The following is a 56562-nucleotide window of genomic DNA, read 5'->3' as shown; positions in this document are numbered from 1 at the left end:
GAAGGTGATGGGGCCGTTGGCGGTGCCGTCGATAAGCACAGTGCTCACGGGTGTGGTTCTGGGGCTGGTGCAATCGGCGACTTCAGTGCCGTTTTATGGCGGGCTGGCGCTGCTGTCGGCGGCTGGGATTGAGCCGGTGCAGCGCTACGCGGCGATTCCGCTGTATGCCACGGTTGCGCTGTCGCTGCCTACGCTGTGTGCCCTGCTGGTGGGGTGGGTGCGTGCGAAGCCGAAGTCTGCGGCAGGGCGAGCATTTGAGTGGGCACGCGCAAACCCGAAAACCGTCTCATTGGCCGCAACATGGGCGGTGTCGGTGATGTTGGTCGTGCTTGGCGCGGTGCACCTGCTGTAATGAACGCATGAGTTTGACTGCTCGCATTGATCTTGACGCAATCGCGCACAACACCCGCCTGTTGAAACGCCAGGCAGGCGACGCGAATCTGGTGTGCATTGTCAAAGCAGACGCCTACAACCACGGGGTTGCGCGCTGTGTTCCGGTGATGGAAGCCAACGGTGCTGACGCCTTCGGTGTGGCCACCCTTGCAGAGGCACGCGAGGCGCGCAGCCTCACCAGCCTGCCGGTCATGTGCTGGCTGTGGGACCTGCGCGACGACATCCCGGAAGACATCGAGCTTGCAGCCCCCACGATGGAGCATTTGCACAGGCTTATCGACGCCCCGTTTACCCCCACCACGTACCTCAAAGTGGAAACTGGGATGCATCGCTCCGGTTTCGATGAAAACGCGTGGGAGGAAGTCTTCGCGTTGGCAGCTGAGGCACAGCGCGCCGGGAGCATCCGCGTCAAGGGGTTGATGAGCCATCTGGCTTATGCGGACAACCCGCAAGATCCTTACACCGATACACAGGCGGAGCGATTCCGCGCCGCGATCAGCCGTGGACGCGCGGCGGGCCTGGAGCTTTCGTGTAACCACTTGGCTAACACGGCGGCGACGTGGTCGCGCCCGGACCTGCACTTTGACCAGGTCCGCCCCGGGCTCAGCCTGTACGGTATGGATCCGATCGTGGGGCAGGGTACAGGCACAGATAAGGGTCTGCACCCGGCGATGTCGTGGGTGGCTGACATCCTGGCGGTCAAGCACATTGGCAAGGGCGAACCAGTCAGTTATGGGTTGACGTGGCACGCGCCGCGCGACGGTTTTACCGCTGTGGTTCCCGCTGGCTATGCCGATGGTGTGTCGCGTGCATGGCAGCCGCACCTGCAGATCACGGTGCGTGGCAAGCGTTACCCCGTGGTGGGGCGCGTGTGTATGGATCAGATGGTGATCTGGTTAGACGCCAACGAGGATGAGGTCACGGCTGGTGATGAGGCCGTGATCTTCGGCCCTGGCGGGATGAGCGCCACCGAGCTTGCCGGCCGCATTGGCACCATTGACTATGAGGTGTTGTGCTCACCGAAGGGCCGCACCCGCCGCGAGTACCGCTGACTGAGCACTGTTGAAAGGCACTGTTGAAAGGCACTGTTGAAAGGAAATCTATGAAAGCGTCATTTCCTGCCGAGGGCAGCCGCGTGTGTGAGGACGCAGCTGCAACGCAGGCGTTGGGCCGCGAACTGGGGGCCGCGCTGAAGGCCGGCGATGTGGTAATTTTGGACGGTCCACTGGGCGCCGGCAAAACCACCCTCACCCAGGGGATTGCTGCTGGCATGCAGGTCAAGGGCAGGGTGACAAGTCCGACGTTTGTGCTTGCCCGCGAGCATCGCTCCACCGTGGGCGGGCCAAACCTGGTGCACGTGGACGCCTACCGGTTGGTTGGTGAGGGCGGCAGCGGGGATCCGCTGGGGGAGCTGGATGCCCTGGATTTGGATACGGATTTGGATGATGCGGTGGTTGTCGCCGAGTGGGGCGGGGGGCTGGTGGAGCAGATCGCGTCGAAATACCTGCTTATCAAGCTGGATCGGGAAACGCTGTTTAAGCAAGACCCGGAATCTGAAGGCCGTGTGATCACCTGGTTCACTGCCTGTGGCGGCGGGTTGTAGGCTGGAGCGCATGCTGAATCTCTCCAACACGCAGCGCAATTGGGTTGTCCTTGCTGTCGCAGCCTGGATTGTTGCCCTTATCGGCCTGATTTTTATCCCGCAGTCTCGCCCTGAGGCGGCGGAGGTGCAGATCGCTCCTACCAACTCGTTGACCACTTCCCTTGAGGGGGCGCGCCCCAACAGCGGTGCTGTTGTGGCGAACCTGGTCAACCCGGCCTTGGTCTATGACACCGATACGTACGCTGCTTACACCATCTTGTGCCCGAATGAGCCGCCGGAGCTGATCAACGCCAAGCTGGAGGCGTTTGAGCTTGATCCGACCATGGATCTGAACGGCCGTTACGGCTACGTGTTGCTTTTGCCGCACAATGTGGACGCCCAGGTGGGACTGGACCAGGTTGCGTTGAATGACATCAATATCTGCACCACCCCGCACACTGAGACCTACCCTATGGACGCTGGCATGCCGTTCTTCTACTCGGATGGCCAGTGGCAGCTGGGTATTGCGCAGTAATGCCTGATCCCAAGTTCGTTCTGGCTATTGACACCGCGACGGCTGAGCTGGTCGTTGGTGTTGCAAAGCGTGGCAAAGATGGGGCGCTAACCGTTCTGGCGGAGTCCGCTCAGGCCACTCGTGCCCACAACGAGCTGCTGGTTCCCACCGTCGAGGCCATGCTGAGGAAAGCAGGCGTTACCTACGCGGACCTTGACGCTGTGGTGGTTGGTTGCGGGCCTGGCCCGTTTACCGGCCTGAGGGTGGGCATGGCTTCAGCCTCCGCATTTGCACAGGCGTTGAAGATTCCCGTCTACGGTGTGGTCACACACGATGCGACAGGGCTGACGGTTGAGGCCCCCTCGTGTCTGGTGGTGACGGATGCGCGCCGTCGCGAGGTGTACTGGGCACACTATGAGCGCGGCACGCGCGTGGCGGGCCCTGACGTGTGCGCGCCTTCTGCTGTTACTGTGGAGTCGGTCGACGTGCTCAGCTGCCCGTTGCATCTCCGTGATCAGCTGCAGGTCGCAGCAGGCGAGGTCACCTACCTCGGCCCGCGCACAGCTGGCTTGATTGCGGCCGCGGACTTCACTGCCCCGCCGGCCCCGCTGGTGCCGCTGTATCTGCGCAGGCCCGATGCGGTGCCCCCCAAATGATCATCAGGGAGCTTGTGCTTGACGACGCAACGCGGGTCGCCCACATCGAAGCCGACCTCTTTGCTAACGACAACCCATGGTCACGCGAGGCCTTTGTCGCCGAGTTTGCCGCCCCTCACACGTTTTATGTTGGGGCGTTTCTGCCCGGGGAAGAAGCCGGGGAAGAGCTTTTGGTCGGCTACGCGGGCCTCGCCATGCTGGGGCCTCGCAATGACCCAGAGTTTGAAGTACACACCATCGGCGTGGATCGCGCGCACCAGGGCAAAGGCATTGGGCGGGCGCTGATGGACCAGCTTGTGCACACTGCGGACCTTCTGGGTGGACCGATCTTTTTGGAGGTCCGCACCGACAACGCGCCCGCGATCGCACTGTATGAAAGCTACGGTTTTTACACCCTTGCCACCCGCAAGGCCTACTATCAGCCCTCTGGGGCGGATGCATTTACTATGACCCGACCTGCCACCACCCAGCCCGCTGCCACGAAAGGTGATTCCCAATGATTGTGCTTGGTATTGAGTCCTCGTGTGATGAGACGGGTGTGGGCATTGTGCGTCTGGAAGCAGACGGCACGATGACCATCCTTGCGGATAAGGTTGCCTCTTCTATGGAGGAGCACGCCGTCTTCGGTGGCGTGGTACCCGAGATCGCCTCGCGCGCGCACTTGGAGGCGATGCCGCAGGTGATGGAGGCCGCACTTGCAGAAGCAGGCATTGAAAAACCTGATGCGGTGGCAGCGACGGTGGGCCCGGGTCTTGCCGGGGCACTGTTGGTGGGCGCGTCCGCTGCGAAGGCGTACGCCGCCGCTTGGGGCGTGCCGTTTTACGGCGTCAACCACCTAGGCGGGCACGTTGCGGTGGCCAACCTGGACGGGGAAGGGGAGTTGCCGCACTCCATTGCGCTTTTGGTGTCCGGAGGTCACACGCAGCTGCTTGAGGTGGATGCCGTTGGCAAGCCCATGCGCGAGCTCGGTTCCACGCTTGATGACGCAGCCGGGGAAGCGTACGACAAGGTCGCGCGTCTTTTGGGGTTGGGGTATCCGGGAGGGCCGGTCGTCGATAAGCAAAGTGCCCTTGGAACGCCGAACATTACCCTGCCGCGAGCATTGACCAAGGCTGAGGACATGCGCGGGGAGCACCGCTACAACTTTTCATTCTCCGGGCTCAAGACTGCGGTGGCGCGCTACGTGGAATCTGCCGAGGAGTACTCCGTGCCGGACGTGTGCGCATCCTTCCAAGAGGCGGTGTGTGACGTGCTGACGAAGAAAGCCGTGCTGGCCTGCGAGGACACTGGCGCGCGCACGCTGCTGTTGGGTGGCGGAGTTGCGGCGAACTCGCGACTGCGTGAGCTGGCAGAACAACGGTGCGCCGAGCACAGGATTGAACTTCGCGTGCCACGGTTTAGCCTGTGTACGGATAACGGCGTGATGATCGCGGCGCTTGCCGCCCAGCTGATTCATGAGGGCGCGCAGCCCTCCGGACTGGGTGCGGCGACCGACACTTCGCTTGAGGTTGAGGTACCGCTGGTCTAACGCCAGGTCGACTGTCTGGAAACGTTAGCGAGCGGGATTGCCTTTGTGCAGTTAGCCTGTTGTGGATTCATGCTTTGCCTGATTGCGAAAGGACCCCGCCATGCATGGAGACGACCAGCGTTTTGGCCTGCTTGTTAACCCGGATCTGACGTATCGACGCATCGTGTTCGACCTCGCAGACGCCAATCACTTCCTCGGACCCGTGGTCATTGACACCGTGCGTGTGGCGTTCATGGAACCGGAGGAGGAATTCGAGGCGATCTACTCGCCGTCCGCACGCGAAGACCGCGCGCAGCCGAACCCAGTTGCCTCCCTGGCGAAAAACCATGCAGCCACCGGCAACCCCAGCTTCCTGCAGGACCCGGTAACCGCGATTTCCGGCCCGGTAATTTTTACCGGCCGTAAGGGCAGCAGCATTAACGACGACATCGTGGAAGAAATCAAACGGACCATCCGCGCCGCACGTCACTACCGGGACGACAACCCAGAGGAGTTTCAGCTGTGGGAAAACGCGGTGCTCAACATGGGTGCGCCGCAGGATTAGGCCGGGTTTGAGCGGCGTTGTTGTCACTTAGCACTCGCGACGGTAGAGTGCTAAACGGGTTGTCTCGAGCACAGTTGTTCACCCGCGACGACGGCTGCGCGACATGGGAATAACCGCGAACACTTTCTAAACGCTTAAGAGACGAAAGGTCAAGTACCTATCATGGCAAACGTCAACATCCGTCCTCTCGATGACAAGGTTTTGGTGCAGATCGCCGAGGCTGAGACCACCACCGCATCCGGCCTGGTTATCCCGGACTCCGCTGCTGAGAAGCCGCAGGAGGCTGTCGTGGTTGCAGTCGGCCCGGGCCGACTGGACGATAACGGCAACCGTGTGGCTCTGGATGTCAAGGAAGGCGACACCGTCGTGTTTGCCAAGTACGGCGGTACCGAGCTGAAGTACGGTGGCGAGGAGTACCTGCTCCTTTCCGCGCGTGACCTGCTCGCTGTTGTTGAGAAGTAAGGGGCTGCGCCCGATATGGCAAAACTGATCGCATTTGACCAGGAGGCTCGCGAGGGCATCCAGCGCGGCGTGGACACGCTCGCAGACGCGGTCAAGGTCACTCTCGGCCCCCGCGGCCGCAACGTGGTGCTGTCCAAGAGCTGGGGCGGCCCGACCGTGACCAATGACGGCGTGACCATCGCGCGCGACATTGATCTTGAAGATCCGTTTGAGAACCTCGGTGCTCAGCTGGTGAAGTCCGTGGCTGTGAAGACCAACGACATTGCTGGTGACGGCACCACCACCGCAACCCTGCTCGCGCAGGCGCTGGTGGCTGAAGGCCTGCGCAACGTGGCGGCGGGCGCGAACCCGATCGAGCTGAACAATGGCATTCGTGCCGCAGCCGAGAAGGTTGTCCAGGAGCTGCTGAACCGCGCAACCGACGTGTCCTCCACCACGGAGATCGCCAACGTTGCCACCGTGTCCTCCCGGGACCCGGAGGTTGGCGAGATGGTCTCCGGCGCAATGGACAAGGTGGGCAAGGACGGTGTGGTTACCGTCGAGGAGTCCACCTCCATCGATTCCTACGTGGATCTGACAGAGGGCATCTCCTTTGACAAGGGCTTTTTGTCCCCGTACTTCATGACTGATCCGGACGCTGGCCAGGCCGTTCTCGAAGACACTCGGGTGCTGCTTGTCCGCAACAAGATCTCCTCCCTACCGGACTTCCTGCCGGTGCTGGAGCAGGTGGCGGAATCTAACGTTCCGCTTTTGATCATCGCTGAAGATATTGAGGGCGAGCCGCTGCAGACCCTGGTGGTTAACACCCTGCGCAAGACGCTGAAAGTTGTCGCCGTCAAGTCGCCATACTTCGGTGAGCGCCGCAAGGCATTCATGGACGACCTGGCAGTGGTTACCGCCGCTACAGTCATTGATCCGGAGGTTGGCGTGAACTTGAAGGACGCCACCGTGGAACACATGGGTTCTGCCCGCCGCGTGACCGTGAACAAGGATGAGACCGTCATCGTTGACGGTGCCGGTACCGCAGAGGCTGTGGAGGAGCGTCGTAACCAGCTGCGTCGTGACGTGGAAACCACCGACTCTTCCTGGGATAAGGAAAAGATCGAGGAGCGCCTCGCCAAGCTTTCCGGCGGCGTCGCTGTGATCCGCGTCGGTGCAGCCACCGAAACGGAGATGAACGAGCGCAAGCTGCGCGTCGAGGATGCTATTAACGCCGCGCGCGCCGCGGTTCAGGAGGGCATCATCGCCGGTGGCGGTTCCGCCCTGGTGCAAATTTCGAAGGAACTTGAGCAGTTCGCTGAGGAATTTGAAGGAGAGCAGAAGACCGGTGTGCTGGCAGTGTCTCGTGCACTGACCAAGCCGGCATTCTGGATTGCTGAGAACGCTGGCCTTGATGGCGCCGTAGTGGTGTCCAAGACCGCAGAGATGCCTAATGGCTCCGGCTTCAACGCTGCAACCTTGGAGTACGGTGATCTGATTGAGCAGGGCATTATCGACCCGGTGAAGGTTACCCACTCCGCAGTGGTTAACGCTGCGTCGGTTGCTCGCATGATTCTGACCACTGAGGCGTCCGTTGTGACCAAGCCTGAGGAAGAGGCTGCACCAGCTGCTGCTGGCGGCCACCACGGCCACATGCACTAGTTTCTCCGGCTCAACGCCCAAACTAAAAGCGAAAGCCCCGCTCACCGGTTTTGTGAACTGGTTGAGCGGGGCTTTGGTTTTTACTGGTTGTCGCTTTACTTCGCGGATGCCGCCGCGGCAGGCACGCGGGCGGCGCCGCGGGACTTGCGCAGGATCGCTTGGCGCTCCGACTCGCTCATGCCGCCCCAGATGCCGTAGGGCTCCGCTACACGCAGGGCATGCTCGCGGCACTGCGAGAGCACCGGGCACTGGAAGCAGATAGCCTTGGCGCGGTTTTCACGCTGCGCGCGGGCACGGCCACGCTCTCCGTCGGGGTGGTAGAAGATCTCAGATGCTTCTCCTCGGCAGGCGCTGTGTAGCTGCCAATCCCAGAAGTCTGCGTTTGGCCCGGGAAGTGCGCTTGGCAGGGACATAGTCTTAAAGCTCCTTCAATCTGCTTTCGTACAGCCGATGTAGCAGTGTGCTCCGCTTTGGTAAACGGTTGGTGAAGCCGCGGTAACGAGCACCTGACCCCACCGGAGAATCTGGAGAAAAAATGCTTGTAAGCTGCGCCTTCGCTAAAGGTTAAGGGTTGGTAAATTCGGGGAGAATTCTTGTTACCCAGGCGTTTTAGGCCCTTATGGGGCTACCGCGAAAGGCCGTTTATGTTCGGCGCGGTTGCTGGTGTGAAAATACAGACAACGGTACTGTGTTCGAAGATGTATTGGCCGCCCCCACGAGGTGAGCGAGGAGGAGAGGAGCGCCGTGTCCCAGCCGGATGCAGAGGATGAGCTGCAGCGCCTTGTTCCGCTTGCCGCCGCTGGAGACAAGCGGGCGTTGCAAAGCGTCATCCGAATCGTTCATCCGCAGGTGCTGCGGTATGCGCGTGCACGCATCAGTGGTGGCCGGATGCCAACGGCTGAGGATGTCGCGCAGGAAATCTGCTTGGCCGTAGCAACCTCAATAGACAAGTACCAAGACATGGGTAAGCCGTTCATGGCATTCGTATACGGCATTGCGTTTAACAAGGTTGCGGATGCGCACCGCAGCCTTTTCAGAGACAGACTCACACCGACGGAAGACGTGCCGGACACTGTTGATACCGGCGCTACCCCCGAAATGTTTGCGCTGGAAGCAGACGGTAGTAACCAAATTAGGGGTTTGCTCGATGAACTAGGTGACAAGGCTCGAGACATCATTATCTTGCGGGTGTTCGTGGGCCTGTCCGCAGAAGAGACAGCTGAGGCCGTGGGGTCCACCCCCGGGGCCGTGCGAGTTGCCCAACACCGGGCACTGGCGAAGCTGCGTGAGGCTTTGGAAGAACAGGACCGAGACTAATGACAGGCCGCGATACGGGGCAGTTTGAGAATGATGCGACGCCGCAGGCTGAACACGTCAATGACACTGACGCGTTTTTAGACTCGCTCGGCCGCGGTGTTGACCCCTCCGATGGGGCAGACCCGCTCGCTGGGTTGTTTTTGGACCTGCGGGCGGAGGTTGAACAGCCGATGCCGGACGCACCCAGCGTTGAGCACGTGTCCGCTCCGAAGCTCACAGCGATTGATGGGGGTCGCGCAGAAGCTACCGCTAAGAGGCGTACCTTCGGCGGGAGTGCATCTCCTAAGCAGATGAACCCGTGGGCAGCTGGTCTCATTGGCGCTGCGGCGGCATCGGCGTTGGTCGTCGGTGGGGGTGTTGCGTTTCTTGATCTGGGGCAGGGCTCGTCGTTGCGGGAGCCGTCGACAAGCATGAGCTCCGGCAACACCGCAGCCATTGAGCTTGCCTCCACCCTGGAAGAAATCGAGGTAGCAAGCCAAGGCGGTGACGCTGATTACCTTGAGCAGCTGCTGATCCAGGCGCGGGAGCTTGTCGATGCGATGGCGGTGAACAACGCGGATGCGCAGCCTGCTGAGGAACATGTGCAGCGGGAAGAAAAGCCGGCGGAGCCCCCGCACACAGTCACTGAAACGGTAACTGTGGCCGTGACCGTGACGCAGACGGAGACTGTGAATCAGCCTGTGCCTTCCTCGCAGACGGGTACCCCAAGCTCGTCGACGCCGACGCCGACGCAGTCCGGACAGCCTGGGCAGCCGGGCACCCCTGGGCACGCCCAGGATTCCCAAAGCTCCCAGCCTGAGAGCCAGCCGGGACAACCGGGGCAGCCGAGTCCGGGGCACAGTGCACCGCAAAACCCGCAGCCGGATGGACAACCAAACCACCCGGGTGGCGTGACGGTGCCGCCGGTTGTGCCAGCGGTCCCGGGACAGTAGCGCGCGATAGAGGATCCGGGATAGAAAGCCCCAGTTAGCGCCCGCGCGCGTCAAGACCGTCGAGGAAGCCCATGGCGTAATCCCAGGGCACGTATGCCTCAACATTGGGGCTTGCGCTTGGTTCGTGCACTGGGGGCAGCTCGCCGCGCAGGGTTGAGAGCATGTTCTGCTCCATGATTTCCCAGTCGTAGTAGTGCATCTGCTCGCAGTCTTCACACTGGAAGAAGATTCCCTGGATGCCGCGTGGGCGCAGGCGGAGTTTGCATTCGCGCACATGTCCTAGGTCTTGGAGGACTTCGGCGCGCTCTTGGTCACTAAGTGGCTCGAACGGCTCGTCATCTTCGATGAACGATGCCGGGTCGTTCGGGTCGTCCGCGAACGGGTCGAGTGGCATCATGTCGTCGTAGTTCACGAAGACCAGACTAGCCGCTAAAGAAAACATCTCGACTATGCCCTGGCCCTTACTTCTAATATCATGGCTACATGGCAAATGAGCGTGTACTAACTGGTGGCGATGATCCGGGAAAAGTCCTCCTTCGAGGCTTGACGTTTGATGATGTGCTGCTGCTCCCCGCGGAGTCGCACATCGTTCCTTCTGAGGTGTCTACCTCGACGCAACTCACCCGCAACATTTCGTTGCGTATTCCGATTGCGTCGGCGGCGATGGACACGGTGACTGAGTCGCTTATGGCTATTGCCATGGCGCGCCAGGGCGGTATTGGTGTTCTGCACCGCAACTTGAGCGCGCAGGAGCAGGCCGAGCAGGTTGACATTGTGAAGCGCTCTGAGTCCGGTATGGTCACCAACCCGGTGACGGCCACGCCGGAGATGACGCTGGCTGATGTCGATGCGTTGTGCGCTCGTTTCCGTATTTCTGGTCTGCCGGTGGTGGATGGTGCTGGCAAGCTCGTTGGCATCATCACCAACCGTGACATGCGCTTTGAGCGGGACTTTAGCCGCAAGGTTGCTGAGGTTATGACCCCGATGCCGCTGGTGGTTGCACGTGAGGGCGTGACCAAGGACGAGGCGCTGAACTTGCTGTCGGCGAACAAGGTAGAGAAGCTGCCGATCGTGACTGTTGATGGCACGCTTGCTGGTCTGATCACGGTGAAGGATTTTGTGAAGAGCGAGCAGTACCCGTTGGCGTCGAAGGACGCTGAGGGTCGCTTGCTGGTTGCCGCCGGTGTGGGCACCGGCGAGGATTCCTATGACCGTGCGGGCCTGCTGGTTGAGGCCGGCGTGAACGCGCTTGTGGTGGATTCCGCGCATGCGCACAACAACCGCGTGCTGGAGATGGTCTCCCGCGTGAAGAAGGACTTCGGTGATCGCGTTGACGTGATTGGCGGCAACTTGGCTACCCGTTCTGCGGCGCAGGCGATGGTGGATGCTGGCGCGGACGCGATCAAAGTTGGCATTGGCCCGGGCTCCATCTGCACCACGCGCGTGGTTGCTGGTGTTGGTGCGCCGCAGATCACAGCGATTCTGGAGGCTTCGGTGCCGGCGAAGAAGGCGGGTGTGCCGATCATTGCTGATGGTGGCATGCAGCACTCCGGTGATGTGGCGAAGGCGTTGGCGGCTGGTGCGTCGTCAGTCATGCTGGGCTCCATGCTTGCTGGTACCGCTGAGGCCCCGGGCGAGATCGTCGTTGTTGGTGGCAAGCAGTACAAGCGCTACCGCGGCATGGGTTCCATGGGTGCGATGCAGGGTCGTGGCTTGACGGGTGAGAAGCGTTCCTTCTCTAAGGACCGCTATTTCCAGGCTGACGTTGCTAGCGAGGACAAGCTGGTGCCGGAGGGCATTGAAGGTCGCGTGCCGTACCGCGGCGAGCTGGACGCGATCACGCACCAGATCGTCGGTGGCCTGCGTGCGGCGATGGGCTACACCGGTGCAGGCACGATTGAAGAGCTGCAGACGAAGCAGTTTGTGCAGATCACCACGGCTGGCTTGCGTGAGTCGCACCCGCACGACATTAAGCAGACCGTCGAGGCCCCGAACTACCGCGGTTAGGAGTATCATGCGCGAGATTGTTGAAGTTGGTATTGGCAGGGACGCTCGGAGGGCTTTTTCGCTTGACGACGTCACGTTGGTCCCCACCCGCCGCACCCGCTCATCCAAGGACGTTGACACCACTTGGCATGTGGATGCGTACACCTTTGATTCCCCGATCATTTCGTATCCGACGGATGCGTTGGCAAGCCCGGAGTTTGTCATTGAGATGGGCAAGCAGGGCGGCCTGGGTGTGATTGACGCTGAGGGTCTGTGGGGGCGTAGTGCCTCTATTCCAGATGCGATTGCAGAGGTGACCGGTAAGACGCAGTACCCGGAGACGATGAACTCCCGGAAGGACTACCTGCAGTATGAGGCGTCCAAGACGCAGGCTGTGGAGACGCTGCAGCGTCTGCATGCGCAGGCTTTGGATACGGACCTGCTGACGGAGCGCATCCGCCAGGTGCGTGACGCTGGGGTGACCGTTGCGGTGCGCGTGAGCCCGCAGAACGCCCGTGAGCTGGCGCCTGTGGTGCTCGCGGCGGGTGCAGAGATCCTGTTTATCCAGGGTTCACTGGTGTCCGCAGAGCATGTGCAGCAGGGCGGGGAGCCGCTGAACTTGAAGGAGTTCGTCGGCTCGCTTGAGGTGCCGGTGATCGCAGGTGGTGTCTATGACTACTCCACGGCGATGCACCTGATGCGCGCGGGTGTGGCTGGTGTGATTGTGGGCAGCGGTAGCGCTGGCCTGCAGGGCATCGGCGTGCCGTTGGCCACCGCGATTGCAGATGTCGCGGCAGCTAGGCGCGACTACCTGGATGAGACGGAAGGCCGTTACGTGCATATCGTTGCTAACGGTGATGTAAACACGGCGGGCCAGATTGCTGTGGAGTTGGCGTGTGGCGCTGATGCTGTGATGGTTGGCCGCCCGCTGGCGTGCGCCGAGGAGGCCGCCGGCAAGGGCGCGTACTGGGAGCCGCAGGCAGCGCACCCGCGCAACCCGCGTGGTGGCATCCAGGTCGACTTTGCAGAAAATCACTACCCGCTTGAGGTGGTCCTGCACGGCCCGTCGAATGATGTCTGGGGCACTTTGAACCTCATTGGTGGCCTGCGCCGGATCATGGCGAAGTGTGGCTACACCACGGTCAAGGCCTTCCAAAAGGCGCAGCTGGCGGTTCGGCCGACGATCTAGTGGCTGGGTAGTGGCTGGGTAGTGGCCCTTGCCTGGGGGGCCGCTACCTGCGGCGGCGTCGGAAGCGCCGCCCGCCCATGCTTTGGTTTACAGACGCCAAGATCACCAGCGCGATTGCGGCGATCTTGAGCAGACTCGGGCCTTGTCCAAGTACGATCCAGCCGATGGTGGCGGCAAATGCTGGCTCCAAGGCCATGAAGATAGCGAACACGTTTGGTTGCAGCTGGCGCATGGCGATGAGCTCCAGCGAATAGGGGATCAAAGACGCCAAGATCGCTGTGCCGATGGCTAGCCAGAGCAGCGAGAAATCCGTGAGAATGGAAACGGATCCACGCCACCCCAGCGGCATCAGGATCAACCCGCCCACGGCGAGCGACACCGCAAGGCCGCCTTGGCCGGGCACTAGGGCTCCCACATGCTTGTTTGCCATCATGTAGCCCGCCCAAAATGCGCCTGCGATGAGGATAAAGAGCACGCCTTTGGGATCCAGCGGGTCGCCCGTTAAGGAGTCCACGGCAAGTAGTGCCATGCCGATCATGGCGAGGGCGACGGAGGTGGCGTCGCGAAGCGAGCGCGAAAGCACCGCCGCAAGCAGCAGGGGGCCGAGAAACTCGATGGTCACCGCGGTGCCGAGGGGGATGGTGGCAATGCCGGCGTAGAACGATCCGTTCATCCCACCCATGGTCAGTCCCAGCAGGCACACGCCGCGCCATTGGGCGGCGCTCCACTCCCAGAAACGCGGACGTGCAAAGGCGAAGAGGATAAGTGCGGCAATGAGCAGGCGTAGCGACGCCGTCGCCCACGTCCCCGCTGCCGGAAACAACTGCGTAGCAAGAGCTGCTCCGAACTGCAGCGACAAGCATGAACCAAGAATGCAAGCAATGGCCATACCCTGCGGCGGGGTAGTGGGACGGACGGTTTTCATGCATGGATTATGCATGGCCAGAACACGTCTGGGGGATTGTGGGTGGCATCAGTTAGGATTTGAAAGCGTGAGACCTGTACTTGTAGTGGACTTTGGCGCGCAATACGCGCAGCTCATCGCGCGGCGCGTGCGTGAGGCGAACGTGTACTCGGAGGTGGTTCCCTCCACCATCACGGCAGAAGAGCTTAAAGCGAAGGATCCGGTGGCCCTGGTGCTCTCCGGCGGTCCGTCATCGGTGTACGCCGAGGGCGCCCCGCAGCTGGATCCGGAAATCTTTGAGCTGGGCTTGCCGATTTTTGGCATTTGCTACGGCTTCCAGGTGATGACGCAGGCGTTGGGCGGCGAGGTTGCCAAGACCGGCTCCCGCGAATACGGTCGCACCACCATGAGTGTCAACGGCGGCGTGCTGCACGCTGGCCTGGATGAGCACCAGGTGTGGATGTCTCACGGTGATTCCGTGACGCAGGCGCCGGAGGGCTTCGAGGTCACTGCCTCGACCGCGGGTGCGCCGGTTGCTGCGTTTGAGAACGTAGAGCGCAAGTTTGCTGGTGTGCAGTACCACCCGGAGGTTATGCATTCCCCGCACGGCCAGGAGGTGCTGACCCGCTTCCTTACCGAGATCGCTGGCCTGGAGCAGAACTGGACTGCGTCCAACATCGCGGAGCAGCTCATTGAGCAGGTTCGCACCCAGGTTGGGGACGGCTACGCCATCTGCGGCCTGTCTGGTGGTGTGGATTCGGCCGTCGCTGCGGCGCTTGTGCAGCGCGCTATCGGTGACCGTCTGACCTGTGTGTTCGTGGATCACGGTCTGCTGCGCCAGGGTGAGCGCGAGCAGGTGGAGAAGGACTTTGTCGCCGCCACCGGCGCGAAGCTGGTCACTGTGGATGAGCGCAAGGCCTTCCTGAACAAGCTGGCCGGTGTGACCGAGCCGGAGGCCAAGCGTAAGGCGATTGGTGCGGAGTTCATCCGTTCCTTCGAGCGTGCGGTTGCCGGGATTCTTGCAGAATCCGGAAACGACAAAAACGTCGATTACCTGGTGCAGGGCACCCTGTACCCGGACGTGGTGGAGTCCGGCGGCGGCACTGGTACCGCGAACATTAAGAGCCACCACAACGTCGGCGGCCTGCCGGAAGACGTGGAGTTTGAGCTGGTAGAGCCGCTTCGTCTGCTGTTTAAAGACGAGGTTCGCGCGGTTGGCCGCGAGTTGGGCTTGCCTGAGGTGATTGTGAACCGCCAGCCGTTCCCGGGTCCGGGCCTGGGGATTCGCATTATTGGCGAGGTCACCGAGGAGCGCCTGGAAACCCTCCGCGCCGCCGATGCCATCGCCCGCGAGGAGCTGACCCGCGCCGGCTTGGATGAGCAGATTTGGCAGTGCCCAGTGGTGCTGCTCGCAGATGTGCGCTCCGTGGGCGTGCAGGGCGACGGCCGCACCTACGGCCACCCGATCGTGCTGCGCCCGGTCGCGTCCGAGGACGCGATGACTGCAGACTGGGTGCGTGTGCCGTATGAGACCCTTGAGGTGATTTCTACCCGCATCACCAACGAGGTGGCCGACGTCAACCGCGTGGTGCTGGACGTAACATCCAAGCCGCCGGCCACCATCGAGTGGGAGTAAGTCAGTTTCCTTCGCCCGCGTCCTCGCGGGCGTAGTACGCGGACACGGATCCGACGCGCTCCGACACGTTAATCGTGAGTAGTGCGCTGTCTGTGTCCGCGTTTTGTCGTTCTTCGGGGCATGCGACTTCGCCGATGGTCACTTTGCAGTTGACGTCGACGGGAATGTGATTGGGAAGCTTGAGGTCGATCTTGCCGACGCCGTTGCGGATGTTGATTGTCTTCGGCTCGCTCAGTGGCTCGAGCTTGGTGAGGTCGATCCGAGCTTCGCCGATGTTGTGTTTAAATTCCGGTATAGCCTCCGCGGAGTAGGCGGAGACATTTGCAACGCCGTAGTTGCCGATTGCGCCGATGCGAAGTTGGCTAACCACGAGCATTGTCCAGAATGTTGCCGTTGTCAGCACCAGTGTGACGGGGATCCACAGCCAGTAGCGCTTCTTTGTCTGCGCACGCTCCGGCGCCGGCTCGACAGGGTCCGGCAGGTGCCACAGTCCCGGTGCCGCGCCGAGTGGATCCCATGCGGGTGGTTTCTGCCCGGGGTGTTCGTAGCCGTCCGGCACGGTCAAGTGGGAGGTGTCCACAACAGGGCCTTTGCTTGTCTGCGACTTCACGCCCACCACGAGTCCCTCCGGCACTTCCGGCTGGCGCTGGTAGGCGAGGTACCAACCAAGTGCGAAGAGCGCGAAGGTGACCAAAACCCCGCGCAGGTCGCTGGCAACGGCGACTGAGGGGAAGAAGATAACAAGGCCGAGGAGCAGCAGCCAGCCGGTGTCGCGCTCTTTCTTCTCTACCTTGGTCAGCTGCTCTTTCGGGGTGGCGATCGAACTTGCTGGGGTGCGGGTCAGCCCGAAGCGGGGCATGTTGATCCAGCACAACAGGTAAAGGAACAGACCACCGCCGAAGGCGATTGACAATACGACGAACAGGACGCGGATGAGCGTTGGGTCGATTTGGTAGCGGGCACCGATGCCTTCGCAGACACCACCGATGAATGCCTTGCCGCCCTGGTCTTGCGGGATGCGGGGCGGGCGGGTCTCCCACATGCGCTTCAGCGTGTTGGTTTCCATGGCTTCTATTGTTGCGAGGCAACGCCAAGCGCGGTATCGGGAACGACCCTGATTTTTCATCTCAGGGTTTACCCCGATGTGCCTGAGGGGGTTGCCGTGCAACGATGGGGGACATGTCTGCGTTGTATCCCCGGCTGACCCGTGACCGTTCCCGCCGCGTCATTGCCGGCGTGGCGTCCGGGGCGGCTGACCTGCTCGGGGTGGACGTGAAATGGGTGCGTCTGTTTTTGGTTGCGGCGAGCTTCGCCGGCGGCTTCGGCGTGCTGCTGTATGCGGGGCTGTGGGTGTTTACCCCGGTTGCTGAAAGTGCTGCGCCGCGGCAGCGCTCGAGTGCGCTTGATATCTTCCTGGTATTGGCGGGGTTTGCGGGTGCGTTGACGTCGCTGCAGATTTCCTCCGGTGCGGGCTCCATGGTGGTGTTCATCATCGGTGTGCTCATCGTCGGTGCAGTGATCGCGTTGCAGGCGTATGACCGTGGCACGGATTCGTGGGGCAACATCGCAGCGCTGTCCTTGGGCGCGCTATTGGTCATGAGCGGGGTGCTGGCTGTGGCACTCCTTGGGGAGAGTGCCGGGGTCGCCGGGGTGGTCGTCTCCGTGCTGGTGACGGTACTTGGTGTCGGGGTGCTTGTGGTGCCGCTGATTGCCAAGTTGGCCAACTCGCTTGTCGCGGAGCGTGAGGCAAAAGCAGTGGCGCATCAGCGCGCGGAGATTGCCTCGCGCCTGCACGATTCAGTGCTGCAGACCCTGGCGTTGATCCAGCGCCAGGCGGATGATCCGGACGAGGTGGTGCGCCTTGCCCGTGGTCAGGAGCGCGAACTTCGGGCATGGCTTTTCAACGACACCGTGTCCAACCACACCACCACCTTCGCCGCGTTGCACAAGGCCGCAGGCGAGGTCGAGGATGCCTACGGGGTCGTGATTCAACCGGTCACGGTGGGTGACGACATTCCTTTCGACGAGCGCACCGAAGCGGTCGTGCTTGCCGCCCGAGAAGCAATGGTCAACGCCGCCAAGCACGCAGGCGTGGACACGATCGACGTCTACGCTGAACACCTCGCAGGCAGGCTCGGGGTGTTTGTGCGGGATCGGGGTGCCGGCTTCGACCCACAGACCGTGCCAACGGACCGGCACGGGTTGCGTGACTCCATCGTGGGACGAGTTGAGCGGGTTGGGGGAGAGGTGCACGTGGTGTCGTCGATAAGCAATGGCTCCGAGATCGAACTAGCGTTAGACCTATGACGCGCGTGTTTCTGGTGGACGATCACTCGGTTTTTCGGGCCGGGGTAAAAGCTGAGCTGGCCGCCGCAGGCGACGGCCAGCTGGAGGTTGTCGGGGAGGCGGGCACGGTTGCGGAGGCGGTGCGCGGGATCGGAAAAACGCATCCGGATGTGGTGTTGTTGGACGTGCACATGCCCGACGGTGGCGGGTTGGCTGTGCTCAAGCGCGCGCCGGGGCCTGCGTATTTGGCGCTGAGTGTCTCCGACGCTGCCGAGGATGTCATCGCGCTGATCCGTGCCGGGGCGCGCGGGTACGTAACCAAGAACATTGCAGGTACCGAACTTGTGCAGGCGATTGAGCGGGTGCGTGGCGGTGACGCGTATTTCTCGCCGCGGCTTGCCGGGTTTGTGCTCGACGCGTTTGCCTCCGGGCCGGTTGTGGAGGAGGACGACCCAGAGGTGGACTCGCTGACCCGGCGCGAACTCGAGGTGCTTCGGCTGCTTGCGCGTGGTTACACCTACAAGGAGATCGCGCAGCGCCTGTTCATCTCGGTCAAGACGGTGGAGACGCACGCCTCCAACATCCTGCGTAAGACGCAGACGTCGAACCGGCATCAGCTCACGCGCTGGGCGGTGGCGCGCGACCTGGGCTAGTGCCGGCCTCTGTTTGTCCCTGTCTGCCTCTGCTTGCCTTCTACTTGACATAACGTTTATCTGCTAGGAGGGGAGACGGGCTCCTAGCATACAACGCAAAAATGGCCGAAAGTCTGCACATTTCACCTGGGGAAATAGAGGGCGGTTTTCATTGTCTGCTAGGAGTATCCCGCCGTCCACTAGCAGACATTGCAAAAGCCCAGCGCAACCCAAGCCCAGCGCAAGCCCAGCTCAGCGCAGGCCCGCTTGCCGCAAGAGCGACAATGCAGTCTTGTCCGTTTCCTGCAGCATCAGCGGGTTCGTGCCCGGCATGGGTGAGATGGTCGTATCTGCCCACTGCTTGCCGGTGGGAATACCCACGATGTGCAGGCGGGCATCTAGTGTGCCGTCGGGGTGGACTGTGCGTCGGGTGGAGGCGTCGGTCTCCGGCGCGGCCGTTTCCACCCCGCCGGGTGCAAACGGGCGCACGCGGGAGCCATTTCTTAACGACGCCACCAGCGCGTCGCCCGATGTACGCACATCCGGGCCCGGCAGAAACGCGTCTACCAGCGCCGTTGCGCTAACGCTGCGCGAGTGGCTCCTGGCGGTATAGGTACCTTCGGTGCCGGAGTCAGAGCCGGAGTCAGAGGCGGAGTCAGAGGTGGAGACTTCGGTGGTGGGGTTGGGGCCGAGGAAGGTGGCCAGGGAGGCGTCGGTAAGCGCGAGAAGCTCGCGGGTGCGGAATAGTGGTGGGCCGGAGCCGACCATTTGGCCGAATGCCATGTACTGCGACAGTGCTGCTTCGCGGGGGCCGCGGCCGTTTTCGGTGGCGATAGCGCTGGGTTTACGGCCTGCGGAGATCACCCACAGGCCAGCCTTGATGGGGGAGTCGGCGGCGGCGACGGCCTCGCGGATGTCGGCTGCCATGCGTTGCCCGATGTGGTGGTTGAGCTCTTCCAGGGACAGGGTTTCGGTGCCGGCGAGGGGGTCGGCCCAGTCAGCCAGGTGGAAGGGTTCGGTTGTAAGGTCCGCGCAGGCTGCGCTTAAGGCTTCGGCGACAGGGAAGATGCTGGCGGCACTTGCGTGCGTGTCTAGGTCAACGGCGTCGATGGCGGCAAGCACCTCGTCTAAGGGGAGCTTCAATGCTTGCGGACGCACCCGCGCAAGCGTGGTGTAGTACGCCGCGTAGGTATCGCGTGCGAGTGCTGGCCAGAGGTCGCGGCCGAAGGAAACCGGCGCCTGGCTATTGGCGATGGCGGCGCGCAGGCGCGTGAGATCGGCTTTCGGCGGCAGCGAGTGGTACTCCGATTTCGGCAGGTAGGGGTAGCCGCGCCCGGAAGTTACGGCAAGGTGTGGTTCGCGCCCGCTGGGCTCATAACGCAGACCCGAGCGTGTAGACGCATCCTCTACAAAACGCCCACCGCGACCAATGGTGACTAGGGCCATCAGGTCGAAAAAGCCCATGCCCATGCCGCGCACCAGCACCTGCTCGCCAGGGGCCAGGCGGTCCACGTCCTGCTCAACGGGGTTGTTTGGGCCGATGTAGGTCACGCCAGAATCCGTGAATGCTTGCTGGGCCGGTGACAGGCCTGGCAGCACCCAGCCGGTGGCGAGCACCGTGGCGTCGGCGTGGACAACGGTGCCGTCGGCAAGCTCGATTGCGTCAGCATCGCCGTCCTCGCGAATGCTCCGTGCGCGGGTGTTGTGTTCAACCACCGTCACATATTCAGGCAGCTGGGCGAGTGCGACCTGCCAGACCCAGCGCAGGTATTCGCCGTAGAGCGCGCGCGATGGGTTTGACTCTGGGCGGGTTGTGCGGATCTCCTCGGTGAAGGTGGTGGGGAGGGGGTGCGGGTGGGCGTCGATAAGCGGGTGTGAATGCTCGCCCCGAAGGGCCTGGATCCACTCGTACATGGTGGGGCCTTCGAGCACTGGGGCGCCGACGGTGGCGCCGGGTTCGGTGAAGAGCGTGACGGCGCCGGCCAGGGTGTTCATGCACAGCGTGTGGGTTTGGGTGGTGTTCCAGACGCGGCCGGCGCCTATTTGGGCGTCGTCAATGATGTGGAGGGTGAGCGGGTCCTTGCTGGGCGTCGCACGCAGGTATGCGGCGAGGCGTTCAGTGATGGAGATCCCGCGGGGGCCCGCTCCGATGATTGCGATGGATGCTGCCACGAATCTAAATCCTCCGGATAGTTGAGTTGGCATCTTCTAGACTGCATAGTCTATTGTTGCGAAACAAACTTGTCTAATAATGAGTGGCACGAAGAAAGGCACCATGAACGTCTTTAGAGGGAAGGTGACACCCCCAATAGCAATTGCACTGGTAGCGGCCCTACTTGCGGGCTGTGCACCGCCGACAAGCGGGAAGTCAGACAACGTGCTGACCTACTTAGAATCCAGCTGGTTTAACAACCTGTACCCGCCGGCGGCCGGCTTTTACCCCAACGGCGGCGTGGTTAACCAGATAACAGACCGCTTGCTCTACCAGGATCCCGAGACACTTGAGCTGCACCCGTGGATTGCCACAGACCTGCCGGAGATCAATGAGGACGCAACCGTGTTCACCTTTGATATCCGCACGGACGTGACGTATTCCGACGGCACCCCCATGACGGCACAGAACATCGTGGACAACTTTGACCTCTACGGCCTAGGTGACAAGGAACGGCTGTTCAACGTCTCGGAGCAGATCTCCAATTACGAGCGTGGGGAGGTTGTGGATGAGGACACGGTGCGCTTCTACTTCAGCAAACCTTCCCCGGGCTTTGCGCAGGCAGCCTCCTCCTACAATGCAGGCTTGCTTGCTAACGCCTCGCTGAAGCTTCGCAGCGAAGACTTCGGCCCCGGCAACGCCGTCAATGTGATCGGGTCTGGTCCGTTCGTGGTGGAGTCTGAAACGCTGGGGACCGACCTGGTGCTGCGCGCCCGCGAGGATTACGACTGGGCGCCACCAGTGCTTGAGCACCAGGGCCGTGCGCGTTTAGATGGCATCCACTACACCTTTGCCGCTGAGGAAGCAGTGCGCTCCGGCGCGTTGATCTCTGGTCAGGCCGACATGGTGCGCGAGATCTCCGCTCCGGTGGAGCCGCACCTGAAAAACCACGGCATCCAGGTGGTCTCTGCAAGCACCAACGGGATGAGCAACCAGCTGGCGTTTCGTTTTAACCACCCTCTGCTGCAGGACATCCGCGTGCGCAAGGCACTGATCCACGGCATTAACCGCGAGGAAATCCTGCGCGTGCTCTATAGCGATTCTTACCCGTTGGCCACCGGGCCGATGGCGTCCACCGCACTCGGCTACACCGAAAAAGCCGGTGAGTACACCTTCGACCCGGAGCTTTCGCGCGAGTTGTTGGATAGCGCCGGGTGGCTCCCGGGGCCGGACGGTATCCGCGTGAAGGACGGGCAGCGCTTGAGCCTGTGGATTAACTACGCGCAACCGCAGCCGCGTTCCAAGGAACTAGTGACCATGGCGCAGTCTGACCTGCGTGAGCTTGGCATTGAGCTGAACATGGTGGCGGGAGACCGCGCAACGCAAAACGCAGCGGTGAAAGACATTGATCGGGTGCAGATCATGCACACAGTGGTGGGGCGTGCGGATTATGACGTGATTGTGTCCCACCTGTCGCTCAAGCGCAGAGACGCATTGCTCAACAACGCTGGCGACGACACCCCGGTAGATCCCACGTTGGAGGAACTGTTATCCAAAGTCTCGTCCACGGCCGACGCCGAGGGGCGTGCCGCAGCATCGAAGGCAGTGCAGGATTACCTCACCGAGCAGGCCTACGTGCTGCCGATGTTTGAAGAGCCGCAGGTCTACGCGCTGGCACCGTACGTGGAGGGTTTTGCGCCCGAAGCGGTGGCGCGCCCGAGTTTCTACAGCGTGTACTTCGAAAACGGCAAGGATGAAGAAGGCACCGCAAAGGAGGCCGAGAACTAATGGGCCGCTACATTGCGAAGCGCTTAGGCCAGGCGCTGATTGTGTTGCTGCTGGCGTACACGCTGGCGTTTTTCCTGCTGTCGGCGTTGCCGTCGGATGGTGTGGCGGCACGCTACGCGGATCCGGCACTGGGGTTGTCCAACACGGAGATCGCGCAGATTCGTGAGCAGATGGGTGTGGATAAGCCGCTGATTGAGCAGTACTTTGCCACGCTTGGCGGGTTGTTTACCGGCAACCTGGGTTACTCGGTGGCAACCGGCACCCCGGTGTCCAGCTTGATTGCGACAGCCACGCCGCACACGTTTGTGTTGGCAGTGTCTTCGGTTGGTTTGGCTATTGTGGTTGCGCTTGCTGTGGCGTGGGTGGCAACCCTGCCGGGTGGAGGCGTTATTCGCCGGGGTTTCCGCGCGTTGCCGTCGTTTATGGTTTCGCTTCCGGGCTTTTTCATTGCGATTGTGCTGCTGCAGGTGTTTTCTTTCCAGCTTGGCTGGGTCAACGTGGTTAATCCGACCGCGTTCGAGGGCTTGATTCTGCCCACCTTGACGTTGGTTGTGCCCATGGCGGCACCGTTGATTCAGGTGCTGATCCGCTCGATTGATGAGGTCCAGGCGAAGCCCTTCGTACAGGTGCTGCGGGCGCGTGGTGCCAGTGAGTCACGGATTTTCTGGCGCGATGTGTTGCGCAACGCGCTGCTGCCGGCGATCACTATGGCTGGCCTGTTGTTCGGCGAGCTTGTCGGTGGCGCCGTGGTCACGGAGACGGTGTTTGGCCGCGCGGGCCTTGGCCAGCTCACGGTCAACGCTGTGTCCTCCCGTGACATGCCGGTGCTGCTTGGCGTGGTGCTGATTGCTGCCGCCGCCTACGTGATTATCAATTTGGTTGTTGACCTGCTGTACCCAGTTTTGGATGTCCGGCTGCGCGACACCACTTCGAAAACTCCCACTAAGGAGGGTGCGAAATGAGCATTTCGCTTATCGACGCCCACGTAAACCCCAACAAACGCTCCCCCAAGCGAGACCCTAGGCGTGGTCTCAAGCGCAGCACCCCCAAGCGCTGGAGCGCGCCGGGGACCATTATCGCGATTGTGGTGCTGGTCGTCGCATTTTTGTGGGCCCTGGTCCCGGGTGTGTTTGCTACGCATGATCCGTACAAAGGCACGGATGTGGCGCTGCTTGCGCCGAGTTCGCAGCATTTCTTTGGCACTGACGCGGTGGGGCGCGACCTGTTCTCCCGCGTGGTGTTTGGTGCGCGCCAGTCGCTGCTCGGCGCCCTGATTGCCGTGGCTGTTGGTCTGGTGTTGGGTACCCTGATCGGCCTGATCGCCGGCACGCAGCGCGGCTGGGTGGAAACTGCGCTGATGCGCTTTGTCGATGTGCTTTTAGCCATCCCCGGCATCCTGCTTTCTTTGTCCATCATCATCGTGACCGGCTTCGGCTCTCTGCAGGCTGCGTTTGCGGTGGGTATGACGTCTGTGGCTACGTTTGCGCGGTTGGCTCGCTCCCAGGTCATCCAGATTGCAAACGCTGAGTTTGTGGAGGCCGCCTACGGCTCCGGTGCAACGCAGACCCAGGTGCTGGTGCGCCACGTGCTGCCGAACTCACTGACCCCGGTGTTGGCACTGGCGGCGCTGCAATTTGGTAGTGCGATCCTGCAGTTGTCCATCCTCGGGTTCTTGGGGTACGGCGCACCGCCGCCGGTGCCGGAGTGGGGCCTGTTGATTGCAGAGGGACGCGACTTCATGGCCACCGCCTGGTGGCTGATTCTGCTGCCTGGCCTGGCCATTGTGGCCACGGTGATGTCCGCTAACCGCCTGTCTGAGGCGATCCGATCGGAAGGGGAGAAGTAATGAGCACCCCAGTACACGAACCACTGTTGTCCGTCGAGGGCTTGACCGTGTCCTACGGCGGCAAAGACCCGGTGGTGCAGGACGTGTCTTTTGCTGTGGAGGCCGGCAAGATCACCGCGATTGTGGGTGAGTCCGGCTCCGGTAAGACAACGTCTGCCATGGCGTCGATTGGGTTATTGGACCCCAGTGCGCACATCCACAGCGGCACAGTTCTTTTTAAAGGTGAGGACATTACCGGCGCCACCAACGCACAGTGGCGTCAGTTGCGCGGCGTGCACATCGGCCTGGTGCCGCAGGATCCGAACAACTCGCTGAACCCGCTGAAAACCATCGGTGCCTCGGTTGAGGACGGGATGGCAATCCATGGGATCGGGGACGCGGCGAGCCGCAAGGAGCGCACGCTTGCGTTGCTTCGGCGTGTGGGGATTGATGACCCGGAGCGCAGGTACGCACAGTACCCGCATGAGCTTTCTGGTGGCATGAAGCAGCGCGTGCTGATCGCCGCGGCGGTTGCGCTTGAGCCGCAGGTGATCATTGCGGATGAACCGACGTCTGCACTCGATGTGACCGTGCAGAAAACCATCCTGGATTTGTTGGATGAGATGCGCGCGGAGCTGGGCCTGGGCATTGTCTTGATCACCCACGATTTGGCTGTTGCGGGTGATCGCGCGGATGACGTGGTGATTATGCAGCGCGGCCACGTGGTTGAGCGCGGGCCCGCGGGCGAGGTGTTGGCGAACCCAACGCAGGAGTACTCCAGGCGGCTGTTGGATAATGCGCCGTCGCTCGCAGTGGCGGACGCCTACCATCGCACGTCGCCAAGTACGGAGACGCTTTTGAGCGTTGAGGGTTTGAGCAAGCAGTTCGGCGATTTCACCGCGATTGAGAACATTTCCTTTGAGGTCAAGCGCGGCTCTACCCACGCGCTGGTTGGCGGTTCCGGTTCCGGCAAGACCACCACGGGGCGTGCGATTGCCATGTTTAATCAGCCCACGGCCGGCACTGTCACTTTGGACGGTACGGACCTGACCCAGCTGACGTCGCGTGAGAAGCGCGCGATGCGTGCACGCGTGCAGATGGTGTACCAAAACCCGTACGCGTCTTTGGATCCGAAGATGCGGATTCGTGACATTGTTGCGGAGCCGGTGCGCAACCTGCATAGGGTGAGCAAGTCGAAGAGTGTAAAGCTTGCAGACGAGTACCTGAATCGCGTTGCGCTTGACCCGGCGGTGTTTGCCCAGCGTATGCCGGCGCAGCTTTCCGGTGGCCAGCGCCAGCGTGTGGCTATTGCGCGCGCTTTGATTGTGCAGCCGGAGCTTGTGGTGCTGGATGAAGCTGTGTCTGCGCTTGATGTGACGGTGCAGGCGCAGATTCTGGAGTTGTTGGAGCAGCTGCAGCGTGAGCTGGGCTTGACGTATGTGTTTATCTCACATGACCTGGCGGTGGTGCGTCAGATTTCGGATACGGTGAGTGTGTTCCACCGCGGCCGCCAGGTGGAGACCGGTGCGACCGATACGGTGTTTACACACCCGCGGCATGAGGTCACGCGTGAGTTGATTGACGCTATTCCGGGTAGCGTGTTCCGCGCCCGACAGTTAGGAGAGTTCGTTGTCTAACATTATTGATGTTCTAGCTGGGGTTACGCTGCCTGAGCGTTCGGCTCGTCCGGACGCGGTGGCGAATGCTGAGCGCAGTTTTGAGGCACTGTTTGAGAGCAGTTTGCTTATCGACGTCCCCGCCAACCATCGCTACGCCACCGCCGCCTTTATCGCGGGAATTTCTGGCGACGCGCGCGCCTTCGACTTCTACGCCGACCTGCTCAGTGATGAGGACGAGGCGTTGGTTGAGGTTGTCGCCGCCGCCGTGAAAGCGGGCCGTTCCACAGGTCCGTATGCGGGCGGGGATTTCGTCTTGTTTGGTGATGTTGAGGGGCTGGATGCGAAACTTGCCGCTGCTTTCGACTTCGCACACCTGCTTACCTTCCACCCGAAGGATGCCTCACCTGCGGCGATCGGTCACCTGCAGGAGGCTGGCTACACCGAAACCGGCATCGTATCGTTGTCCCAGCTGATCTCGTTTGTGGCGTTTCAGCTGCGCGTGGCGCACGGCGTGCGGGTGCTCGCAGGCGCTTCTGGTGCCGCTGGGGTTTCGGGGGCTTCGGTAGAAGCACCCGCGCGCGCTGCTGGTGTTGCGGATCCGGGCTGGGCGCCAACGCCAGCAACCCTGCAGCCCGAGGTTGTGGCACCGGCAGGCTTTGTCAACCACTCGCTGGGATGGAAGCCATGGGTTGCACCGCTGCCGAAGGATGAGTTCACCGAGGAGCACATTGATGCGCTGATCAAACCTGAGCGTATTGATATGGAGTACTTCCGTCTTCTGGCGCATGACCCGGCGGCGCTGAAGGCGCGCACCCTGACGGACCTGGACATTTTCTACAACACGGAAGGCGGCCTTGCGCGCGCGGAGCGTGAGCTGGCTGCGACGGTGGTGTCGCGGCTGAACGGGTGCGAGTACTGTGCCTCCGTCCACCAGGCGCGTGCAAAGGACGAGGGCGGCGACGCCAAGATTATTGATCGTCTCCTTGCCGAAGGCGTCGAAACCGACCTGGGCTTCCCACTGTGGAACGCGATCCGGGATGCAGCTGTGGCGCTTACCTGCACCCCCTTCGCGTTTGGCAAGGCCGAGGTGGAGGCACTGCGCGCGGCTGGTCTCGATGACGTGTCGATTATCGACGTCATCAACGCCTCCGCCTTCTTCAACTGGGCAAACCGCCTGATGCTCACCCTCGGTGCGCCGGACGTGCCGAAGCGCTTCCGCTAGGCGGTTGGGGGTGCGTGATTCTGGGTGCGTTTCGAGCTACTCGAAACGTGCTCGAAACGAATTTTCCTAGTCTGACCTGGGAATAACATTCTACTCGAAACGGTTTCGAGTAGAATGTTGAGCTGTGAGTGTGCAGCGCAACTTTTCTGAGGATCCCCGCCAGCTTCTGCAGGTCCCAGAGGATCAGTGGTTTGAGCGCAAATCCTTCCGCATTAAGCCGAAGGATTTGGCCAAAACCATTGTGGGGATGGCGAATGCTGAAGGCGGCATTATTGCCGTTGGTATTACGGACCGCGAGTTTGATGGGCGTCCAAGTGCCACGCAGGACAATGCTCTGCGGCAGACGGCGTTGGACCATACAGATCCAACAGTCCGAGTGCAGATAAAAGTTTGCGAGGTGGGGGAGGGTGCGCAGGTGTATCTCTTCCATGTACTGCCAAGTGAGCGTGTGCATTACTTGAAATCCGGCGAGTGCTATCTGCGGGTTGGCGATGAATCTCGTCAGCTGAAGGCAGACGATATTCTTGAGCTTCGCTACACCAAGGGCGAGCAGCAGTACGACGCGACGGTTCCGCCGAGGGTAGACCGCAGTGACCTGGATCTGGAGCTGGTCGGGGATTATGCCGAGGCGATTGGGTCATCCTCTACGGAAGATGCTCTGAAGGCCCGGAATTTGATTGACCGCGAAGGCAATCCGCGTACGGCCGCTATCTTGCTGTTTGCTAAAAACCCGCAAGAGTTTTTCCCTAACGCCCATATTCGGGTGCTTCGCTTTGGTGAGGATCAGCGACTGCCTGGCCAGATGCAGCAGCTGATGGATGATCAGCGTTTTGATGGACCAATACCGAAACAAATCCAGGCCGCCCAAGAAGTGATCGGCGCAATGCTGCCTAGTGTTCGTAGGTTGACGGGCTCGGGCTTGTTTGAGGACGAGAACCTGATTCCCCATGACGTCTGGCTTGAGGGGTTAGTCAACGCAGTAGTGCACCGCTCGTACAGCATGGTCGGGGATCATATTCGCTTTGAAATCTACCCGGGGCGTATTGAGATTTCGAGTCCTGGGCGGTTTCTTGGGTGGGTTAACCCGCGGACGCCGGAATCGTTAGCTTGCTTTGTTCGTAACCCAATGATCGCCCGTGTAGCCAGGGAGCTTCGTCTCGGTCAGGGGCTGGGGGAGGGCATCCGGCGTATGTTCGCCAGCATGCGCAGGGTGGGATTTGCTGATCCGGTGTATAACCAAACAAGTGGCAGTGTCGTGCTTACGCTGAATGCGATTCAGCGTTTAGCTCCCCAGGTCTTGCAAAGCTTGCCTCGCTACGCCGAGGAAGTGCTGACGGTGCTTGAAACAAATGGGCGGCCGATGTCTACAGGTGAGATTGCTGAAGTGTTGGAGCTTTCCGCTCCGCCCGTGCGCCGGGCGCTGCAGGCAATGCGCGACGCACGGTTGGTGCAGTGGCGCGGAAACGGTCCGCGTGATCCGCGCGCTGTTTGGTATGTCGAGGGGATATTGCGTTAAGTAATTCTGAGTGCATTTCGAGCTACTTGAAACGTACTTGAAACGTGCTCGAAACGAATTTTCCTACTCTGACCTGCGGATAGCAATCTACTCGAAACGGTTTCGAGTAGATTGTTTCGAGTACTCGCGCTTTAGGCGTAGGCCAGTCGGCGCGACCCATCCACGTGCGGGTACAGTACCCACGCGGCGCCGAACAATACGACAAACGTCACTGCCACGCCCCATAGGGGCCACGCTGCGAGTGGCGCCAACATGAGGAGCAGCCACCAAGCCATAAGCGGAAGCATCATGCTTATCTGTGGTCCCGTATATACGTTCTTTTGTTCCCCATACGCCCGCATTTGCTTGCGGTAGGGGTGTGCAAGCGTGACTGCGACTGCCGCGATGACGCACGCCAGCGCGAGCATCACCTTAGTGCCAACGGCCAGCTGTGAAACTAGGGCTGCTACCGACCCAGCAACTCCAAGTGAGCCAATCACGTGCACGATGATCGGCGTGGGGATCGGCGTTTTTCGGTTAAGGGCCTCGGCAGCACTGATGGGGATCACGTCAGAGACGTTACCGTGCGACTCCTCCGCTAGTGCTTTGAGCCGACGGGAAGCGGCCCCCGCATAGAAAGCCTGTTCGACCTTGGCGCTTGCCTGTGTTTTGGGTGGAGTGCATACTAAACGCTGTGAGTGGAACGTCTATTCGATCGCTCGCGGCGCTCCCGGAGGAGGTCGTGGGAGCAGAACACCCAAGTCGGGCTGAACAAATCGCGCAGTTGCGTGCCCAGATGGCGGCGTTGGGTGGGGAGGTGGTGCGCCCGGTCGTCGAAAAGCATGGCACTCTCACTGTCAAAGGATCATTATCCCAGGTCCTGCCTAACAACGGGTTGCCCAAGCAGGCGGTCACGCACTGTAGTGACACTCCGGCGCTGATCGTGGAGATCATCGACCAAGTTACCGCTGCTGGCGGGCACGTTGGTGTGGTTGGGTGGCCGGAGTTGTCATACGCGGCAATCCCTGCAGAAGGGTTAGAACGCATCATCGCAGTGCCGGACCCAGGGGTTGAAGACATCGCCGTAGCGGGCGTACTTGCAGAGGGGCTGGACTTGGTTGTTCTGCGCACGAGAACTCAGCTCGAACTCACGCCGGTGCGTGCGCGTCCTTTGCTGGCGCGTCTGCGTAAAGGTAACGCGGCGCTGCTGACCGTCAACACCACGGTGCCCTCGCCGGCACTCACCATCACCGGCCACATCGAAGGCTTTCGCGGCATCGGCGAGGGCCTGGGCCGCATCAACGGCATTGACCTGCGTGTGCGCGCTGAGAGTAAAGGCACTCGCCCGGCCAGCACCACGGTCACGCTCGGCCAAAAGCAACAAAAACACCCAAAGAAACAACCAACCCACCTCCGGGCGGTGCCCTAAACCATGCGGGTCGCGGCACTGTGGTTTCCGGATTGGCCGGTGCAGGCGGCAAAGCTGGAACATGACGATGAGCTGGAAGAACCCATCGCGATTGCCAGCCAGCATCGGATTAAGGTGTGCTCGCAGGCGGCGCGTCGCGTAGGCATCCGCCGCGGCATGCGTGTGCGAAACGCCCAGGCTGCAGCACCGGAGCTTATGGTTATTGACGATAACCCGGACCGTGACGGCCGCATGTTCGCCTCCCTTGCCGCAAGCCTGGATGACGTCGCCGCAAGCGTAGAAGTACTGCGTCCGGGCTTGGTGGTTGTGGATCTACAGGCCGCCGCCAAGTTTCACGGCAGTGAAGATGTGGCGCTGGAGATGCTTATAGACGCAGTGTCGAGACGCGGCATCGACACCCAAGCCGGTGCCGCCGATGAGATCGCCACCGCCATGATCGCCGCGCGTACCTCCCAGATCGTGCCGCCACAAAAATCTCGCGAGTTTTTGGCCAACCATCCGATTACTGCCTTGACCGCAGAGACCGCCCTTGCCGCCGACCCAGAGACTGTGCGCACGCTGGGCCAACTCGGTATTGCCACGCTCGGTCAGCTTGCTGAGATCCCACCTGCCGCTATGACTACGCGCTTCGGTGCGCATGGCATGCATATTCATCGGGTGGCGGTGGCTGCGCCGGATCGTCGAGTAGCACCAGAGCTCCCCACAGAGGACCTCGCTGTGGCGATCATCCCTGAAGATCCCATCGAACGTGTAGACGCGGCAGCCTTCGCCGCCCGCGCGCTCGCCGCGAGTTTGCATGAGCGTCTCAAAGAAACCGGCCGCAACTGCCTGCGCCTGAAAGTTATCGCGGAACTTGCAGACGGCACCCGTGTGGAACGCATCTGGCGCACCCGCGAAGCGCTCACCGAGCACGCCACGGCGGATCGCGTGCGCTGGCAGCTTGACGGCTGGCTGACCTCCGGCGGCGCTGGCGCGATCACCTCACTGATCCTGGAGCCACTCGAACTCGCCCAGCCAGACATCGCGGGCGAACTGTGGTCCCAAGGCGCATCATCCGACGGCGCACGCCGCGTCATTGAGCGGGTGCAGTCCCAGCTTGGCATCGACGCAGTTGTCCAACCACGCCTGGTTGGCGGCCGTGGCGTCGCCGAACGCATCCGCCTTGTCCCCTTCGGCGAAGCCCCACCCGAAACCACCGACCACACCTGGCCCGGCGCCATCCCCGCACCGCTGCCCGCGCGCCTCGGCGGCGGCATCGATCACCCCGCTTCGAGCATTCTGCTTATCGACGCCACCGCCAACCCCATCACCGTCACCGCCGAAGCCCTCCTGTCATCCAAGCCCTACGCACTCAAGTGGGGCGAGAAGAAATACCTGGTTACCGCATGGGCGGGTCCGTGGCCGGTAGATGAGGGGTGGTGGGGCCATGAGGCGCAACACAACAAGGCGGCACGCATGCAGGTTGTCGGTCAACTCGCGGGCGATTCCGCAGGCGAGGTCACCGGGTGGCTGCTGGTGTGGACGCGGCGCGCCTGGCGCGTAGAGGCCGTGTACTAGTTGCGGGCGCAGTATTAACGCTGAAGATCAATAATCAGACGCTTCGGGTTATCCAGCATCTGCACCGAGTAGGGCGCCTTGTCACGCAAGCCCACTACGATCTGGCTGCGCCCTTCCGAGGTGCCGCCGTTGACTACGGCAACCACGTTGTCCGATGGGTTAGCTACCTGTATAAGTTCTGTGATGTCAACGCCGATTTCGCCGGGGTGGATGGTGCCGTCGACGTTGATGTTGAGAAACTCCTGGCCGTCTATAGTCAGGGGCTTGCCTACGGAAACCTTCATTGGGGTTGAGGTGTAATCCACAAACCAGCCGGGCTCACCGTCGCCTTCTAGTTGCACCTCAATGCGATCAACAACACCGCTGTCACCATCGTGGGTGTCCACCCGCACCTTAGAGACCACAAGCTGGGCAGGCTCAGATGGGCGTTGGGATTCAGGGGAGAGGTTTGGGTTGTGATCTGCCTTGTCGCGGTTGATGCCCGCTAAGACGGCAGTGGGGGTTGCAGTGGGGGTTGGGGTGGCTGGAGCAGTTGTCACGCCTTGTGCCTGATGTCCATGACCGGCGACTGGAGGACCGGCGACTGGGGGAGTGTCAGTAGCGCAGCCACCCAAAAAGAGCGAGGTCCCCACTAACACCGCAATCGTACGCCCAGCAACAAACATGCTTTCACGCTATCCAACGCCGCGTACTGGGCAAAACTACAAGTATGAAAATTAGGAATGGTTATCAAAACGTTAGACAGTATGGTGTGAGGTATGACTTCCCTTACTCCGCCCTGCTCAGATGTTGCGGTTGAGGCCTTGCCTGGAACCGCGAAGCCCGGCTCGACCTACGTACTCTTCGAATGGCCGGGAGCGTGGGGCCGCGACGTGCTCGACGGCGGCACGTTCGGTGAGGAACTCACCGCCAAGCTCAAAGCGCACATGAAGCGCTACAACGCCACGCTGCTATTGATCCGCCACTCCACACGAGAAGCCCGTCAGATTACGGATCACCACGTCTACCTTGTCTTCGCCGACCAGGGTGTGACCGAGGTGTTGCACGTGGACGGTCCGGAGGACGTGCTGGGGTTGGATTTGTCGGGGGTGGGGAAAAACGGGGCGCAACTACGCCAAAAGCCCCTGCTTTTGATCTGTACACACGGCAAGCGCGACACCTGCTGTGCGGTCAAGGGCCGGCCGCTGGTCAATGAACTGCGGCGTGGTGATGAGGTGTGGGAGACGTCCCACATCAAGGGCCACAGGTTTGCCCCGACGATGATGCTGATGCCGTGGGCGTTCAGCTTCGGACGCATGAGCCGTGAGGCGACCTCCGCGATGTTGGAGCACGCCGATGACGGCCTGTTCTTCGTGCCCGGCAACCGCGGCCGCGGCACGCTGACTCCGCCAGAGCAGACCGCGGAGATCGCCGTTGCGGCTGCACTGTCCCACCAGGGTATCCAAGTGGGGATTGATCAGTTGCAGGTGCGTGACAACACCGTTGAAGGTGCAACCGCGACAGTGACCGTGATCGACCGGGACACTGGCCACCAGTTCGAGGTGAAACTACGCCAAAAGGACATCGAAGGCGTGGTGGATTCCTGCGGCAAGGCGCCGAAGACCGGCAAGGGCTGGGTCGTGGACACCATTACGCCAGGCCGTTGAGCACGTCGGCCACAGCCTCGATGACGTGGTCGGTGGCCTCTTTCACGTCTGCAGGAGAGTGCGTAAAGCTGAAAGACTGATCCGCAATGGCGTGCATATCAAGGTCATTCCAGGAATCCCCGAACGTGTAGATCCCCACGTCCCGGCGGTTGATGCCCAGGTGCTCAAGCAACTCAAGCACGCCTGTGCCCTTGTTGCGGCCGTTGGCCATGATGTCCACGTAATCCAGGTTCTGTGCCACGGTGACTTGGGGGAATTGTTCGGCCCAGGAGACAACGTGGCGCCTCAACGCGGGATCCGTCACACGGATCGGCACGACTGCAAACGTGTGATCCGGGATCTCTGAGAGCGTCATGTGCGCAAAGTGGTCCGTGAACAAGTCTCCAGTCTTAGTGTTGACGCTAAACGCGCCATCCACCGGACCTACTGTGGTGCCAAAAATAGCAACGCCCTCGGTGTCACCGAACTTTTCGACTGCGGCTCGCAGAATATCCGTGTCAATGGGGTAGGAGTAGATCAGATCAGCGCCGTTGCCAGTGGTTGCAGACGCCCCGTTGGACAACACGCGGTAATCAAACACCAGCGCGTCTTCCGGGGGCATTGCAAACGTAAGCGCCGAGCGCGACCGGCCCGTGGCCGCAATGGCCAGGTTTCCGTTGTCGCGCCAGGCGCTGATTGCTTCTAAATCCTGTGGGTTGAAGCTGTAGGTGCCGTCTGGGCGGCGGTGGTACAAGGTGCCGTCAAAGTCGAATACCGCAATCTTCACGCACACCATGGTAGTGGTGCGCGAAATGTGCAGCTAGCGGCGCATAACCTTCTTGGACAACCAGTTGCCCACAAACTGGGCCAGCTGCACCACGGCCACGATGACAATCACCGCAGCCCAGGTTACGGCCGGCTCGAACTGGCGGTAGCCATACACAATGGCGAAGTCACCCAAGCCGCCGCCGCCGATGTAGCCCGCCATTGCGGACATGTCGATCACGGCGATGAAGATGAAAGTGTATCCCAGGATCAGCGGGCCGAGAGCCTCCGGCAGGATCACGGACTGAATAATCTTCCACGGGCCGGCGCCCATGGAGCGCGCAGCCTCGATCACACCCGGATCAATGGCCACCAAGTTCTGCTCCACGATGCGGGCCACGGTGAACGTAGCGGAGAAACACATCACGAACGTTGCGGCGGAGCGGCCGATCGTGGTGTCCACCACCGCAAGGGTGATGGGGTAGAGCATGGCGATCATGATGATGAACGGGATCGGCCTAAAGAAGTTCACGGCCACGTTGATCAGCGTGTACACCAGGCGGTTCTGCAGAATGCCGCCTGAGCGGGTGGTGTAAAGGAACACACCTAAGACCAGGCCGAAGAAGCCGCCCACAACCATGGTGATGGCAACCATCCACAGCGTGTCTCCGATCGCTTCGACGAACACGGGGCCGAGGCGTTCCCAGTTGGCTTCCGCAAGGAGGAACTCGTTCACGTTTGCGCTCATCGGGTGATCTCCTGAATATCGGTGGTGGTTTGCAGGGTGTGCAGGAACTCATTGATTGCGGCGTCATCACCGTTGAGGCGCACCGTCATCTTGCCAAAGCTGTGCTCCTGCAAGGTGGTAATACCGGCGTGGACCGGCTGCACCGATACGCCGCGTGCGCGAGCCTTCTCAGCAGCGCCGAAGAAGCCCGAGTTATCGGTCAGGTCCACCGTGAACAGGCGTCCCGGCGCGGCGTTGAGTAGCTGTTTTTCCTCAACCTCATTCGGCGTGTTGCGCAGACTGGTGGATACAAAGCGCTCGGCGACGCGGGTCTGCGGGTTGGAGAACACCTCATAGACGGTGCCATACTCAACCACGCGGCCGTTTTCCATCACTGCAACCTTGTCGGCGATGGCGCGGATCACGTCCATCTCGTGCGTGATCACCACGATGGTGATGCCGAACTCCTCGTTGACGCGGCGCAAAAGACCCAGCACCTCTTCGGTGGTTTCGGGGTCGAGGGCGGACGTCGCTTCGTCGGCAAGCAACAGCGATGGGTTGGTAGCCAGGGCACGGGCGATGCCAACGCGCTGCTTCTGGCCGCCGGAGAGCTGCTCCGGGTAGTTCTGGCCGCGATCAGACAGGCCAACGAACTCAAGCAGCTCAGCCACACGCGCCTTGCGCGCTGCCTTGTCCATGCCCGCAAGCTGCAACGGGTACTCCACGTTGGCTGCCGCGGTGCGGGAAGACAGCAGGTTGAACTGCTGGAAGATCATGCCAATGTTGCGGCGGATCTTACGTAAGTCTTTTTCGGACTTGCCAACCACATCGGTGCCGTCTAGCAGCAGCTGCCCCGAAGTTGCCTGATCAAGCCCGTTAATCAAACGTACAAGCGTTGATTTACCGGCACCCGAGTAGCCAATGACGCCGAGGATTTCGCCGGGCTCAACGGTAAGGGTTACCCCATCTACCGCCCTGACCTCGCGGCCGCCCGTTTTAAATACCTTTTCTACGTCCCGGAATTCGACCCGGGTGCCGGTGTTTTCCATGAATTACAGCTTCTTACTTTTCGTTCTCAACTAGACGGTCGAGGATCTCGTTCAGCTCTTCCTTCGGGCGCTCAACCTCAACAGCGGTGTTGCGGGAGTCCTTCTGTACAGCCTCAGCAACAGCCGGGGCGTGCCACAGCTCAGCCAGCTTCTGGTAGGTCGGGTTGTCAATGTCTTCAGCGCGGGAAGCGAACACGTTGATGTACGGCTCGCCCTGCTCGGAAGCCGGGTCATCCTGGAAGATAGCCTCGCCCGGCTCAATGCCAGCGCGGTCCAGCCAGGAGTTGTTGATGATCGCCGGGCGGCCCTCCTTGTAGGCAGTCGGGGTCTGGGAAGCGTCAACCGGAACCACGGAGACCTTGGATGCCTCAGCGTCAATGTCAGCCGGGGTCGGAGCCAGCTCGTCTGCGCCGTCCTTCAGGGTGAGCAGGCCAGCCTGGACCAGCACGTTGATGGCGCGGCCCTGGTTGGAGTCATCGTTCGGGATGGCGATCTCGGAGCCCTCGATGCCGTCCAGGGAGTCGTGGTCCTTCCAGAACAGTGCCAGCGGGTAGATCTCGGTGGAGCCGAGCACTCGCAGGTCCTTGCCGGAGGAAGCGTTGTACTTAGCCAGGTAGAGGATGTGCTGGAACTTGTTCAGGTCCAGCTCGCCCTGCGCCAGGGCCTCGTTGACCGGCGGGTAGTCGGAGAACTGCACGATGTCCAGGGTGATGCCCTCTTCGGCGGCCAGGTCAGCGAAGACAGACCAAGCCTGCTGGTCAGCGTCGGTGGTGCCAATCTTGACTACGACGTTGTCGCCGTCCTGGCTAGCTGCGTCGGTAGCGGAGTCGGACTCGTTGGAGCAAGCAACCAGGCTGGTTGCTGCGATGGTCAGTGCCGCCAGGGAGGCGGTGATACGAGATGCACGCATGAGGATTCTCCTTTATAGGCATCGGGAATGTACGAGGAGTGAATTTAGCACCCCATGTACCGCTTAGTCTATTTCCGGCCCAAATAAGGGGTGCGATGATTGACCAAGCTGTCTGTAGGTCAAGATTTAGCATTAGAACGTACAGGCGGATAGTGCTAGTGTTTCCGCTATGAGATTCAACGGGGGAGCGTCACTGTCCTGGTCGCGGCTGGAGCGCATTCTCTCCGGCCGGCCGGGGCCTGCGCCTGTGCCGGTGGGACATGTTGGCACATCTTCGGGCACGGAGCCTGCCGGGCGACATGAACGGCCGTTGGCGGCGGCGCCGTTCGCGGTGCCGTTTGCGGAGCCGTTTGCAGAGCTGCACGCTGTGAGCTCCTACAGCTTCCTTGGTGGCGCGAGTGAGCCGGAAGAACTTGTGGCACGTGCTGCGGAGCTTGGCCTGCAGGCGATTGGCCTGCTGGATCGTGACGGATTCTATGGTGCCGTAAAGTTCGCAGAGGCCGCTGCTGAAGCCGGTATGGATACGGTCTTCGGTGCTGAGCTGACCTTGAATCTGGGGTTGGAGGAGCGAATCTTGCCCGTCATCGCTCGCGGTCCTGAGGGGTATAAACGCCTGTCACACCTGATGGCGCGAGCGCATATGGCAACACGCGAAAAGGGGGAGGTGGCCTACCCGCCGCTTGAGGTGATCGGGGAGGAACTTGGCGACACATGTGTGGCACTGGCGGGGTGGCGTTGGGCTGATGATATCGCTCACTTGGTCGATACCTTTGGAAGCGGCAATGTGGTGTTGGAATATGAGGTCTCCATGACCCCGGAAGACGCCGATAACCACGCTGCACTCGACGCTATAGCCGCCCAAATACAGCTGCCCGCTATCATTACTGCCGCCCCTGCCGCCGCCACCCGGGACGCGGCACGCCTGGCGGCCGCCAAACGCGCGCTGGCGCGCAGGCAGTCGCTCGCCCAGGCGCACGGGGACCTGCACCCGATGGGTGCGAACTGGCTGCGCAGTGCCACCCAGATCGCGCGCATGTGCCCAGGTAGTGAGGGGAAAATGGCCTATGCGGCGGAGCTTGCCGCACAGTGTGCCTTCACGCTGAACCTAGTTGCGCCGCAGCTGCCCACGTTTCCCACCCCCGAAGGTCACAACGAGATGAGCTTTTTGCGCTCAATCACCCATGCGGGGGCGCAGGTGCGCTACGTGGGGAGGGATGCGGTGGTGCGTCGTAAAGCAAAAGCCCAAATTGACTATGAACTGGGCGTAATCGAGGAGCTGAACTTCCCCGGCTACTTCCTCATCGTGCATGACTTGGTGGATTTCTGCCGGCGCGAAAACATCCTGTGCCAGGGGCGCGGCAGTGCGGCGAACTCCGCGGTCTGTTTCGCGCTCGGCATCACCAACGTGGAGCCGGTGTCAGCTGGTTTGCTGTTTGAACGCTTCCTCTCGCCGGATCGGGACGGCCCGCCGGACATTGATATTGATATTGAATCCGGCCGCCGCGAAGAGGTCATCCAGTACGTGTACGCACGTTACGGGCGCGAGAATGCCGCACAGGTGGCCAATGTGATCAGTTATCGCCGCAAAGGCGCCGTGCGTGACGCCGCGCGCGCTTTGGGGTACGCGCAGGGCGCGGCCGACAGCTGGTCCAAGGGGATTGAGAAGCCGCCTTCGAGCGTGGTTGCCCTAGCGGAGCAGTTCCGCGGCCAGCCCCGCCACCTGGGTATTCACTCCGGCGGCATGGTGATTTGTGACCGGCCGATTGCAGACGTAGTGCCGGTGGAATGGGCACGCATGGCTGACCGCTCGGTGGTGCAGTGGGATAAAGACGACTGCGCGTCCGCCGGCCTGGTCAAATTCGACCTGCTCGGCCTGGGCATGCTCGAAGCGCTGCACCACATGATGGACCTAGTTCTGGACACCACCGGGCGTGAGGTTCGCTTGTGGGAGCTTCCGCTTGACGACGCTGCCGTGTACTCCATGCTCGCCAAAGCCGATTCCGTCGGCGTGTTCCAGGTGGAGTCGCGCGCCCAGATGAGCACGCTGCCGAGATTGAAGCCGCGCGTGTTCTTCGACCTCGTCGTCGAAGTCGCGCTGATTAGGCCGGGCCCGATCCAGGGTGGGTCCGTACACCCGTACCTGCGGCGCCGCGATGGCTTGGAGCCGGTGGAGTATGACCACCCTGTGCTGGAGAAATCCCTGGGCAAAACGTTGGGCATCCCGCTGTTTCAGGAGCAACTGATGCAGGTCTGCGTGGACGCCGCCGGCTTTTCCGGCCGTGAAGCCGACGCGGTGCGACGCGCCATGGGCTCAAAGCGCTCCCCGGAGAAGATGGCTGCCATGCGGCAACGTTTCTTCACCGGCTGCTGGGAGGTCAACCAAATTCCTGAGGAGGTTGCGGAGCGGTTGTGGCAGAAGATCGTGGCCTTTGCTGCCTACGGGTTTCCCGAATCCCACTCCCAATCGTTTGCATCCCTGGTGTATTTCTCCGCCTGGTTCAAGCATTACTACCCGGCGCAGTTCTGCGTGGGGTTGCTTCGTGCGCAGCCAATGGGGTTCTACTCGCCGCAGTCACTGATTCAAGACACCCGCCGCCACGGCGTGGAAGTACTGCCGGTGTGTGTGAATGCCTCCGGACGCGAGGCGCTGTGCGTGGATTCCCAGACGATCCGGATGGGCCTTGGTCTGGTGCGCGGCCTAGGTGAGGATGCCGCTTCACGGGTGGAAGCCGCCGCCCCGTTTGCGGACATCACGGATCTCACGCGCCGGGCGGAGTTGAGCGTGGAGCACGTCGAGGCGCTGGCGCGCGCAGGCGCTTTGGATTGTTTCGGCGTGACGCGCAGGCAGGCGCTGTGGCAGGCGGGCGTTGCCGCAACCGAACGCGAGGGCATGCTGCCGGGCGTGAGCGCTATTGCTGCGCCTTCATTGCCAGGCATGAACGCGTTTGAGCTCATGGCAGCCGACGTTGCCGCCACCGGTGTCACCCCTGGTCTGATGCCGGTGGAGATGCTGCGCAGCGCTCTTGGTGCGGCCGGCGTTGTGCCTGCGGATCAGCTGCGCTTGGTTGAAGACGGCACACGCGTCCGCATCGCCGGCGTTATCACCCACCGCCAACAGCCATCTACCGCCAGCGGGGTGACGTTTCTTGGTATGGAGGATGAAACCGGCCTGATGAACGTGGTTATCTCCGTCGGATTATGGAACCGTCAGCGCGTGGTGGCGCGCACCGCAAAGGCGATGATTGTGCGCGGCATTGTGCAAAACGCCTCCGGGGCGGTGTCTATCGTGGCTGATCGCCTAGAGCCGCTGGAGATGGGGCAGTGGCTCACTCGCGGTTCGCGAGATTTCCGGTGACCTGAGCTTGGCGCTGCGTGGGTGGCGAAGAGATCGGATACAGGTTAAAAGTCGGATAGCGGTTAAAAGTCGGATTGCAAACATCGGTTAGGGCCAAAAATGAGCCCAAAACGGCGTTATCCGATGTTTGTTATCCGATGTTTGGGGCAGGACGAGACCGGGTCATCTGTTAGCTGCGCGTTGCTAGTTGCAGGTCATATTTTGGCGTACCCAACTGGCAGGGGCGGAGGTGCCACGTGGCTTCAATACGTTCCAGGGACATCAGGACATCATTTTCCTTGGCGCCGATACTGGAAATGAGAGGGACAATAAACTTATTGAAAGCCTCGAGCACGTCAATATTTAAAAGCGAATCAATATGATTCGCACGATTCCTCAAGTGAACAGCGATTCGGGTGTATTCACCAATAGTTTCACCGACGGATGATCGTCGTGAAGCGGTGCGTATTTGACAAGGGAATGCGCTATGTAGGCAAAACCTCCATAGTTCTTCGCGGGCTCGCTTTTTCTGAGTATTCCTCTCCCATCGATCGGGGAGCAATAATGCCCAGGCTCCAAACGAAGTTTGAGCTACAAGATCGTCATGAGTTATAGTGTTTCTAGAGGTAGAGCTGCTGTATCCTCTGCGATTTCTCCGAACTTGATCCTTCAGGGTTCGTTCTCGGAAGTAGGGGTTGCCGCGAGAATCGAGAAGTTGATTCAGGTGTGGGACTAGGTGGTAATTTGCAATCCACTGTCGGTTACCGTCAGGTGAATTTTTTTAAACTTTCGTCTATTGCATTCCGCAAATAGATTTCTGTAACACCGAGTGCTTCTTGGATAGCGCCCGCCATCCGAATTCCCCAAACATAGAGTGCTTCAGGGTCAACCACCGACAGTTGGGCGGCGTCAATATAACTGCTAAAACGACGTTGTGGCAGCGTGTTTGTAATTATCCCTCTATTTAAGGGCTCTCCTAGCGACATAGAATCAGCGTAGCCATCGATATCTGTCAACTGTTTGATATAGTGAGTCAACCCGCTGTCGATGGTTCGGCAGCGAAGAAGGAGACGGACCGCTAGGTTGACAGTTCCCTTTGAAGCGGACACTTCGGTGTCCGCTTTTATTTTGAGTCCTGACGCTGAGACCACCACCGCCCGGTACCCGCTCCCCGCGGCTCCTGAACTCGACGCTGCGGCTGGTAGCGTAATCGCCATGTCAGACGTGCCAACTGGGACCACAAACCCCCAACCAGCCACCGAACCCGCCGAACTCGCAGACGCCGCCGAACCCACGCAAAGCGCGCACACCGCAGAAACCACCGTGCGGACGCTGCCCACATCCGTGGAGTCGATGAACCGGGTGTCGCCGAAGCTGGCGTGGCCGAAGATGGTGGGCAACTTCATGTCCATGGTGTTGCTGTGCGGCATTTTGTACTTGTGCTGGCTGCGTTGGGACGGCCTAGTGTTCCTCATCCCCCTATGCGTCTTTGGTGTCTTTTTCATCTGGCAGTTCTTCCTGATCCCGTTCCAGGTGCGCAACATGGGCTGGCTGGAAACGGAAGACGAGCTGATCTTGAGCACCGGTAAGTGGTTTCACACCATCACGGTGATTCCGTACGGGCGTATCCAGTTTGTGGACGTTGAATCTGGACCGGTTAGCCGAGCCTTGGGGTTGAAGGAGCTGAAGGTGCACACGGCGTCGAACTCGTCGAATTCGGATTTGCCGGGGTTGCTCGCCGCTGACGCAGATGCGCTGCGTGACCGCCTTGCGGTGAAGGCTCGTGAACGGATGAGCGGCCTGTGACCAGCCCCGAAGGAACCGCAAAGCCCAAGAAATCCCTGGCAGCCGGCATGGAGGGCTACCGGCCGGTGCATCGTTTAACGCCGCTTCTTCGCGTATGGACGTTCGGCGTTGCCCTTGTCACCATCGCCTTGTTCAACTTCACCAAACCGGTATTTCGCTGGTTGAAGGAAGAAAACGTCGGCGTCATTGAAGTGGCGTGGGCGCTCGGCGGGCTGGTGGCGGCACTGCTGGTGATTTTTGGGATTTCGCAAATCTGGTGGCGTCGCAGCGGCTTCAAGCTTGATAACGAAGCGGTGGAAACCCGCCGCGGCGTGCTCACCAACGAAGTCCGCACCGTGCGATACGACCGCATGCAAGCAGTAGACGTGGTGGAGTCCTTTGCACCGCGGATGGTGGGGTTAGCGTCTGTACGCATCGAAGCTGCAGGCAGTGCCACAGCCGGGCTGGACATTACGTATCTGCCTTTAGAGGAGGCAGAGGAGGTGCGTAGGGAGATCCTGCACCACATTCGTTTGACGCAGCCGAACACGCAGATTGGCAAGCGGGCACAGGGGGAAGACGGTGGCGGTGCCCGCGAGCTGGTTGCGCCGATTCCCATCCAGCGCTCCCTGATTGGTACGGCATTTCAGATGTCCGCACTCATCACGCTGGCGTGGGCGGCAGTTCCGCTGATGACGGACCTGACAGCCGCGGCGATCCTGCCGGTTGCTATTGGGTTTTTGCCGCGGATTTGGAGCACGATCGATCAGTCATGGCGCTTCACCTCTTCCACGGACGGCAACATGTTCTATCTCACCTACGGCCTTGCCAATAGGCGTAGCCAGTCGGTGCCGCGCGACCGCGTTCACGCGGTCCAGGTGCGCCAGCCCATGTTTTGGCGACTGTTTGGCTGGTGGACGGTCTCTGTTGTGGTGGCAGGCTACGGCTCAGAAGGGAACAAATCCACCGGCACCTCGAAACTTTTGCCGGTTGGCACCTGGCAGCAGGCGCGCGATGTTGTGGATGCGTTGGGGCCTTTGACTTTCGACGATCTGATCGACCTCAGCAACGTCGACTACCGCTCACCCAGCAACGCTCGTTGGGTTTCGCCCATTGACTGGAAACGCCAAACAGTCAAGGTGCGTCCAGGTGTTGTGGCCGTGACCGCAGGCACGATCGGCCGTTGGTACCAGATGGTTGATACCCCGCACATTCAGGAACTAAGCTTTGAGCGTGGCGTGATCCAGCGCCGCCTCGGACTTGCGGGTGTGGACTTGGACCTGGTACCCGGCGCGTTCTCCATGTCGTGCCGAGACATGCGAGTTGAAGATGCCATTGAACTAGTAAACACGCTGCGGGCACGTCAGCTGCCGCCGATGCAGCCTGTAGCCTTGCCGCATGACAGTGAATTACCCGGCGAACTCCCCGGCGAAGACCCCAACAGTGCTCTCGACGAACATAGCGAAGCCGCAACCGGACCCAGGTGGCCAGAGCCGACACAGCGGGATTGAGAAGGTTGCCGCGGATGAAATCGTGGTGACCATCCCCGGCCCGGATTACGGTGACGGCTCCGGCGTGGTCGGCGACCATATTGGGGACACGAAACACCACGGCGGCCAGCAAAAGGCTATCTACGCGTACTCGCGTGAATGCCTAGACGGTTGGGAGGCTGAGCTTAACCGCAGCCTGCCTAACGGCATGTTCGGCGAAAACCTCACCACCAGCGGCATCGTGTGGGCTGATGTGGTTTTGAATCAGCGTTTCCGCATCGGTGAGGTGGAGCTGGAGGTCAGCGTGCCGCGCACCCCGTGCCGAACGTTCGCTGCATGGATGGGAGAGCCCGGCTGGGTTCGACGCTTCGCCGAATCCGGCGACTGTGGCTGCTACTTCCGCGTCAACAAGGAGGGCGTGATCCGCCCCGGCGACGCAATCGAGGCACTAGACTCCCCGGAGCATGGCTTCACCATGGGCGAAGCCTTCGCAGCATGGATGGGCAACGCGGACCTGGCTCGGCGCATGTGGGAGCTGAACATCCTGCCGCCGCTGTACCAGCAGCGCTACGACAAACGCTTTGGCTAAGAGCTAGCGCGCTCACACACCGCCGGCAAAGCCGTGCTGGCGCCAGGCCTCAAACAGCGCAATGGATGCGCTGTTGGTCAGGTTCATGGAGCGGCGGCTGGGCAGCATGGGGATGCGCACGCGGTCGGTGACCAGTGGATGGTGGGAGTGCTCGTAGGGCAGGCCCGTAGGTTCGGTGCCGAAGAGCAGCGCGTCGCCTTCGACGTATTCCACCTCGTGGAAATAACGGGTGGCTTGGGTGGTGAAGGCGTAGGTGTGGGAGGCGTTGAGCGTGGATAAGCAAGAGCCCAAGTCGGGATGGATCTGCACATCCGCAAGATCATGGTAGTCCAGCCCGGCGCGCTTGAGATGCTTGTCATCAAAGTTAAAACCCAGCGGCTCCACCAGGTGCAGGGTGGCGCCCGTATTCGCAGCTAGGCGGATCGCGTTGCCGGTGTTGCCGGGGATCACGGGGTTGTCAAAAATAATGTGAAACACCTGGCTCAGCCTAGCCACTTGCCTGCACTGGTTAGGATAGGACCGTGACTGCGATCAAACTGGACGGCAAACTCTACCGCGAGGAGATTTTCGCGGACCTGAAAACCCGCGTGGAGCGCTTGAAAAGCGACCACGACATTACCCCGGGCTTGGCCACAGTGCTTGTGGGCGATGACCCGGCAAGCCAGAACTACGTGCGCATGAAGCACAAGGACTGCGAAGAGCTGGGCATCGCTTCCATCATGAAGGAGCTGCCGGGTGACTGCATGCAGGAAGAGCTGGAGCAGCTCATCGATGAACTCAATAACGACCCAGCTGTCACCGGCTACATCGTCCAACTTCCGCTGCCGAAGCACCTGGATGAAAACCGCATCCTGGAGCTGATCGACCCAGACAAGGACGCAGACGGCCTGCACCCAGTGAACCTGGGCAAGCTGGTGCTCAACGAGCCGGCACCGCTGCCGTGCACCCCGAACGGCACCATCAAGCTTCTGGAGCGCTTCGGTGTGGACTTAAACGGTGCGATCGTGTGCGTGGTGGGCCGCGGTGTGACCGTGGGGCGCCCGATCTCGCTGATGCTGACCACCCGTGGCGTCAACGCCACCGCCGTGCTCTGCCACACCGGCACCAAGGACCTGGCTGCGGAGACGCGCCGGGCAGACGTGGTGATTGCGGCGGCAGGTAAGCCGCACATGATCACCGCGGACATGATCAAGGAGGGCGCTGCGCTTGTAGACGTCGGCGTGTCCCGCGTGGACGGCAAAACTGTTGGAGACCTGCACCCGGACGTGTGGGAGAAGGCCGGTTGGGTCTCCCCGAACCCGGGCGGTGTCGGCCCGATGACGCGTACGTTCTTGGTGCGCAACATTGTGGAGCGCGCGGAGCGCCAAGCCGGGGTGTAGTCGCGTTTTGGCCAGCCAGCTGGATAACCCCCACGACATTGGTAACGCGCCCTCGGTCCTCCCACGGCGTGTGCAGCGGGCGATGACGGCGCTGTTTCTCGCAGGCTTTGTGGCCTCCGGGCTGTTCGCAGCGACCGAGCACTGGCGCCGCGCCACCTTCACGCTAGGTGCGGCGATGCTGTGGCTAACAGTGGTGCGCCTGACGTGCGACTCCCAGGTCATCGGCCTGCTGGCCGTGCGCTCCCGGCGTTTCGACGCTCTGTTTACCACTGCGCTTGGCGCCGCCATGATGTGGCTGGCATGGTCGGTTGACGCGCTGGGGTCTTAAATGCCGGGGGTGGTGCCTAATGTGTAACCGCTTAACGCTGCCTGAGACGTTTGGTAGCGTTGCGGGGTATGTTCTGGAAAAAGAAGGAAAAATGGGCCAAAGAGCCCGAATACGAAGAGTTTTTTGATTTCCAACCCGACCCTGAGCAACTGCGCCAGGTGAACTTCCCGGGAGTGGAGACCAAGCAACACCCCGTTGACGTCGGGTTAGCGTTTTCCCTGATGATGCCGTTCGGTGAATCCGAGAAACCGCCGATGGACGCGCTGCCTGAGCCGCTCCGGAAAGACGGTCCCCGGGACGAAGCAAGCCTGCACGAGCAACTCTCCGGCGTGCTGGCTATCCAATGGGGGATTTCGCAGCATGAGGAGCTGATTGACATGCTGGAACACTTGCTGGATCCTCCGTCAGTTGATGACCATTTTTACCGCGTTTTCCGCCCCGCGCTGCAAGCGCTGATTCAGCTTCCCCAGGACGAACGAAAACAGGCGGTTCCGCAGATCAAACAGCAGGCTCTGGCGTCGGTGCAGATCAATCCGGAATTTCTTGAGGTAGCGAGTGAAAGCCTCGACGGCTGGCTGGACATCTACACGCAGCCCGGCAACACCAAGGTGCTGCCGCAACGCCTGCCGCGCACCGTGGTCAGCTGGGACACGGCACGCGCGGCGCGTCTTGCGCGTATCGGCTATCTCGTCGGCATGCTGAGCGCTGAGGAAGCAACCGCGTATTCGCAGCGTGCGCTCCAAATCACGCGGGACAATTGCACCGACTGGCGTGAGCACATCGACGGATTCATCCTGGGGCGTGTGAACTGGCTTGAGGAGGTCAACGACGAAGCGCTTGAACACCGTGACATGTTGGCCTTCCGCCTACGTCACCCGGAATCCGTGTGGGCGAAGTACCCGCTCCACGGCCGCTACTAGGCGCCCTGCTAAATGTCGTAAGCACCGTGGGCGACGGCCATGTCGCGTGCGGACGGCGTCTCTTCCGTCAGCGCGATGAAGTGCCGCAGAATGCGGTCCATCTGTCGTGCCTCTACCAGGAAGGCGTCGTGGCCGACGGGGGAGGACAGCTTCGACATAGCCAGCAGGTTGCCCAGGTTGCGGGAGATGTGTTCCTGCTGGTGGTAGGGGTACAAAATGTCCGTGTCCACGCCAACAATCATGGTTGGCACGGTTGAAGACGCCAGAGCCTTATTCAGCCCGCCGCGGCCGCGGCCGACATCGTGGCGGTTTAAGGCTTCGGTGAGGGTGACGTAGCAGGCGGCGTCGAAACGCTTGGTCAGCTTTGTGCCTTGGTGTTCGAGGTAGGACTGGACGGCGAACCGGTGATCGTCGGTACGAAAAGCCCCAAGGGGGTTTTCGCCGGGCTGGGCGCTGGTGCCGAAGCGCTCGTCGATCTCCATCTCGCCGCGGTAGGTCAGGTGCGCCACGCGTCGCGCAGCAGCAAGCCCCGCGTCGGGGGAGCGGCCGGTGCCGTGATAGTTGCCGCCCTGCCAGTCCGGGTCGTGCGTAATGGAGGTGATCTGCGCGGTTTGTATGCCAATCTGCCAGGCGCTCGCGCGCGCGGAGACCGCCAACACCAGCGCGTAGTCCACCTGCTCAGGAAACATCAGCGTCCACTCCAAAACGCGGGCGCCGCCCATGGATCCGCCAACGATGGCGTGTACGCGCGAGATGCCAAGCGTTTCAAAAAACGCCTGCTCCGCATGCACCATGTCGCGGATGGAGATTGCCGGGAAGCGAGAGCCCCACACCCCGCCGTCGGGGTGCTGGCTTGCGGGGCCGGTCGAGCCGTAGCAGGATCCCAGAGCATTCGTGCAGATCACGCACCATTTGTCCGTGTCTAGCGCCTTGCCTGGGCCGACGGCTTCGCTCCACCAGTCGGTGGCGTCAGAATCGCCGGTGAGTGCGTGCTCAACAACGATGATGTTGTTTTTGCCGTGGGGGTCTCCACGAAACTCGCCCCACCGCTGGTACGCAATCTGCACGTCAGCGATGACTGCGTCGGCTTCGGTGGTGACATCCCCGATGCCAACGGTTGAAATCTCGCCTTCCGGGCCGAGCATTTAGACCGCCGCGAAGCCGCGCTCGAGGTCCGCGATGATGTCTGCAACATCCTCGATACCCACCGACAAACGCACCGTTGCCTGCGAAATGCCAGCGCGCGCAAGGCCCGCAGCATCCGACTGGGAGTGCGTGGTGGAGGCCGGGTGGACAACCAGCGAGCGCACGTCACCAATATTGGCCACGTTGGAGTGCAGTTTCAGCGCGTCGATGAAACGCCAGGCCGCAGCGCGGTCCTCCGGATCACCCGCAACATCAAAACTGAGCACCGAGCCGGTGTAGGTCAGCCCCAGCTTCTCCTTCGTGGCCTTGTACGGGGAGTCATCCAGGCCGGCATAGTTGACCTTGGCTACCTTGTCGTGGCCGGCCAAAAACTCCGCCACCTTCTTCGCGTTCGCATTATGCTTCTCGACGCGCAACGCCAACGTATCAATACCCTGCAGCGCCACCCACGCGTTGAAGGGGGAAATCGCAGCACCCGTTTCACGCAGGATGCCAGCGCGGGCGCGAAGTGCGAACGCCGGGGCACCGAGGTCGGCGTACTTCAAGCCGTGGTACGCGGGGTCCGGGGTGGTAAACAGCGGGAAGACGTCCTTGCCGTCGCGCTGGACGGTCCAGTCGAACGTGCCGCCATCTACAATCGCGCCACCGATGGCCGCACCGTTGCCGGTGTAGAACTTCGTGGTGGACAACACCACAATGTCTGCACCCAGCTCAATCGGGCGTACCAGTGCGGCGGTGGCCATGGTGTTATCCACAATCAGCGGCACCTGGTTGTTGTGCGCGACATCCGCAATAGCCGGGATGTCCAGCACGTCTGCGATCGGGTTGCCGAAGGTTTCGCCGTAAAACGCCTTCGTGTTCGGTTGCACGGCGGCCTGCCAGCTTTCCGGGTCATCCGGGTTGTCTACAAACGTGAATGCAATGCCCAGCTTCGGCAGCGTGTGCTGGAACAAGGTTTCCGTGCCGCCGTAGAGGCGCGGAGAAGTGACAATGTGGTCGCCCGCCTGGGCAAGGGTAAGAATTGCCGCGGTTTCGGCAGCCATGCCGGAGCCGAAAGCGGTTGCCGCAACGCCGCCCTCAAGAGAAGCCAGGCGGTCTTCCAGCGCCTGCTGGGTCGGGTTGGTAATGCGGGTGTAGATCGGGCCCGCGTCCGAGAGGTTAAAACGGTTCTCCGCATGCTGTGCGTCGTCGAAAACATAGCTGGTGGTCATGTAAATCGGCTGGTTGCGGGCCGCGAAGTCTTGGTCCAGCTGCTGGCCGGCGTGGATAGCGCGGGTGCCAAAAGACCACTCGTTTGCGTTGGAATTGTCGTAGCTTTGCTTCGTTGTCATGCAGGACAATGTAGCCCGCTTTGTCTGGCAATGTGTACCAAGCTGTCTGTCTTGCGAGTTGAGGGGGTGAATAAAAATCATGCGAATACGCCAGCTCGCGATAGTGCACCCTCCGTTCCCGAGACAGTCGATGTGGGCTGGGATACGTTAACTAGAACGCTTTGTCCGCCCGCCTTTATCGCGCCTGAGTTGAAAGAAGCCTCCGTGTCTGACCAGCCCGCCGATCACGTCCGTGAAGATATCCGAATCCTAGGCCGGGTGCTCGGCCGCGTGCTCGCTGAGCAGGAGGGTCAGGAGATCTTCGACTTGGTCGAATCCACCCGCCGCACTGCCTTTGACATCGCCCACGGGGATGCCGCCCCGGAGGACCTGCTCGCAGTCTTTCGTGACATGGATATCACCAAGATGAACCTGGTTGCCCGCGCGTTTAGCCACTTTGCGCTGCTGACCAACCTGGTTGAGGACCTCGACGATGAGAAGGCGGCCGCGCCCGTTTCGCTGCGCACCAGCTTCGCACACCTAAAAGATAGCGGGGTAGACGCCGACAAGGTTGCCGAACTTATCGCCGGAGCGCAGGTCTCCCCGGTGCTCACCGCGCACCCGACCGAGACCCGCCGCCGCACCGTTTTTGACACTCAGACGCACATCAAGCGCCTGCTGAGCGAATTCCACGCCGGCGCCGATCTGGTCGCCATCGAGCGCGAGATGGAACTGCGCATGACCCTGATGTGGCAGACCGCGCTCATCCGGATTGCGCGCCCGCGCCTGGAGGACGAAATCGACGTCGGCCTGCGCTACTACAAACTCTCTCTGCTCGAGCAGATCTCGGCGCTTAACCGCGCGATCCGCTACGAACTGCGCGATACCTTCGACCGGGACCTCGCCCTTACCCCCGTGATGCGCCCCGGCTCCTGGATCGGCGGCGACCACGACGGCAACCCTTACGTCAACGCCGAAACGCTCACCTACGCCACTCGCCAGGCCGCCGACACCGTGCTTGCCCACTATCTCGACGAATTAGGCGAGCTGGAGCGCGAGCTCTCCCTCTCTGACCGCTATTCCACCTGCTCGGCGGAGCTTTCCCAGCTTGCCGACGCCGCCAACAACACCGCCGAGTCCCGCGTCGATGAGCCCTATCGCCGCGCCATCTACGGCATCCGCCACCGCGTCGCCGCCACCCGCGACGTACTTGCCGGCTCGGTGGCCGAGGGCTCGCCCTATGCGGATCCCGGCGAGCTGCTCGCCGATCTGGACGTGATCGACGCCTCCCTGCGTGCCCACGGCGGCGCCATCATCGCCGACGACCGACTGAACCGCCTGCGCTCGGCGGTGACCACCTTCGGCTTCCATCTCTACACGCTCGACCTGCGCCAAAATTCCGAATCCTTCGAGAAGGTCGTTGCCGAGGTGCTTAGCGTCGCCGTTGTGTGCGAGGACTACGCCGCGCTTGCGGAGGAAAAGCGCGTGGAGGTGCTCGTCGAGGAGCTGCGCACCCCACGCCCGCTGCTGCGCGCCGAGGCGCAGCTTAGCGACGACACGCGCAAGGAAATGGGCATCCTCACCGCCGCCGCACGCGCCGTCCGCGACCTAGGCCAAGGCGCGATCGCGCAGTGCATCATCGCCATGACCGGGACCGTTTCCGACATCCTGGAGCCCATGGTCTTGCTCAAGGAGGTCGGCCTGGGCAGCGTCAACGTCGTCCCGCTGTTTGAGACCATCGAGGACCTCGCGCACGGTGCCCGCATCCTCGAAGACCTCTGGTCACTGCCGTTCTACCGCGAACACCTGCGCGCCCGCGGCGACGTCCAGGAGGTCATGCTCGGCTACTCCGACTCCAACAAGGACGGCGGTTACCTGCAGGCCAACTGGGCGCTTTACGACGCCGAACTCGCCCTCGTCGAACTCTGCAACCGCCACGGCGTCCGCCTTCGGCTCGCGCACGGCCGCGGCGGGGCAGTCGGCCGTGGTGGTGGGCCCACCTACGACGCCATCCTCGCCCAACCCAAGGGCGCCGTCGATGGCTCGATTCGCATCACCGAGCAGGGCGAGATCATCTCCGCCAAGTACGGCTCGCCAGAGACTGCGCGCCGCCACCTCGAGGCCTTCGTCGCCGGCACGCTCGAGGCCTCCCTGCTGGACACGGAGCCGATCGCCGACCCGACCCGCGCCTACGAGATCATGCGCACCCTTGCCGCCTACTCCGGCGAAAAGTACAACGAACTCATCGGCGACCCCGGCTTCATCGACTACTTCACCCAATCCACCCCGCTGCATGAGATCGGCGAGCTCAACCTCGGCTCCCGCCCGGCGTCGCGCAAACAAACCACCGCGATCTCCGATCTGCGCGCCATCCCCTGGGTCCTGTCCTGGGCGCAGTCGCGCACCAACGTGCCGGGCTGGTTCGGCGTCGGCACCGCAGTCGAGCGCTGGGCAGGCGAAAGCGAAGAGCGCTGGGAGGACCTGCGCGAGCTCTACCGTGACTGGCCCTTCTTCCGCTCCGTACTGTCCAACATGGCTCAAGTCATGGCTAAGGCGGAGCTGTCGCTGGCCCGCCTCTATGCCGACCTGGTGGAAGACCGCGAGGTGGCCGAGCGCATCTACACACTCATCGCCGAAGAATTCGAGCGCACCAAGCAGGTCTACTTCCGCATCACCGGGCACACCGACCTGGTTGCTGAGAACCAGCGTCAGGCCCGTTCGCTGAAGCGCCGCTACCCCTACCTGCTGCCGCTCAACGCTGTGCAGCTCGAGCTGTTGCGCCGCTACCGCGCCGGCGACGAGACCTTCCTCGTGTCCAAGACGATCCAGGTCACCATGAACGGGCTGGCCACAGCGCTGCGCAACGCGGGGTAGGTTTCTGCGACTGGGGCGCTGGGTAGATGCCTTGCAACCCGCTTCAGAAGCAAGAAAGAGGCAAGAAAACGTTTCTCCAGGTAGGAGCGTTTTTGGGGCGGTTTTCGGGCTGTTTAGGCACCTTTTCCCGGTTACGAAGCAAGAAACCTACTCGGCCCAGAAAGGGACATAGCGGCGGTTGCGAGTTCCCGCGTTCGGGTCGTGGAGCCGGATGAGGCCTTCATCCACCGTGGCGTTAATGAGACGGGTCGCCTGGGCGGTCTGCGTATCCCTGAGACCGAAGCGACTTCGCACCGATGCATTCGTGACGGCGCGATTATCCAGAAAGCCAAGACACGCATGCTGGTAAACAGCTTCGATCTTTTCATCTGTAGTCATCAGCTTGAACGGACGGTAGGCGCTCAGCGTGACGGTGGTTGTGCCATTTGATCGAATGAGCGCCGGCGGAAAGTGCTCTGCCTCCAGCGATGCAACGATCTTGTCCCAACCGCTTCCACGTTGCTCGACGAAGTGTGCCAGGCGAAGCGCTTCGCCGAGGCATGGATTGCGAGTTGTAGAAGCCGAGTCAATAAAACGCTGGGGATCGACCAACGGGGTTCCAGGGTTGGTCACTTCGACACGATCACTGAAAACTTCAACGGTTAAGTATTGACCGCGCTGCTCCAGGTCCTGGTGCATGAGCGCATTCGCAAACACTTCGCGAAATGCCACCGTAGGTAGCAGCGGGGTTTCAACTCGGCGTCCGCTTGAATCGATGGTCTCCCCACCAGGCCTCACTGTGTTCACCAAGGTGACAATCTTGCTAAACGACGTGGCGTATCCCTCGTCAAAGTCCCACTCCCGTTGCAGCTGTTTCCTCGACGTGTCGTCGAAATGCATCACGCGTGGGGCCAAGCCGGCGAGCTGTGGGAAGTCTTTGAGGGAGCGCGCGTACATCAGTGCGGACCAAGCGGGAATGCACCAGCCTGATTCGTGGGAATATGTAATCGCTTCTGCCGCTCGCATTGTGTCAATGAGAGCGCTGCCAACATTGTGTGGCAGTTCCGGCCGGTTGTTAAAGAAGGCGTCGGAGGAGAGAAGGTCGGTGATTTCTTCTGGTTCGAGGCCTTCCGCGGCATTGCTGGTTTCAAACTCGAACTGGTTGAGCTTTCTCCACAACTCGCGTTCGCGATCTGGAAAGTCCATCAGGTTCTTGGTGTAACTGCCCTGTCGGAAGTAACGGGTTCCGTCGTAAGCGTAAGGAGCCGAGAGTGCAGCGGGAACCCGGAGGAGTACCACAGTTTTGCCTTCGATTGTGACCGCCTCGAAGGAGAGTGTTGGCGTGGGGGAGACTACACGCTGCAGCCACGGGAAAAGGTCTTCGTTGCCCTTGCCTTTCGCGGTCTCCCATTGGAACGAAGTGCCCACGATTTCATGAGCGTCACTTACACCCCAGATCAGGTAGCCTGCTGGTTCATCATGAAGGCGTGCCGAGTTGCCCAGCGCACTCACGTATTTGGCGATTTCCGGGCCGGTCGTGGCGCTGCTTTCCTTAAACTCCAGCCAGGGGAGTTCCGCAGGCAAAGCGAGGAATCGTTTAATCCTGGCAATGAGTTGAGGCTCCGGCGTGGAATTAAGTGGCGACATGTCTCAAGTATCCCCCAGAAGCAAGAAAGAGGCAAGAAAACGTTTCCGCAGGCAGTGAAGGTTTTGTGGGTGTTCTGGGGTGGTTTTGGAACCATTTTCCGGTTACGAAGCAAGAAAACGGCCCCGGCCGCCGAGATCACAACCATGGGCGAGCTGCCGTCGCTACGCCGCGCCAGGAAAGCCCCAGGCTGGCCCGGCAAGGTGATGTATTATGAGGTAAATCACAAAATAGGGTTATCTGCTAGCGGTAAAATAAATCTGACCCCGATAATTGCGATATGGCGGAAGCCCCCGCCGCTGAACATCTACTGATGGGAGGGACCATGGAAATTCAGAATCGACATGGCTCTGCAGCTGTGGGGAAGTCTCAGTCAGAAAGAGGCTGCGTAAGCAGGAACGTCTGGTCACGTGCCACTGCTTCGCGCAAGAGGATTGACAATGAGCCCTTCTACCAACATTGCTAGAGCATGTCTTTCCTGAAATCAGGCCTATTGGCCGTGGGGATATTCGCCACGGCCATTCTGGCGACTACCGTGGCTTTCCTCGGCGTGACGCTCTACTCAACGATCGATGGTCACCTGGGTGAGTACGGGGTAGAGGTGGAATCAGATCGCACCGCTTCGGAGCGTGCGAGTTTCTATTCTGAGCTGGCTGACTTTGCGCGAAGCAATGACTTCGATATCGCGGTTAACTACTCGTCGCTCGCTGTCTCAGGTGGTGAGCAGCGAGTCTACTCATCTTCGCTTCCGCCTGACGGCGGTCGGGTGGAACGGCCGCGCTTTGAACGCGGGGAAGTTGACATACTTTATCCGCTGGAAGACTTTCCATACTCTGATCCGAGGCAACTTCTCCATATCAAAGGGTCTGCGACGGACGAGCAGCACTTGCTGCGGTGGTTAGATGAGCAGGGGCTTGAAGCGGTGCCTCTTACCAGGTATTTCACGGAGATCTTTGCATCTTCGACTATCCCTATTCTGCTGATCTTGTCTGTGCTCCTGTGCCTGGTTCTCAGCGCAGGCCATGTTCTTGCCCGCTCACGTGAGGTCGGTGTGCATCGACTGCTTGGACTCAGCGTCGCGGAAACGACCCGTATTGAAATTCAGCGGCAAAGATTTGCGCTTACGATCGTCTACCTCGGAGGTCCACTGCTTGTTGCTGGCCTTCTCTATGCCTACAACGGGTGGGCGGAGAGCTGGGTATTTTGGAGAATGTATTTCACGATCAGCGTGATTCTGTCTGTGTGTTTGCTCGTTGGTTACCTGGGCGGGCAGTTTCTGGTTCGCAGGACATCGATACCTCAATCCATCAAGGGCAAGATTCACGCGCGGCCAATTCTCTATTCCCTGACCGTCGTCCGCGGCGTGACCCTGGTTGCTGCGCTTAGTGTGGTTGCAACCTTGGTTGGGTTTTCTGCGGAACTCGAGGCGCGTCACCGCTTGCAGGGGGCGTGGGATGCGCACCGTGGGCCGCAAGAGTTGGCGTTAAACGCCAACACGGCCTTCGAAGACTGGTCAGATACAGAGACCGCAGCGCCATTCCGGGTTGCCGATAAAGCGGGAGACGTACTCCTCGTTGACCCTTATTGGATTACATGGCCCGTGCAATTGGAAGCACCAGTTCTATTAGTGAACCAGGAATTCGCGCGACAGGCGGGAGTGTCGATGTTGGATGGTGCTGTAGTGACGGTCTGCTCGCCGGGAGAGTTGTCTGTGCACTCGAGAAACGTGATAGAGAATTCGCTCGAGTTCGAGGCTGGCTATGCCAATGAACCAGCGCCCGACATAGAGTGGCGGGACGGTTGCAGCTTAGGCTCGGTATTCACCTATGACGTTAACTACCGTCCGCAAGTTGATAACCCGATTCTCGTCATCCTTCCGCGTGGCCTCGCCCCGTTGGGGGACCACAACTTGATGTCAAAGGTATCCCAGCAAGTCCTTCTCACTGCCTCCCCTGATGTGCCTTCGCAAATGTTGAAGGGTGCAACTGGGAATACGCTTGCTTTCTTCAGGCCGCGCGAGGACTCATGGCAGGCGAGCATTCGCACCGCCGAGCAGAATGTGGCTCTGTGGGGGCTGAATGGCTTTGCATCAGTCCTGCTTGTGTCGGTCTTGGTCGGAGCCACGGTCCTTACTTTTCGTGTTACTTACCGGCGCAAAATCCACGTTGCCTATGTTTGTGGGCGAAGCCCTTGGTGGGTTGCAAAAGAAGCAGTAGCTTTCGAAGTTGCATTTTTCCTAGCCATGATTGGTTGGCTGCTTTATAAGGTCCGCGATCATTGGATTCAAGCCGAGAGCCGCGTACCGTCAACCTGGAGTATCGGGTTTGAAAATCAATGGACACCATCCACCATTTTCGCAGTATTAGGTTTCGGCGCAGTATGGTTCGTGGTTTCTGTGGGGTTGATGCACAAAGCTGCGTCGCAGTGGGATGCTAGAGGAGGTGCGGAACCGCAATGACAATTCAGGTAAACGAAGTATCCTGCGCATTTGGCGAGCGGACGATTTTGCAAGCTTTCACAGCCACGTTTAGGGCAGGTCGAATCACGGCGCTTACGGGGCCCTCCGGCAGCGGCAAAACAACCTTACTCAATATGTTAGGTGGGCTGACTACGCCGGATTCGGGGACGATCGAGTTCGAGGGGCTCGACATCGCATCTATGAATTCGCGCGCACGTCGCAAATTTCGGCGAGCAAACGTCGGATATCTGTTTCAGGACTACGGTTTGGTCTCCGATCTTTCTGTAATCGACAACATCAAGATCGCTGTTCCTCGCATCTCCCGCGAAACAATGGAAGCGGCCTTGAATGAAGTCGGGCTTGGCGGATCCGAAAAGCGAACGGTGAGCGAACTTTCTGGTGGTGAACAACAACGCATCGCTTTGGCAAGGCTCATTCTCGCGCAGCCGAAAATAGTGTTAGCGGATGAGCCAACCGGGGCCCTCGATGAAGCAAACGCGCAACTCGTCCTTAAACATCTACGCCATTTTGCTCAGGAAGGCGCAGTAGTCGTCGTAGCCACCCATTCTGCGTTTATTTCCAATAATTCAGACGAGGTAGTGGAGCTCTGATGTAGCGGAAAAATATATCTGGGATCGAGCGTCACCCCTGTATTTTCGGGATGCGCAGTCTTTCGGTGACGCGTAGACAGAACCCAGCGCTTACGGGCGGGGTGGCGGTTGGGGATGGAAGGCGAGACTGGGATGATCAACGTGGTTGTCTCGGTCGGGCACTGTTAGGACCACAGCGTTTCCCAGCCGACTAACGCCGGTGGCGAGACCTTCCCCGTGTCCAAGACGATCCAGGACACCATGAACGGGCTCGTCATCGCCCTGCGCAACGCCTGGGAGGTTGTCGTTCGACGCCTCGGAGCCGGAGAGGCGGATCTGTCGATTCGGGGTAGTTGGTACCGTGAGTCCG

At 61.0% G+C, this 56562-nt stretch carries 52 protein-coding genes (1 of these 52 only partly in view); 36 read left to right on the top strand and 16 right to left on the bottom strand.

What is annotated here, in order from left to right:
• The 10 genes from HMPREF3101_RS08405 to groL form a co-directional block, all read left to right on the top strand.
• On the top strand, positions 1–352 hold the 3' portion of the coding sequence (locus tag HMPREF3101_RS08405; protein ID WP_070464353.1) for a hypothetical protein. It extends 308 nt beyond the left edge of the window; the window shows 352 of its 660 coding nt (coding positions 309–660); the start codon falls outside the window, past its left edge; the stop codon is at positions 350–352.
• A gap of 7 nt (positions 353–359) precedes the next feature.
• Positions 360–1445 (top strand): alanine racemase, encoded by a 1086-nt coding sequence (gene alr / locus HMPREF3101_RS08400; protein ID WP_070464351.1) that lies wholly within the window; start codon positions 360–362, stop codon positions 1443–1445.
• Positions 1446–1495: 50 nt separating this feature from the next.
• Positions 1496–1996, top strand: a complete 501-nt coding sequence (gene tsaE, locus HMPREF3101_RS08395; RefSeq protein WP_070464349.1) for a tRNA (adenosine(37)-N6)-threonylcarbamoyltransferase complex ATPase subunit type 1 TsaE — start codon at positions 1496–1498, stop codon at positions 1994–1996.
• 10 nt (positions 1997–2006) lie between these two features.
• A complete protein-coding gene (locus HMPREF3101_RS08390) occupies positions 2007–2510 on the top strand; it encodes a hypothetical protein (protein WP_070464347.1) in 504 nt (167 codons plus the stop codon).
• Positions 2510–3145, top strand: a complete 636-nt coding sequence (gene tsaB / locus HMPREF3101_RS08385; protein WP_070464344.1) for a tRNA (adenosine(37)-N6)-threonylcarbamoyltransferase complex dimerization subunit type 1 TsaB — start codon at positions 2510–2512, stop codon at positions 3143–3145. Before HMPREF3101_RS08390 ends, tsaB begins: the two co-directional genes overlap by 1 nt.
• Positions 3142–3645 carry a ribosomal protein S18-alanine N-acetyltransferase gene (gene rimI, locus HMPREF3101_RS08380; protein WP_070464342.1) on the top strand — a complete coding sequence of 168 codons (504 nt, stop codon included), beginning with the start codon at positions 3142–3144 and terminating at the stop codon, positions 3643–3645. The genes tsaB and rimI overlap by 4 nt, the downstream gene beginning before the upstream one ends.
• Positions 3642–4673, top strand: coding sequence for a tRNA (adenosine(37)-N6)-threonylcarbamoyltransferase complex transferase subunit TsaD (gene tsaD / locus HMPREF3101_RS08375; protein ID WP_070464341.1), 1032 nt, complete (start codon positions 3642–3644; stop codon positions 4671–4673). The genes rimI and tsaD overlap by 4 nt, the downstream gene beginning before the upstream one ends.
• A gap of 100 nt (positions 4674–4773) precedes the next feature.
• A complete protein-coding gene (locus tag HMPREF3101_RS08370; protein ID WP_070464339.1) occupies positions 4774–5217 on the top strand; it encodes a hypothetical protein in 444 nt (147 codons plus the stop codon).
• Between the two features lie 162 nt (positions 5218–5379).
• A complete protein-coding gene (groES, locus tag HMPREF3101_RS08365) occupies positions 5380–5679 on the top strand; it encodes a co-chaperone GroES (protein WP_070464337.1) in 300 nt (99 codons plus the stop codon).
• Between the two features lie 15 nt (positions 5680–5694).
• Complete coding sequence (gene groL / locus HMPREF3101_RS08360) at positions 5695–7320, top strand: chaperonin GroEL (RefSeq protein WP_070464335.1); 1626 nt, start codon at positions 5695–5697, stop codon at positions 7318–7320.
• Positions 7321–7415: 95 nt separating this feature from the next.
• Here groL and HMPREF3101_RS08355 read toward each other — a convergent pair whose 3' ends face one another.
• Complete coding sequence (locus HMPREF3101_RS08355) at positions 7416–7733, bottom strand: WhiB family transcriptional regulator (RefSeq protein WP_070464333.1); 318 nt, start codon at positions 7731–7733, stop codon at positions 7416–7418.
• 331 nt (positions 7734–8064) lie between these two features.
• On the opposite strand from HMPREF3101_RS08355, the gene HMPREF3101_RS08350 reads away from it, so the two are divergent.
• Positions 8065–8637 (top strand): sigma-70 family RNA polymerase sigma factor, encoded by a 573-nt coding sequence (locus HMPREF3101_RS08350; protein WP_070464332.1) that lies wholly within the window; start codon positions 8065–8067, stop codon positions 8635–8637.
• Complete coding sequence (locus HMPREF3101_RS08345) at positions 8637–9569, top strand: hypothetical protein (RefSeq protein ID WP_070464330.1); 933 nt, start codon at positions 8637–8639, stop codon at positions 9567–9569. The genes HMPREF3101_RS08350 and HMPREF3101_RS08345 overlap by 1 nt, the downstream gene beginning before the upstream one ends.
• Positions 9570–9603: 34 nt before the next feature.
• Here HMPREF3101_RS08345 and HMPREF3101_RS08340 read toward each other — a convergent pair whose 3' ends face one another.
• Positions 9604–10011 carry a DUF5319 domain-containing protein gene (locus HMPREF3101_RS08340; protein ID WP_070464328.1) on the bottom strand — a complete coding sequence of 136 codons (408 nt, stop codon included), beginning with the start codon at positions 10009–10011 and terminating at the stop codon, positions 9604–9606.
• Between the two features lie 41 nt (positions 10012–10052).
• On the opposite strand from HMPREF3101_RS08340, the gene guaB reads away from it, so the two are divergent.
• Both guaB and HMPREF3101_RS08330 read left to right on the top strand, forming a co-directional pair.
• Positions 10053–11576, top strand: coding sequence for an IMP dehydrogenase (gene guaB, locus HMPREF3101_RS08335; RefSeq protein ID WP_070464326.1), 1524 nt, complete (start codon positions 10053–10055; stop codon positions 11574–11576).
• Positions 11577–11583: 7 nt separating this feature from the next.
• Positions 11584–12744 carry a GuaB3 family IMP dehydrogenase-related protein gene (locus HMPREF3101_RS08330; protein WP_070464325.1) on the top strand — a complete coding sequence of 387 codons (1161 nt, stop codon included), beginning with the start codon at positions 11584–11586 and terminating at the stop codon, positions 12742–12744.
• A gap of 43 nt (positions 12745–12787) precedes the next feature.
• Here the strand turns inward: HMPREF3101_RS08330 and HMPREF3101_RS08325 are convergent, their stop codons facing one another.
• Complete coding sequence (locus HMPREF3101_RS08325; RefSeq protein ID WP_070464323.1) at positions 12788–13669, bottom strand: EamA family transporter; 882 nt, start codon at positions 13667–13669, stop codon at positions 12788–12790.
• A 13-nt stretch (positions 13670–13682) separates the two neighbouring features.
• On the opposite strand from HMPREF3101_RS08325, the gene guaA reads away from it, so the two are divergent.
• On the top strand, positions 13683–15284 hold the full coding sequence (gene guaA, locus HMPREF3101_RS08320; protein WP_083280175.1) for a glutamine-hydrolyzing GMP synthase: 1602 nt from the start codon (positions 13683–13685) through the stop codon (positions 15282–15284).
• Position 15285: 1 nt separating this feature from the next.
• Here the strand turns inward: guaA and HMPREF3101_RS08315 are convergent, their stop codons facing one another.
• Complete coding sequence (locus HMPREF3101_RS08315; protein WP_070464320.1) at positions 15286–16350, bottom strand: PspC domain-containing protein; 1065 nt, start codon at positions 16348–16350, stop codon at positions 15286–15288.
• A 113-nt stretch (positions 16351–16463) separates the two neighbouring features.
• On the opposite strand from HMPREF3101_RS08315, the gene HMPREF3101_RS08310 reads away from it, so the two are divergent.
• Both HMPREF3101_RS08310 and HMPREF3101_RS08305 read left to right on the top strand, forming a co-directional pair.
• A complete protein-coding gene (locus HMPREF3101_RS08310) occupies positions 16464–17591 on the top strand; it encodes an ATP-binding protein (protein ID WP_246816705.1) in 1128 nt (375 codons plus the stop codon).
• Positions 17588–18223, top strand: a complete 636-nt coding sequence (locus HMPREF3101_RS08305; RefSeq protein ID WP_070464316.1) for a LuxR C-terminal-related transcriptional regulator — start codon at positions 17588–17590, stop codon at positions 18221–18223. Before HMPREF3101_RS08310 ends, HMPREF3101_RS08305 begins: the two co-directional genes overlap by 4 nt.
• Before the next feature lie 231 nt (positions 18224–18454).
• On the opposite strand, the gene HMPREF3101_RS08300 is transcribed toward HMPREF3101_RS08305, so the two are convergent.
• Positions 18455–20407, bottom strand: a complete 1953-nt coding sequence (locus HMPREF3101_RS08300) for an FAD/NAD(P)-binding protein (RefSeq protein WP_070464314.1) — start codon at positions 20405–20407, stop codon at positions 18455–18457.
• A 70-nt stretch (positions 20408–20477) separates the two neighbouring features.
• Between HMPREF3101_RS08300 and HMPREF3101_RS08295 the strand changes: the two genes are divergently transcribed.
• The 6 genes from HMPREF3101_RS08295 to HMPREF3101_RS08270 all read left to right on the top strand — a co-directional run bounded on the left by HMPREF3101_RS08295 (position 20478) and on the right by HMPREF3101_RS08270 (position 28324).
• Entirely contained in the window at positions 20478–22142 is a 1665-nt protein-coding gene (locus tag HMPREF3101_RS08295; RefSeq protein WP_070464312.1) for a TIGR04028 family ABC transporter substrate-binding protein, read from the top strand.
• On the top strand, positions 22142–23104 hold the full coding sequence (locus HMPREF3101_RS08290) for an ABC transporter permease (protein WP_070464311.1): 963 nt from the start codon (positions 22142–22144) through the stop codon (positions 23102–23104). Before HMPREF3101_RS08295 ends, HMPREF3101_RS08290 begins: the two co-directional genes overlap by 1 nt.
• Complete coding sequence (locus HMPREF3101_RS08285) at positions 23101–23988, top strand: ABC transporter permease (protein WP_070464308.1); 888 nt, start codon at positions 23101–23103, stop codon at positions 23986–23988. Before HMPREF3101_RS08290 ends, HMPREF3101_RS08285 begins: the two co-directional genes overlap by 4 nt.
• The gene (locus HMPREF3101_RS08280) at positions 23988–25604 is read left to right on the top strand and encodes a dipeptide ABC transporter ATP-binding protein (RefSeq protein ID WP_070464306.1); all 1617 of its coding nucleotides are present in this window, start codon (positions 23988–23990) and stop codon (positions 25602–25604) included. Before HMPREF3101_RS08285 ends, HMPREF3101_RS08280 begins: the two co-directional genes overlap by 1 nt.
• On the top strand, positions 25597–26808 hold the full coding sequence (locus tag HMPREF3101_RS08275) for an alkylhydroperoxidase domain protein (protein WP_070464304.1): 1212 nt from the start codon (positions 25597–25599) through the stop codon (positions 26806–26808). The genes HMPREF3101_RS08280 and HMPREF3101_RS08275 overlap by 8 nt, the downstream gene beginning before the upstream one ends.
• A gap of 124 nt (positions 26809–26932) precedes the next feature.
• On the top strand, positions 26933–28324 hold the full coding sequence (locus HMPREF3101_RS08270) for an RNA-binding domain-containing protein (protein WP_070464302.1): 1392 nt from the start codon (positions 26933–26935) through the stop codon (positions 28322–28324).
• Between the two features lie 131 nt (positions 28325–28455).
• Here the strand turns inward: HMPREF3101_RS08270 and HMPREF3101_RS08265 are convergent, their stop codons facing one another.
• The gene (locus HMPREF3101_RS08265; protein ID WP_070464300.1) at positions 28456–28872 is read right to left on the bottom strand and encodes a hypothetical protein; all 417 of its coding nucleotides are present in this window, start codon (positions 28870–28872) and stop codon (positions 28456–28458) included.
• Between the two features lie 125 nt (positions 28873–28997).
• On the opposite strand from HMPREF3101_RS08265, the gene HMPREF3101_RS08260 reads away from it, so the two are divergent.
• Positions 28998–29732, top strand: coding sequence for a hypothetical protein (locus tag HMPREF3101_RS08260; protein WP_246816704.1), 735 nt, complete (start codon positions 28998–29000; stop codon positions 29730–29732).
• A 3-nt stretch (positions 29733–29735) separates the two neighbouring features.
• Positions 29736–31289 (top strand): Y-family DNA polymerase, encoded by a 1554-nt coding sequence (locus HMPREF3101_RS08255; RefSeq protein WP_070464298.1) that lies wholly within the window; start codon positions 29736–29738, stop codon positions 31287–31289.
• Between the two features lie 14 nt (positions 31290–31303).
• Here the strand turns inward: HMPREF3101_RS08255 and HMPREF3101_RS08250 are convergent, their stop codons facing one another.
• On the bottom strand, positions 31304–31828 hold the full coding sequence (locus HMPREF3101_RS08250; RefSeq protein ID WP_083280172.1) for an AMIN-like domain-containing (lipo)protein: 525 nt from the start codon (positions 31826–31828) through the stop codon (positions 31304–31306).
• Positions 31829–32047: 219 nt separating this feature from the next.
• Between HMPREF3101_RS08250 and HMPREF3101_RS08245 the strand changes: the two genes are divergently transcribed.
• Positions 32048–32935, top strand: coding sequence for a sucrase ferredoxin (locus HMPREF3101_RS08245; protein ID WP_070464296.1), 888 nt, complete (start codon positions 32048–32050; stop codon positions 32933–32935).
• Here the strand turns inward: HMPREF3101_RS08245 and HMPREF3101_RS08240 are convergent.
• From HMPREF3101_RS08240 to HMPREF3101_RS08225, 4 genes are read right to left on the bottom strand one after another with little or no spacing between them, the layout of a single operon-like run.
• A complete protein-coding gene (locus tag HMPREF3101_RS08240; RefSeq protein ID WP_371327074.1) occupies positions 32919–33701 on the bottom strand; it encodes an HAD family hydrolase in 783 nt (260 codons plus the stop codon). The two genes, HMPREF3101_RS08245 and HMPREF3101_RS08240, sit on opposite strands and share 17 nt — an antisense overlap.
• Before the next feature lie 33 nt (positions 33702–33734).
• Positions 33735–34427: a methionine ABC transporter permease gene (locus HMPREF3101_RS08235; RefSeq protein ID WP_070464292.1), complete on the bottom strand. Its 693-nt coding sequence runs from the start codon at positions 34425–34427 to the stop codon at positions 33735–33737.
• On the bottom strand, positions 34424–35455 hold the full coding sequence (locus HMPREF3101_RS08230; protein ID WP_070464290.1) for a methionine ABC transporter ATP-binding protein: 1032 nt from the start codon (positions 35453–35455) through the stop codon (positions 34424–34426). Before HMPREF3101_RS08230 ends, HMPREF3101_RS08235 begins: the two co-directional genes overlap by 4 nt.
• A gap of 13 nt (positions 35456–35468) precedes the next feature.
• Positions 35469–36365 carry a MetQ/NlpA family ABC transporter substrate-binding protein gene (locus HMPREF3101_RS08225; RefSeq protein WP_070464288.1) on the bottom strand — a complete coding sequence of 299 codons (897 nt, stop codon included), beginning with the start codon at positions 36363–36365 and terminating at the stop codon, positions 35469–35471.
• 169 nt (positions 36366–36534) lie between these two features.
• On the opposite strand from HMPREF3101_RS08225, the gene HMPREF3101_RS08220 reads away from it, so the two are divergent.
• Positions 36535–39720 (top strand): error-prone DNA polymerase, encoded by a 3186-nt coding sequence (locus HMPREF3101_RS08220; RefSeq protein WP_070464286.1) that lies wholly within the window; start codon positions 36535–36537, stop codon positions 39718–39720.
• 746 nt (positions 39721–40466) lie between these two features.
• Here HMPREF3101_RS08220 and HMPREF3101_RS11920 read toward each other — a convergent pair.
• Positions 40467–40715, bottom strand: a complete 249-nt coding sequence (locus tag HMPREF3101_RS11920) for a hypothetical protein (protein WP_168160178.1) — start codon at positions 40713–40715, stop codon at positions 40467–40469.
• 337 nt (positions 40716–41052) lie between these two features.
• On the opposite strand from HMPREF3101_RS11920, the gene HMPREF3101_RS08215 reads away from it, so the two are divergent.
• Genes HMPREF3101_RS08215 through HMPREF3101_RS08205 form a run of 3 tightly spaced genes read left to right on the top strand, consistent with a single transcriptional unit; the run spans position 41053 to position 43563 of the window.
• Positions 41053–41505 (top strand): PH domain-containing protein, encoded by a 453-nt coding sequence (locus HMPREF3101_RS08215; protein WP_070464374.1) that lies wholly within the window; start codon positions 41053–41055, stop codon positions 41503–41505.
• Positions 41502–42995, top strand: coding sequence for a PH domain-containing protein (locus HMPREF3101_RS08210; RefSeq protein ID WP_141737404.1), 1494 nt, complete (start codon positions 41502–41504; stop codon positions 42993–42995). The genes HMPREF3101_RS08215 and HMPREF3101_RS08210 overlap by 4 nt, the downstream gene beginning before the upstream one ends.
• Complete coding sequence (locus tag HMPREF3101_RS08205) at positions 42883–43563, top strand: MOSC domain-containing protein (protein ID WP_070464283.1); 681 nt, start codon at positions 42883–42885, stop codon at positions 43561–43563. Before HMPREF3101_RS08210 ends, HMPREF3101_RS08205 begins: the two co-directional genes overlap by 113 nt.
• A 12-nt stretch (positions 43564–43575) precedes the next feature.
• On the opposite strand, the gene HMPREF3101_RS08200 is transcribed toward HMPREF3101_RS08205, so the two are convergent.
• Positions 43576–44049 carry a tRNA (cytidine(34)-2'-O)-methyltransferase gene (locus HMPREF3101_RS08200; RefSeq protein ID WP_070464372.1) on the bottom strand — a complete coding sequence of 158 codons (474 nt, stop codon included), beginning with the start codon at positions 44047–44049 and terminating at the stop codon, positions 43576–43578.
• 35 nt (positions 44050–44084) lie between these two features.
• Here HMPREF3101_RS08200 and HMPREF3101_RS08195 point away from each other — a divergent pair, with 35 nt between their 5' ends.
• The 3 genes from HMPREF3101_RS08195 (at position 44085) to HMPREF3101_RS08185 (ending at position 46190) form a co-directional block, all read left to right on the top strand.
• Positions 44085–44942 (top strand): bifunctional methylenetetrahydrofolate dehydrogenase/methenyltetrahydrofolate cyclohydrolase, encoded by an 858-nt coding sequence (locus HMPREF3101_RS08195; RefSeq protein WP_070464281.1) that lies wholly within the window; start codon positions 44085–44087, stop codon positions 44940–44942.
• 7 nt (positions 44943–44949) lie between these two features.
• Positions 44950–45270, top strand: coding sequence for a DUF3017 domain-containing protein (locus HMPREF3101_RS08190; RefSeq protein ID WP_083280171.1), 321 nt, complete (start codon positions 44950–44952; stop codon positions 45268–45270).
• 68 nt (positions 45271–45338) lie between these two features.
• Positions 45339–46190, top strand: coding sequence for a DUF1266 domain-containing protein (locus HMPREF3101_RS08185; protein WP_070464279.1), 852 nt, complete (start codon positions 45339–45341; stop codon positions 46188–46190).
• An 8-nt stretch (positions 46191–46198) separates the two neighbouring features.
• Here the strand turns inward: HMPREF3101_RS08185 and HMPREF3101_RS08180 are convergent, their stop codons facing one another.
• Positions 46199–47335: a homoserine O-acetyltransferase MetX gene (locus HMPREF3101_RS08180; protein ID WP_070464278.1), complete on the bottom strand. Its 1137-nt coding sequence runs from the start codon at positions 47333–47335 to the stop codon at positions 46199–46201.
• Positions 47336–48667 (bottom strand): O-acetylhomoserine/O-acetylserine sulfhydrylase, encoded by a 1332-nt coding sequence (locus HMPREF3101_RS08175; RefSeq protein ID WP_070464276.1) that lies wholly within the window; start codon positions 48665–48667, stop codon positions 47336–47338. It abuts the gene before it with no gap.
• Between the two features lie 204 nt (positions 48668–48871).
• Here HMPREF3101_RS08175 and ppc point away from each other — a divergent pair, with 204 nt between their 5' ends.
• Positions 48872–51520 (top strand): phosphoenolpyruvate carboxylase, encoded by a 2649-nt coding sequence (gene ppc / locus HMPREF3101_RS08170; protein ID WP_070464274.1) that lies wholly within the window; start codon positions 48872–48874, stop codon positions 51518–51520.
• Positions 51521–51667: 147 nt separating this feature from the next.
• Here the strand turns inward: ppc and HMPREF3101_RS08165 are convergent, their stop codons facing one another.
• Positions 51668–53146, bottom strand: a complete 1479-nt coding sequence (locus tag HMPREF3101_RS08165; protein ID WP_070464272.1) for an RNA-binding domain-containing protein — start codon at positions 53144–53146, stop codon at positions 51668–51670.
• Positions 53147–53613: 467 nt separating this feature from the next.
• Here HMPREF3101_RS08165 and HMPREF3101_RS08155 point away from each other — a divergent pair, with 467 nt between their 5' ends.
• Together HMPREF3101_RS08155 and ccmA are read left to right on the top strand one after the other, a co-directional pair.
• Positions 53614–55602: a hypothetical protein gene (locus tag HMPREF3101_RS08155; protein WP_070464269.1), complete on the top strand. Its 1989-nt coding sequence runs from the start codon at positions 53614–53616 to the stop codon at positions 55600–55602.
• Positions 55599–56213: a heme ABC exporter ATP-binding protein CcmA gene (gene ccmA, locus HMPREF3101_RS08150; protein WP_070464267.1), complete on the top strand. Its 615-nt coding sequence runs from the start codon at positions 55599–55601 to the stop codon at positions 56211–56213. Before HMPREF3101_RS08155 ends, ccmA begins: the two co-directional genes overlap by 4 nt.
• Positions 56214–56562 lie beyond the last annotated feature (349 nt).

Origin of the sequence: Corynebacterium sp. HMSC29G08 (assembly GCF_001806875.1) — a bacterium.
GTDB lineage: Bacteria > Actinomycetota > Actinomycetes > Mycobacteriales > Mycobacteriaceae > Corynebacterium.
Note: the sequence above shows the minus strand (reverse complement) of the source record. Positions and strands in the feature narration are given on the sequence as shown.

Coding starts and splice junctions, on each gene's coding strand:
- alr (WP_070464351.1), top strand. CDS start 360: ATGAGTTTGACTGCTCGCATTGATCTTGACGCAATCGCGCACAACACC.
- tsaE (WP_070464349.1), top strand. CDS start 1,496: ATGAAAGCGTCATTTCCTGCCGAGGGCAGCCGCGTGTGTGAGGACGCA.
- HMPREF3101_RS08390 (WP_070464347.1), top strand. CDS start 2,007: ATGCTGAATCTCTCCAACACGCAGCGCAATTGGGTTGTCCTTGCTGTC.
- tsaB (WP_070464344.1), top strand. CDS start 2,510: ATGCCTGATCCCAAGTTCGTTCTGGCTATTGACACCGCGACGGCTGAG.
- rimI (WP_070464342.1), top strand. CDS start 3,142: ATGATCATCAGGGAGCTTGTGCTTGACGACGCAACGCGGGTCGCCCAC.
- tsaD (WP_070464341.1), top strand. CDS start 3,642: ATGATTGTGCTTGGTATTGAGTCCTCGTGTGATGAGACGGGTGTGGGC.
- HMPREF3101_RS08370 (WP_070464339.1), top strand. CDS start 4,774: ATGCATGGAGACGACCAGCGTTTTGGCCTGCTTGTTAACCCGGATCTG.
- groES (WP_070464337.1), top strand. CDS start 5,380: ATGGCAAACGTCAACATCCGTCCTCTCGATGACAAGGTTTTGGTGCAG.
- groL (WP_070464335.1), top strand. CDS start 5,695: ATGGCAAAACTGATCGCATTTGACCAGGAGGCTCGCGAGGGCATCCAG.
- HMPREF3101_RS08355 (WP_070464333.1), bottom strand. CDS start 7,733: ATGTCCCTGCCAAGCGCACTTCCCGGGCCAAACGCAGACTTCTGGGAT.
- HMPREF3101_RS08345 (WP_070464330.1), top strand. CDS start 8,637: ATGACAGGCCGCGATACGGGGCAGTTTGAGAATGATGCGACGCCGCAG.
- HMPREF3101_RS08340 (WP_070464328.1), bottom strand. CDS start 10,011: ATGTTTTCTTTAGCGGCTAGTCTGGTCTTCGTGAACTACGACGACATG.
- guaB (WP_070464326.1), top strand. CDS start 10,053: ATGGCAAATGAGCGTGTACTAACTGGTGGCGATGATCCGGGAAAAGTC.
- HMPREF3101_RS08330 (WP_070464325.1), top strand. CDS start 11,584: ATGCGCGAGATTGTTGAAGTTGGTATTGGCAGGGACGCTCGGAGGGCT.
- HMPREF3101_RS08325 (WP_070464323.1), bottom strand. CDS start 13,669: ATGAAAACCGTCCGTCCCACTACCCCGCCGCAGGGTATGGCCATTGCT.
- guaA (WP_083280175.1), top strand. CDS start 13,683: ATGGCCAGAACACGTCTGGGGGATTGTGGGTGGCATCAGTTAGGATTT.
- HMPREF3101_RS08315 (WP_070464320.1), bottom strand. CDS start 16,350: ATGGAAACCAACACGCTGAAGCGCATGTGGGAGACCCGCCCGCCCCGC.
- HMPREF3101_RS08310 (WP_246816705.1), top strand. CDS start 16,464: ATGTCTGCGTTGTATCCCCGGCTGACCCGTGACCGTTCCCGCCGCGTC.
- HMPREF3101_RS08305 (WP_070464316.1), top strand. CDS start 17,588: ATGACGCGCGTGTTTCTGGTGGACGATCACTCGGTTTTTCGGGCCGGG.
- HMPREF3101_RS08300 (WP_070464314.1), bottom strand. CDS start 20,407: ATGCCAACTCAACTATCCGGAGGATTTAGATTCGTGGCAGCATCCATC.
- HMPREF3101_RS08295 (WP_070464312.1), top strand. CDS start 20,478: ATGAACGTCTTTAGAGGGAAGGTGACACCCCCAATAGCAATTGCACTG.
- HMPREF3101_RS08290 (WP_070464311.1), top strand. CDS start 22,142: ATGGGCCGCTACATTGCGAAGCGCTTAGGCCAGGCGCTGATTGTGTTG.
- HMPREF3101_RS08285 (WP_070464308.1), top strand. CDS start 23,101: ATGAGCATTTCGCTTATCGACGCCCACGTAAACCCCAACAAACGCTCC.
- HMPREF3101_RS08280 (WP_070464306.1), top strand. CDS start 23,988: ATGAGCACCCCAGTACACGAACCACTGTTGTCCGTCGAGGGCTTGACC.
- HMPREF3101_RS08255 (WP_070464298.1), top strand. CDS start 29,736: ATGCGGGTCGCGGCACTGTGGTTTCCGGATTGGCCGGTGCAGGCGGCA.
- HMPREF3101_RS08245 (WP_070464296.1), top strand. CDS start 32,048: ATGACTTCCCTTACTCCGCCCTGCTCAGATGTTGCGGTTGAGGCCTTG.
- HMPREF3101_RS08235 (WP_070464292.1), bottom strand. CDS start 34,427: ATGAGCGCAAACGTGAACGAGTTCCTCCTTGCGGAAGCCAACTGGGAA.
- HMPREF3101_RS08230 (WP_070464290.1), bottom strand. CDS start 35,455: ATGGAAAACACCGGCACCCGGGTCGAATTCCGGGACGTAGAAAAGGTA.
- HMPREF3101_RS08225 (WP_070464288.1), bottom strand. CDS start 36,365: ATGCGTGCATCTCGTATCACCGCCTCCCTGGCGGCACTGACCATCGCA.
- HMPREF3101_RS08220 (WP_070464286.1), top strand. CDS start 36,535: ATGAGATTCAACGGGGGAGCGTCACTGTCCTGGTCGCGGCTGGAGCGC.
- HMPREF3101_RS08215 (WP_070464374.1), top strand. CDS start 41,053: ATGAACCGGGTGTCGCCGAAGCTGGCGTGGCCGAAGATGGTGGGCAAC.
- HMPREF3101_RS08205 (WP_070464283.1), top strand. CDS start 42,883: ATGACAGTGAATTACCCGGCGAACTCCCCGGCGAAGACCCCAACAGTG.
- HMPREF3101_RS08185 (WP_070464279.1), top strand. CDS start 45,339: ATGTTCTGGAAAAAGAAGGAAAAATGGGCCAAAGAGCCCGAATACGAA.
- HMPREF3101_RS08180 (WP_070464278.1), bottom strand. CDS start 47,335: ATGCTCGGCCCGGAAGGCGAGATTTCAACCGTTGGCATCGGGGATGTC.
- HMPREF3101_RS08175 (WP_070464276.1), bottom strand. CDS start 48,667: ATGACAACGAAGCAAAGCTACGACAATTCCAACGCAAACGAGTGGTCT.
- HMPREF3101_RS08165 (WP_070464272.1), bottom strand. CDS start 53,146: ATGTCGCCACTTAATTCCACGCCGGAGCCTCAACTCATTGCCAGGATT.
- HMPREF3101_RS08155 (WP_070464269.1), top strand. CDS start 53,614: ATGTCTTTCCTGAAATCAGGCCTATTGGCCGTGGGGATATTCGCCACG.
- ccmA (WP_070464267.1), top strand. CDS start 55,599: ATGACAATTCAGGTAAACGAAGTATCCTGCGCATTTGGCGAGCGGACG.